Annotated in this window: 40 protein-coding genes (2 of these 40 cut by a window edge); 21 read left to right on the top strand and 19 right to left on the bottom strand. The window is 44.6% G+C overall.

What is annotated here, in order from left to right:
• A protein-coding gene (locus BMX95_RS14590; protein ID WP_133054025.1) for a hypothetical protein crosses the window boundary here: on the bottom strand, positions 1-401 show its 5' portion. It extends 211 nt beyond the left edge of the window; 401 of the gene's 612 nt are visible here — the first part of the coding sequence; the start codon lies at positions 399-401; the stop codon falls past the left edge of the window.
• Positions 402-487: 86 nt separating this feature from the next.
• On the opposite strand from BMX95_RS14590, the gene BMX95_RS14585 reads away from it, so the two are divergent.
• The 3 genes from BMX95_RS14585 (at position 488) to BMX95_RS14575 (ending at position 1,899) form a co-directional block, all read left to right on the top strand.
• On the top strand, positions 488-763 hold the full coding sequence (locus BMX95_RS14585) for a helix-turn-helix domain-containing protein (RefSeq protein ID WP_081203183.1): 276 nt from the start codon (positions 488-490) through the stop codon (positions 761-763).
• An 82-nt stretch (positions 764-845) separates the two neighbouring features.
• Entirely contained in the window at positions 846-1,175 is a 330-nt protein-coding gene (locus BMX95_RS14580; RefSeq protein WP_081203182.1) for a DUF6922 domain-containing protein, read from the top strand.
• Positions 1,176-1,305: 130 nt separating this feature from the next.
• A complete protein-coding gene (locus tag BMX95_RS14575; RefSeq protein WP_177193696.1) occupies positions 1,306-1,899 on the top strand; it encodes a hypothetical protein in 594 nt (197 codons plus the stop codon).
• Between the two features lie 67 nt (positions 1,900-1,966).
• Here BMX95_RS14575 and BMX95_RS14570 read toward each other — a convergent pair whose 3' ends face one another.
• The 6 genes from BMX95_RS14570 to BMX95_RS14545 form a co-directional block, all read right to left on the bottom strand.
• A complete protein-coding gene (locus BMX95_RS14570; protein WP_081203180.1) occupies positions 1,967-2,842 on the bottom strand; it encodes a DUF5777 family beta-barrel protein in 876 nt (291 codons plus the stop codon).
• Between the two features lie 10 nt (positions 2,843-2,852).
• Positions 2,853-3,407 (bottom strand): YceI family protein, encoded by a 555-nt coding sequence (locus BMX95_RS14565; RefSeq protein WP_081203179.1) that lies wholly within the window; start codon positions 3,405-3,407, stop codon positions 2,853-2,855.
• A gap of 22 nt (positions 3,408-3,429) precedes the next feature.
• The gene (locus tag BMX95_RS14560; RefSeq protein ID WP_081203178.1) at positions 3,430-3,831 is read right to left on the bottom strand and encodes a hypothetical protein; all 402 of its coding nucleotides are present in this window, start codon (positions 3,829-3,831) and stop codon (positions 3,430-3,432) included.
• A gap of 168 nt (positions 3,832-3,999) precedes the next feature.
• A complete protein-coding gene (locus tag BMX95_RS14555; protein WP_081203177.1) occupies positions 4,000-4,737 on the bottom strand; it encodes a LytR/AlgR family response regulator transcription factor in 738 nt (245 codons plus the stop codon).
• A gap of 195 nt (positions 4,738-4,932) precedes the next feature.
• On the bottom strand, positions 4,933-5,610 hold the full coding sequence (locus BMX95_RS14550) for a sigma-70 family RNA polymerase sigma factor (RefSeq protein ID WP_242673216.1): 678 nt from the start codon (positions 5,608-5,610) through the stop codon (positions 4,933-4,935).
• Between the two features lie 34 nt (positions 5,611-5,644).
• Positions 5,645-6,079 carry a hypothetical protein gene (locus BMX95_RS14545; protein ID WP_081203176.1) on the bottom strand — a complete coding sequence of 145 codons (435 nt, stop codon included), beginning with the start codon at positions 6,077-6,079 and terminating at the stop codon, positions 5,645-5,647.
• 176 nt (positions 6,080-6,255) lie between these two features.
• Between BMX95_RS14545 and BMX95_RS14540 the strand changes: the two genes are divergently transcribed.
• On the top strand, positions 6,256-8,295 hold the full coding sequence (locus tag BMX95_RS14540; RefSeq protein WP_081203175.1) for a glycoside hydrolase domain-containing protein: 2,040 nt from the start codon (positions 6,256-6,258) through the stop codon (positions 8,293-8,295).
• Positions 8,296-8,297: 2 nt separating this feature from the next.
• On the opposite strand, the gene BMX95_RS14535 is transcribed toward BMX95_RS14540, so the two are convergent.
• From BMX95_RS14535 to BMX95_RS14525, 3 genes are all read right to left on the bottom strand, one after another.
• Complete coding sequence (locus BMX95_RS14535; RefSeq protein ID WP_081203174.1) at positions 8,298-8,705, bottom strand: 5-fold beta-flower protein; 408 nt, start codon at positions 8,703-8,705, stop codon at positions 8,298-8,300.
• A 189-nt stretch (positions 8,706-8,894) separates the two neighbouring features.
• Positions 8,895-11,342, bottom strand: coding sequence for a glycoside hydrolase family 9 protein (locus tag BMX95_RS14530; protein WP_081203173.1), 2,448 nt, complete (start codon positions 11,340-11,342; stop codon positions 8,895-8,897).
• Positions 11,343-11,426: 84 nt separating this feature from the next.
• A complete protein-coding gene (locus tag BMX95_RS14525; protein ID WP_081203172.1) occupies positions 11,427-12,056 on the bottom strand; it encodes a helix-turn-helix transcriptional regulator in 630 nt (209 codons plus the stop codon).
• Positions 12,057-12,237: 181 nt separating this feature from the next.
• On the opposite strand from BMX95_RS14525, the gene BMX95_RS14520 reads away from it, so the two are divergent.
• From BMX95_RS14520 to BMX95_RS14505, 4 genes are all read left to right on the top strand, one after another.
• Positions 12,238-12,861 carry a superoxide dismutase gene (locus BMX95_RS14520; protein WP_081203171.1) on the top strand — a complete coding sequence of 208 codons (624 nt, stop codon included), beginning with the start codon at positions 12,238-12,240 and terminating at the stop codon, positions 12,859-12,861.
• A 2-nt stretch (positions 12,862-12,863) separates the two neighbouring features.
• A complete protein-coding gene (locus BMX95_RS14515) occupies positions 12,864-13,424 on the top strand; it encodes an NADPH-dependent FMN reductase (RefSeq protein ID WP_081203170.1) in 561 nt (186 codons plus the stop codon).
• 100 nt (positions 13,425-13,524) lie between these two features.
• Entirely contained in the window at positions 13,525-13,896 is a 372-nt protein-coding gene (locus BMX95_RS14510; RefSeq protein ID WP_081203169.1) for a hypothetical protein, read from the top strand.
• A gap of 9 nt (positions 13,897-13,905) precedes the next feature.
• Positions 13,906-16,314, top strand: coding sequence for an ABC transporter permease (locus BMX95_RS14505; protein WP_081203606.1), 2,409 nt, complete (start codon positions 13,906-13,908; stop codon positions 16,312-16,314).
• 6 nt (positions 16,315-16,320) lie between these two features.
• Here the strand turns inward: BMX95_RS14505 and BMX95_RS14500 are convergent, their stop codons facing one another.
• The 4 genes from BMX95_RS14500 to BMX95_RS14485 form a co-directional block, all read right to left on the bottom strand.
• Entirely contained in the window at positions 16,321-18,993 is a 2,673-nt protein-coding gene (locus BMX95_RS14500; protein WP_081203168.1) for a TonB-dependent receptor, read from the bottom strand.
• A gap of 90 nt (positions 18,994-19,083) precedes the next feature.
• Positions 19,084-19,989, bottom strand: coding sequence for a GLPGLI family protein (locus BMX95_RS14495; RefSeq protein WP_081203167.1), 906 nt, complete (start codon positions 19,987-19,989; stop codon positions 19,084-19,086).
• A gap of 144 nt (positions 19,990-20,133) precedes the next feature.
• A complete protein-coding gene (locus BMX95_RS14490; RefSeq protein WP_081203166.1) occupies positions 20,134-21,447 on the bottom strand; it encodes a lactonase family protein in 1,314 nt (437 codons plus the stop codon).
• 124 nt (positions 21,448-21,571) lie between these two features.
• The gene (locus BMX95_RS14485) at positions 21,572-22,150 is read right to left on the bottom strand and encodes a porin family protein (protein ID WP_081203165.1); all 579 of its coding nucleotides are present in this window, start codon (positions 22,148-22,150) and stop codon (positions 21,572-21,574) included.
• A 366-nt stretch (positions 22,151-22,516) separates the two neighbouring features.
• On the opposite strand from BMX95_RS14485, the gene BMX95_RS14480 reads away from it, so the two are divergent.
• The 3 genes from BMX95_RS14480 to BMX95_RS14470 are packed head-to-tail and all read left to right on the top strand — an operon-like array spanning position 22,517 to position 28,202.
• A complete protein-coding gene (locus BMX95_RS14480; RefSeq protein ID WP_081203164.1) occupies positions 22,517-23,857 on the top strand; it encodes a TolC family protein in 1,341 nt (446 codons plus the stop codon).
• 16 nt (positions 23,858-23,873) lie between these two features.
• On the top strand, positions 23,874-25,010 hold the full coding sequence (locus BMX95_RS14475) for an efflux RND transporter periplasmic adaptor subunit (protein WP_081203163.1): 1,137 nt from the start codon (positions 23,874-23,876) through the stop codon (positions 25,008-25,010).
• Positions 25,011-25,037: 27 nt separating this feature from the next.
• Entirely contained in the window at positions 25,038-28,202 is a 3,165-nt protein-coding gene (locus BMX95_RS14470) for an efflux RND transporter permease subunit (RefSeq protein WP_081203162.1), read from the top strand.
• A 7-nt stretch (positions 28,203-28,209) separates the two neighbouring features.
• Here BMX95_RS14470 and BMX95_RS14465 read toward each other — a convergent pair whose 3' ends face one another.
• Positions 28,210-29,454: a YncE family protein gene (locus BMX95_RS14465; RefSeq protein WP_081203161.1), complete on the bottom strand. Its 1,245-nt coding sequence runs from the start codon at positions 29,452-29,454 to the stop codon at positions 28,210-28,212.
• Positions 29,455-29,641: 187 nt separating this feature from the next.
• A complete protein-coding gene (locus tag BMX95_RS14460; RefSeq protein WP_081203160.1) occupies positions 29,642-30,556 on the bottom strand; it encodes a hypothetical protein in 915 nt (304 codons plus the stop codon).
• Between the two features lie 109 nt (positions 30,557-30,665).
• Here BMX95_RS14460 and BMX95_RS14455 point away from each other — a divergent pair, with 109 nt between their 5' ends.
• Positions 30,666-31,289: a hypothetical protein gene (locus tag BMX95_RS14455; protein WP_081203159.1), complete on the top strand. Its 624-nt coding sequence runs from the start codon at positions 30,666-30,668 to the stop codon at positions 31,287-31,289.
• 1 nt (position 31,290) lies between these two features.
• On the opposite strand, the gene BMX95_RS14450 is transcribed toward BMX95_RS14455, so the two are convergent.
• Entirely contained in the window at positions 31,291-31,839 is a 549-nt protein-coding gene (locus tag BMX95_RS14450; RefSeq protein ID WP_081203158.1) for a histidine phosphatase family protein, read from the bottom strand.
• Between the two features lie 164 nt (positions 31,840-32,003).
• Here BMX95_RS14450 and BMX95_RS14445 point away from each other — a divergent pair, with 164 nt between their 5' ends.
• A complete protein-coding gene (locus BMX95_RS14445; RefSeq protein ID WP_081203157.1) occupies positions 32,004-32,702 on the top strand; it encodes an outer membrane beta-barrel protein in 699 nt (232 codons plus the stop codon).
• Between the two features lie 54 nt (positions 32,703-32,756).
• On the opposite strand, the gene BMX95_RS14440 is transcribed toward BMX95_RS14445, so the two are convergent.
• The gene (locus BMX95_RS14440) at positions 32,757-33,188 is read right to left on the bottom strand and encodes an EthD family reductase (RefSeq protein ID WP_081203156.1); all 432 of its coding nucleotides are present in this window, start codon (positions 33,186-33,188) and stop codon (positions 32,757-32,759) included.
• Between the two features lie 167 nt (positions 33,189-33,355).
• Positions 33,356-33,823 (bottom strand): GNAT family N-acetyltransferase, encoded by a 468-nt coding sequence (locus BMX95_RS14435; RefSeq protein WP_081203155.1) that lies wholly within the window; start codon positions 33,821-33,823, stop codon positions 33,356-33,358.
• A gap of 537 nt (positions 33,824-34,360) precedes the next feature.
• Between BMX95_RS14435 and BMX95_RS14430 the strand changes: the two genes are divergently transcribed.
• The 8 genes from BMX95_RS14430 to BMX95_RS14390 form a co-directional block, all read left to right on the top strand.
• Entirely contained in the window at positions 34,361-37,276 is a 2,916-nt protein-coding gene (locus BMX95_RS14430) for an SBBP repeat-containing protein (RefSeq protein WP_081203154.1), read from the top strand.
• A gap of 188 nt (positions 37,277-37,464) precedes the next feature.
• Complete coding sequence (locus tag BMX95_RS14425; RefSeq protein WP_081203153.1) at positions 37,465-38,559, top strand: acyltransferase family protein; 1,095 nt, start codon at positions 37,465-37,467, stop codon at positions 38,557-38,559.
• A 673-nt stretch (positions 38,560-39,232) separates the two neighbouring features.
• A complete protein-coding gene (locus BMX95_RS14415; protein WP_133054023.1) occupies positions 39,233-40,588 on the top strand; it encodes a PKD domain-containing protein in 1,356 nt (451 codons plus the stop codon).
• Between the two features lie 44 nt (positions 40,589-40,632).
• Complete coding sequence (locus tag BMX95_RS14410; RefSeq protein ID WP_081203151.1) at positions 40,633-42,345, top strand: TonB-dependent receptor; 1,713 nt, start codon at positions 40,633-40,635, stop codon at positions 42,343-42,345.
• Between the two features lie 30 nt (positions 42,346-42,375).
• Positions 42,376-46,935, top strand: coding sequence for a hypothetical protein (locus BMX95_RS14405; protein ID WP_081203150.1), 4,560 nt, complete (start codon positions 42,376-42,378; stop codon positions 46,933-46,935).
• A 3-nt stretch (positions 46,936-46,938) separates the two neighbouring features.
• Positions 46,939-49,032 (top strand): fibronectin type III domain-containing protein, encoded by a 2,094-nt coding sequence (locus BMX95_RS14400; protein ID WP_133054022.1) that lies wholly within the window; start codon positions 46,939-46,941, stop codon positions 49,030-49,032.
• 9 nt (positions 49,033-49,041) lie between these two features.
• Positions 49,042-52,248: a T9SS type A sorting domain-containing protein gene (locus tag BMX95_RS14395; RefSeq protein WP_081203148.1), complete on the top strand. Its 3,207-nt coding sequence runs from the start codon at positions 49,042-49,044 to the stop codon at positions 52,246-52,248.
• A gap of 28 nt (positions 52,249-52,276) precedes the next feature.
• Positions 52,277-57,671 carry the 5' portion of a hypothetical protein gene (locus BMX95_RS14390; protein ID WP_081203147.1) on the top strand. Its footprint extends 320 nt past the window's final position, so the window shows 5,395 of its 5,715 coding nt (coding positions 1-5,395); its start codon is at positions 52,277-52,279; the stop codon falls past the right edge of the window.

The following is a 57,671-nucleotide window of genomic DNA, read 5'->3' as shown; positions in this document are numbered from 1 at the left end:
TCAATGGTAAATACTGTAAAGAATTCATGAAGAACTTCCGTTGGGTTGGCTTGTTGTTCGGTGGTTAAATGTAAAACTTGAGTTTTGGGCATATTTTCAGAGAGAAGATATAATGCCTCAACCAGCTGTAAAAGCGACTCATAGAACTCAGCAAGAATTTCCTGGCCATCATTGGAAGAATAAGGGCTTGCCGTGTTGATAACAGCCACCTGTAGCCAGTCGGGCAATAAGTCCTCAGTAAGATCTTCAATAGGAATTTCTGCAAATACTTCATTGATCACTGCTGACGGGTTGGTGGTAACTTTTTCAATAAGACGGGTGGGTTTTGAATAGCGGGGTGAGGGATTTATATTTCGTGTAAATTGTACCGGGTGAAATAAAGATTTGTTCCTGGTTTTCATAAGCAAGCAATTAATGGTTGAGGTAATGGGAAGCGGCATAAACAGCCGTTCTTTATGACCCTAAGTTAAGGAATTTTTAGATTGACTTGAAATATAAAGTCGATATTTTTTTGATTTCCCCGGAACTTACAAAGCAAATGACAAGGAACAAGGACGAAAAATTATTAAAGGCTTTTGGTGAAAATTTAAAGAAGCTACGGGAAGCAAAAGGGCTTACAACAAGGGAGTTTGCGGATATCGCTGATATTGCTTACAGCCAGGTCTGGACGCTTGAGAGCGGTCGGGGTGATCCTTCTCTTTCTACTTTAATGGCTATTGCGCGTACGTTAGAAGTTAGTTTGAGCGACCTGGTTCCAGAATAATTTTTTAATTCGAAATTGCGCTGAACTGTGTGATATACCTTATTTTGGTAAAAGCCCACAATTTTCTTACTTGAGTGAAGTCATGGCAAGCATTAAAAATAATGGACAATCGGCAAATGGACAGAAGCCAAATCTCCCAAAACGTTTATTTTGGGATTGGAATTATGATAAAATTGACTGGGATAAGCATTATCTGGCCGTCATTGACCGTGTGATAGAGCGTGGCAATAGAGAAGAGTGGAACGAAGTGGTACATTTTTATGGTTCAAATCATGTAAACGATGTATTAAAGAAAGAAATTAAGTATTTGCCAGATTATGTTATCGGCGACGTGTGTATCTATTTCAAAATCAAAAAGGAAGATTTAGCATGTTACGCACGGAAACAGTCGATGCCCGGACGTTGGATTTGATCAAAAAATTCATGTCTGGAAATAATTTCAAAGAACTTAACCTGGTAGGCGGGCGGTACAAGCCTTGCATTAAAAATTGGCCATCAAATCTCTATAGATACTGATCTTTTCTCATCTTCCTCCTTCAATTTTGCCATCGAAAATATACCGACTTGGAGAGTATGATACCGATTATCGTATTTATTATGTTGGCCATAAGTCAGATACTGTTAAGATAGGCAGAAGATATTGGGAAGGGTATACCAGGTGCGTAGACGATTTTGAATATTTAATGAACAGAAGGTATACTGGCGAGAATTTGACCATTTTTGTTGATACGTCGGTTAAAGTAAATGCTCCTGTTGAATATTTGAGCAGAAATGGTGAAATGATACATGATTCAACGATCAATTATCATTCATTTCTATTTACCATTGAAAATATTTCCAATACGACAATCTTTCTTGGACGGACATTTTCTGTTTATTTCATTCATCGGGAAGCAAAAAATAAAAAAGGAGAATGGGTGAAAATTGACAAAAATCTAAGTGAAATTGGACTTTGTTTAACAGGGGCTGCAACTATCAACTTAAAACCAGGTCAAATTGTAATTTCAAAAATTAGAAGGTGTTGTGGGAACTTTCTTACAGATTTTAGACTGGTTTTTGGATATGATGACAATGTAGTTTATTCAAATGTTTTTAAAGATTCTATTGATGCAAGAGTATTTGATAGTAACAAATAAGGGCACCCCCAAACTGGATGCCCTCTTATTTGACCCGGTCGGTCTGTAAACCCGCACACTAAGCCGACTATTTTTTACCGATCGAAAACACGCGCGACAAATTAAACCCAAACCGCACTTCGCCTTTGCCCCAGTCGCTGGTAGTATTAGTGATAAATGCTTTTTCGTTCATGCCGGTTGCATTGGAAAAATGAAGCTGAAAAACGTGCCCGCCAGTCTCGATATCAAAACCGACAGACAAGGGATCTTTGTAGATGTGTTTATCCAGCCCTTTCGCGACGTAATGGTAATCGGCCACAAAGGCAATCCGTTTGGATAATTTGAATCTTGCACCTACACCGATCGCATATACGTCGTTTTCATCAGTCGCCAACGAGACCAGGTTGCGGTGGATAAAAATAGGCGACACCTGCAGACTGAACCGTTCACTGAATTTTCTTCCAATGATCACTTCATTATAAAACGCCATCCGGTGATTGAAGTTGTATTTATGACTGGTATCGCTCCAGGGCATGGTACCTACTGTTATTCCCGTTACCAGTACAATGGAAAAAGGGAATGAACCGGGGCCTGTCGATTGCCAAACAGGTCTGTATTTTAGAAAGCCATCCAATTCCTTACCAGCAGTACTGCGGCCAACCCCAACGGTTAAATTGTTCGATAGACCATAATCAAAACCCAGGCGCATATTCGCTTCATCAAGACCAAAGAGGTTACTGGCGCCTGAATTCAATTCGCCAAAACGGTGCAGGATGCGTACATCGAGCACCCCTTTGCCTATAAATTCCATGGAATGGCCATTGATAACCCGGCTCGACTTAAAAGCATTGCGCACAAATTCCTTCTTATTTTCTTCTTTGGTGTCAATCTCTGAAAGCAACTCCTGTGCCTGTAATCCGCCTGATATAGCTACGAACAAAATACCTGTTAATAATTTTCTCATGAAACTCTTTTTATTTAGCAAGCGGATTATAGTTGCAGTTCACTTTTATGGTCACTGATTTTGATACTTTGTCTTTTACCAGGGAAGGAATGGCGATATTATAATCAGCCAGTAATACGGTAAAGCCGGCATTGGAGGCAACCGCATCGCCATTCACTTTCAGGGTGCCGGTTGTTTCAACGTCTTTTTTTACCCCGTGCATATCGAGCTGCCCTTTAACGGTCACGGGATAGGTGCCATTCTGCTGGAAATTTACTTTGTCGATGTCCACGATCTTTCCCTTGAAGATGGCCTTGGGAAACTTATCGCTCTCCATATAGTTTTCGTTAAAATGCTCCTGCATCAAAGCCTTTTTAAATTCAAAACCTTTAATGAGTACGGCAAATTCCATTTGACCGGTTGCTGCATCGAACACACTGACGGCAGCGCCATTGTTGGCATCGATGTCTTCTACGGAGGTGCCGGCGTTAAAGGTGATCTGTCCCGATTTGGTGTAGTATTTTTTTTGTGAAAAGGCCAAAGCGGTAACAAGCAGGCACACGGCCAGCATAATAGAATGTTTCATGTGATATGATTTAAATCTTGTTTTAATTATTAGGCATGCCGGAATCGAACCAGCATTGTAATACAGCTATTTCATTGGAAGAAAGTGGCGATGAAGGGGGCATTGTTTTTTCTATAAGGGCCCTTTGTTTAATGCGGTCTGCTTTTGCTTTTATCTGGTCATAAGTTTCCAGTACAGCTCCGCCTTTGGCGGCTGCGACGCCATGACAGCGGGAGGTGCTGCATTTGGTAGTCATGATCGACTGTACTTTGGCAAAAGTAGCATTCAATGTATCGCAGGCATTTTTTGGGGGTGGGTTCAACAGCTCTTCTTTATCGTAGGTACAACTGGTGCCGAGCAGGATGAATAGTGCAAGGATGGAGGAGTGCCTGTTTTTAACAGGTAACGCGCTTAGAGAAAGCACCTTTCGGATATTGGTTTTCACTGTTCGTTTTCTTTTGGGTGATTAATTGATAGTTGATCAAGTCAATTCTAGCATTCAATTACTGTGCTTGAATACCCTTTGGTTTAGTAGAAAATACCCATTGGTAAAAAATGGTACCCGAGTGGTCAATTATTAATGCTGGTTGATCTGCTCCGGTACACCAGTTGTTTAAGGCATCGAGAATCCACCCAGCAGCCAGTTGTAAAATGGGTCTGTACGGCCAAAACTGGTGATGGTGTTATAATTGGTGTCGGGCCGCAATACCACCTGCAGCCTCGATTTGCTGGCGGGGATCATTTTTACGATAGCCGAAATGTGAATGATGAACTGGCGATTGATGCGGAAGAAAAGCGCAGGATCTAACAATTGTTCCAATCGTTCCAGTGTAAACCCGGTGCGGTATTTGTTCCCGGCAACAGTAATGAGGTACACTATTTTTTGTTCTGAAAAGAAATAGGCTACTTCTTCGGCTTTAACCAGTTTTACCTGTTTTCCTACAGTGACCAGAAAACGGTGCTGGAACTTTTCGTCAACAGCAGGCGCTGTTTCCGGTGAAGCGAAGTACCGGTACCGGGAAACCGCTTTGGCTACTTCTTTTTTATCCAATGGCTTTAATAAATAATATATCCCGTTTTGCCGGAACGCTTCAAGGGCAAACCGGTCGTTGGCATTCATATAAACCACCGGTGGGTTATTGCTGATTGATTTAAACAGGTCAAAGCTAACACCATCAGAGAAGCTGATTGCAGAAAATACCAGATCAGGTGCGGAGTTTTTCCGAAACCAGTTCCTGGCAGTGCGGATATCACCGCAATGACTGGTTATGGCTTCACCCATGATACCTTGTAAAATGTGCTCCAGTTCTTTTAAAATTGCCTGTTCAGGTTCAACGATCAATATGCGCATGTTCTATAGGATATATCAGTTTTCGTTATGGACATAATTATACGCAACTCCCGGGGAGCTGGTTGTCTTGGCAAGCGTGGGGTAAATTAATAATAAGGGCCGCAGGGCGGTTGTAGGGAGCTGTTGTGCAGGGGGGATGATAGCTGCAAGTTAACAAAAAATGCGCATACTATAGAGGTGTCCCGGGAAAGGACCTTATGGTTTCAATGTGGCGATATGTTTCATTACGCCGTCTACTATCCGGTCGCAGTAAATCAGGTTAAATTCATAAATGTCTTCGGTAGAATAGGTCTTTTCAATGGCTTTGCGTAGCATGGCTTTGGCCCGGTTCAGCCGTACCTTAACATTGGCAGGGGTGGTGTTCATCGCTTCTGCGGTTTCAGCAACGCTTAAACCTGCCAGTTCGCGCAAAGCAAATGTTGTTCTGTACTCCTGGGGGAGTTGTTGCAGACAGGCTTCCACTACTTTATTGAATTCCTTGTTAAGGACTGCATCGTCGGTGTTGCTGTGATTGGTTGGTAAAAACATAAACGATGAATTTTCGGGTAAAAGATCGGCTGTTTGTTCTTTGCTATAATTGAATTTGTGCGTTTTCCGGTAGCACTGGTGAAGCATAATGGTAATCAGCCAGGTCTTGAAGGAAGAGCGTTCAGCAAATTGTTTAAGGTTCACATAACTATTGATAAATGTTTCCTGCATCAGGTCTTCCGTATCCTGGTGATTAAAGCCATAACTTCTTCCCACTTTATATAAATAAGGATTGTACCGGCGGATAATAATTTCAAACAGGGCTGTATTACCTGTCAACACCTGCCGAATGACTTCGGCATCGGAGTATTGCTGAACGCTCTTATTCGACATCAGAAATGCCATATTACAAATTTACCAATTAGTAGTGATTGAATACTTAACCCCTGGAGAATTGTACGCCGCTTCCTGCTTCCTGTGCTTTGGGTCTTCCTTCTGTACGGGCCAGTGTGGCCAGTGAATAAGCGCCTATGGCCATTACCAGGTCGCGCACGGCTACGTCGAGATAACCTTTGCCGGTAAGCAGGGTTAATGCGATCGCTGCGAGCCAGGCCATTACAATGTAAGCGCCAATGGCAGGCCGGGCAAGAACGATGAGTCCGGCAATAATCTCAATTACGCCAACGATCATCATAAATGTATGTGCACTAAAAGGGAGCATTTGCGCCAGGGAAGGGTTCAGGTATTTATCCCAGTCTGTAAGCAGATTGGTGAATTTATCCAATCCGGCTACAATGGGTACCAGCCCATAGGTTAATTTCAATAGTGTATAAACACGGTGTACTTTCTGTGAGGTTAATGCTGCTGTTTCCATAAAAATTGCTTTTGATGATTTTAATAATAAGGCTCATCAAAAGAATAGAGCAGGTGAAGGCCTGAAAGGTTACAAAACGTAAAAATTAAAGGTATCTTAATGCAGAACCCATTAACATACAATGTCTGGTGCAATAATTTTGCCGCCGCCTGCCATCTACACTTAAATTACTATCAATGAAGTTTTTGGGTTTTGTATTCATCCTTGTTGCTTTTCAGTATGCTGCTGCACAAACAGACCAGGTGAATGTTTTTCTGGGGTCATCTGGTGACCGGGGTCAAATGTCGCCAGCTGCGTCTTATCCTTTCAGCTTTATGAGCATTGGCCCGCAAACCTATCCCGATCTGCATATGGGCTATGAGCACCGGGCAAAAACATTTCTCGGGTTTACCCACAATCGGTTTGAAGGAGTAGGTTGTAAGGGGAGTGGTGGCAATATCCTCATTAAACCATTGGTTGGGGATGGGGTGCTGACAAAAGCGACAGAAACGGCAGGCCCCGGTTCCTACGAAGTTGCTTTTACCAATGGCATTCATACCCGCATAGCAGTATATAAGAACAATGGGGTAGAGGAATATACTTTTCCGGTGCAGGGACAGCCCGGTTTTTACATAGATCTCACTCATACCCTGTCGAACCGTTTTATGGGGGAAGAACATACCCTCACCGATACTACCATTTCCGGCTGGATAGAATCGACTACCACCTGCAATGTGGGTGTTTACCGTGTGTACTATGTTATTCATTTTAATACAAAGGTTTCTTTCAAGGATTCGGCCCAGCATAAATTGCTGGTTCAAACAAACAGTAAAAAACTTAGATTGAATGTTGCTTTTTCCTCGATAGATGTACAACATGCAGTAAGTGATTTGGCAAATGCGGGTTTTGAACAGGTGAAGGCGCAAAGTGTCAAAGGCTGGAAGGATTTATTGGGTGTGGTCACTGTAAAAGGAGACCCTGAACGGACAAAACTGTTTTACTCCCTGTTGTACCGTACCATCCAATCGCCTTATGTGATCTCTGCAAAAGACAGCAGTTACCGCGCCATCGATGGCAGCCTGCAGCGCAATGATCGCAACGTATACAATGGCTGGTCTATTTGGGATAATTATCGTACACAATTGCCTTTATTGTCAGTATTATACCCACAGCAGTACCGCGATATGGTTTTTTCTATTGCGAACCTGTACCCATACGGTAAGAAGAATTATGCAACCTGGCATGAGCCTTCCAATACCGTTCGTACCGAACATGCCGTTGTGATATTGCTGGATGCTTATCGCAAAGGATATCCTATCGATCTCAATAAAATAGCGGACTCTCTTATTGCGGAAGGCAACCGCCTCGATTTTGGTTCGCCAGATAAAGCCCTGGAATCAAGTTACGACTGCTGGGCGCTTTCGCAATTGCTGGCATTGGCCGGCCGTAAAGAAGAGAGTGAACGCTTTTTTACAAAAGCAGCAGAATATAAAACCGCCTGGGAAAAAGACTTTAAAGACCTCGACCGGCGGGATATAGACCGGGTGGGAGCGCGTAATTTATACCAGGGTACCATTTGGCAATATCGCTGGTTTGTGCCTTTTGATGTAAAAGGGCTGGTATCGCTTACCGGTGGAGAAAAAAATTATCTGCAACAACTCGACTATTTCTTCGATAACGACCTGTACAACCATGCCAACGAACCGGATATCCAGGCGCCATTAATGTATAATGTTACCAGCAAGCCCTGGAAGTCACAGGCACTGGTACACAAATATGCGATAGATACAGTGGTGCAATATTACTTCAATGACAACAGCCGTGGTATAGATCCTTTTGTGGACCGGGTATATCGTAACCAGCCCGATGGGTACATTCGTACCATGGACGATGACGCCGGTGCTATGTCTGCTTGGTTTGTATTTGCCGGCTGTGGATTTTTCCCCGCTTGTGTTGGCTGGCCGGTGTATTACCTGCATGTGCCATTGTTCAAAGAAGTGACCCTGCATCAACCCGGTGGTAAACATTTCACCATAAAAGTAGAACAGTTTTCACCCACTGCCCGCTATGTACAAAAAGCCACGCTCAATGGAAAAGCGCTTAATCGCAACTGGTTTACCCATGAGGAGCTGATGCATGGCGGGGAACTGGTGATCACGGCGTCGGAAACACCCAATGAGAAATGGGGAACAGAAAAGCCCTGGGTGCCTTCATTGGAACAAACAACCGCTTATTAAGATTAAAATTTAAAGAAAAAGAAAACAACAGCGGCCCATTCTCTTTTAACATCATTGGCATAACCAATGGTGGAATGACTGCTGTTTTCAACAGTGCCATTTTCTTTTACATACCCGATGGTTGAATGGCTGCTGTTCTCCACCGTTCCGTTGTTCTTTATGTAGCCAACGGTTGAATGGCTGGCGTTTTCAACAGTGCCATTGTCTTTTAAATAGCCGATGGTGCTGTGGCTGCTGTTTTCAATAGTGCCGTTTTCTTTGATATAACCTACCGTTGAATGAGAGCTGTTTTCAATAGTGCCATTGCTTTTGATATAGCCTTTGGTTGAATGACTGCTGGCTTCGATCGTTTGTGCATGTGAGCAAAAGGCGAACCCTAAAGGAGCTAACAGGAGTATTAAATGCTTCATGCGTTTAAAAATAATAGCAGGGACCCAGGATTCAAAGTGGGTCCCTGAATTTTAACAAAATGCACATCGGAAGCAGGTACTTAAGTATTCCTTAATAACTGAATTGGCGTGCAACTCATTTTCTTTTAGCGTGTTAGATATGGTATGCTGATTTTTGGTGCCGAGGTGTCATAACTTAGTTTATATGCTTTAAAACTCTGCGATCAACGAAAGCCACCTGGCGGCAGGAGCGCCCCACACCTCTTTATACGTAGCCGTGTTGAACTGCGGCCAGTAAGGTTTGTCTTCATTAAACCTCGATTGCATGCCTACCGGAATGCCGCCCACTGTTTCGCCTGGCAAGGCGGTATAAAGTTGCGGATAGTTACTTCCTTCACCCCAGATCAATGACTGGCCAAAAGGATTTTTTCCAACAATCCAGAACAGTTGCTGCTCGGCAATATTTATAAGTTCTTTGTCCTTCAAAAACTTGCCGCAAAGGGCAGCCGCTTTGCCGGTTGACAATTGAACTGCCGCATTGCCTCTAAAGGAAAACCAAACCGGGAACACTTTCAGGTAATGTTCATTGTCCAGTTTAAACCCGTTTTCCAACTGTTCTTTATAATCATTGGCGGCGCCACTGAAAATGCCCACCTGTACTTTGTAAAAATTGACGGAGTCTTTTACTTCGTTGATGTTATACACACCACTTGGCGCCAGTCCATAGGGCTGTACGTATTGCGTAATTGTTTTTAGATAGTTCCCAAATAACTTTATCGATGCTGCCCATTTGGCATAATCGGCATGATTGGGTTGGGTTTCACAAAGCGTGGTGAGGGCCTGCATATACACCTGGTCGCGCGACTGGTGTGTGTAATGCACAATGGATTTCCTGTCCAGATCGCGATAAAAGAAACCGCTGGTTTTGTTTTTATCTCCTAACGGTTCTGTGCGCTGGCATTGCAACGTGTATTGAATGGATTTAGCTGCTTCTGTTGCATAATACTTATTGCCTGTTAGCTTGTACAGCAAACTGGCGGCTAAAGATATGTTGGCCGAATACTGGCTGTTGGAAGCCATAGCTGCGTGATCACCACCGCCACCGATACTGCTCAGGTCATTAAACCCGAGGCTGTCGAAACGTTTTTTTGCCAATGCAAAATCTTCTATGGCTACCTTGCGCAGATTTTCTTTGAGCATATTGTCGTTTTCCAGCATCATGGCTGCATAGGCTTCTATGCCGGCAAAGACAAAATTCTCGAAGGCTCGGTTATGAACATGTACCTGACGGCGTTTGGTTGAATCATCACCGGTGCCAATAAAACCATCTGTCCATAAATTGGTGCCCCAGGTTTGAGCGCGGTATCCATTGCCCAAGCGACCTTTCAGGATACAATCGATACCCCATTCCGCTTCTTCCTGCAGTCGAAGGAACAGGTCCTTGTTATTTTTTTCTTTGGCCCTGTTGGCCATTTCGAGCAATGAGTATACTATTTCTCCCGATTGCAATACCTGCTGCGACATATCCGCTGCATCGTGCCAGCCGCCATTAAAAGGAAAGATCTTTCCATCTACCACCGCATGCAGGTCACTGTGGCAAACGCCGTGTTTGCCGGGCACTGCATACCCGCAGCGTTCACAAAAAATAAAGTTCAACACCCGCCAGGCAGAATTGTCCCAAATGTTACGGTTTATATAAAAAGGTTTGCTGGTAACCTGGCCAATGCGAATAGCGTATTGGCCTTCTTTTCTGAAATCGCTGAAGTCGATTGTTTCAAAGTCACCGATAGTTGTTTTAGTGGCGTTGATCTTTCCTTCATACACCACAGCATTCGTTACTTCATTGATCAGATGAAATTGACCGTTATGGCCATTCACCCGTACGATGGCTGTTTTCTTACTTTCCACGCCATAACCGGTAGTGGAGTAGATGATGCGGTTTTCGGCGGGTGTCCACCCGGTCACTACTTCGGGGTGTTCAATGGTTTGAACCGATACATTATCGATATCGAATTTCAGCGAATCGCCCATGGTGCGTTCTTTCCCAAAAACTTCAATGGCAAAAGAGAGCTTTGTTATTTTATCCCGGGCCAGTTCGCTCATCTCTACAAAACATTCATTCCATTGTCCGTTGATCAGGTTTATTTCATGATAGCCTTCGCGTTCATACTTATCCGGTACTTTTACTTTGCCATCGTTTTCTACATACAAATTAAGGTAAATACTGCGGGCGCCCTCGCAATGGGGATAGATGTAAAAGTGAATGCGGTTGTATTTCTCCCAATTAACACCGCCTACCTCATAACTGGCGAGGGAAGTTCCAAAACCCAATCCCCAACCGAGGAATTGCGGGTAGGTGGTGGGCGCTACCAGGCGCAGACTGTGTTTTCCTGCAATACTTCTTTCCGTGGTGAGTGACATCCCGCCAATCCCTTTGTGCGACCATTTGTTGAGGTCTTCCATATCGCAAATCAGGTCGTTGGTCACTACTTTTTTGGTTAGACCGAAGGTTTCAAAAGATTTGCTGTGATCAAGTGGGAGGGGATGATGGATGTACCCGGTGTTGCGGATGTCATCTTTTAATTTTTCATCAATTTGCGCGAGTAATACACTGCCATGGCAAAGAAGCAACAAGGCCGATGCTACTAATTTTTTCATATGCTTTGAGGTTGTTATGGACGTTGGCAAACACTTGAAGATAGGAAACAAAAAGGTTCGTACAAACAACCAGTCAAAGCCTTTTTAGAAGTCAGTTGCCCTGATCTTATAAACACACTTGGTGCCGTCGGTGATAATATGCTGCACCCTGGTTACTTCATAGCCGTTGCCCAGTAATTGTTTGAAGTTTCGCAGTTCGGCCCGGCAGAAGCCCTGGCATTCAGTTGCAGCAGCGCAGATGGGACAATGGTTTTCGGTCAGGTACCAGTCCCCATCGCTTTCTTTCCATTCAGCCATATAGCCTTCTTCAGTTCGGAGCGCGGTCAGTCGTTCTAACTTCTGCTGAATGTTCTTACAGGTTGCCAGTTCATTTTCATAACGGCTATAAGTTTGTTTTTCGCGGTCACCGATCAACAGGTCCAATGCATTTTCGCCCAACAGATTTTTTACCGAGCGAAGCAGGTCTACCGTTAGTTGGGCATGGGAATCGGGGAAGCGGGCCAGGGCTTTATCTGTTAAAAAATAATAAGTAGTGGGCCTGCCCACGCCATCGCTTTTATTCAGCGTGTTGATCAAACCATCTTCGCTTAACTTAACCAAATGCTGGCGAACTCCTTCTTTGGTGATACCCAGATCGGAAGCAATAAGGGCCAGGGTAGCCTCGCCTTTCATTTTAATACACAAGAGGATGCGATCAGCACTTTTTTGTTTCATTATACAATCTATAGCTTGATTTATTCGCTGCCAAAGATAGGTACAATTTATAAAATATACCAAGGTATCCCTGCGTATGGTATAATGGCGATTTAAAATAAAACAAGATAATCCTTGTTTTATTAATCAGCTTTCCCAATCTTTGTGGTGTTATTTCAAACACTTTAATACTTTTTGTTCGATGACATACACATTGCCGTCGTTACCATATGCTTATGAAGCATTGGAACCACATTTTGATGCCCAGACCATGACCATCCACCACCAGCGTCACCACCAGGCTTATATCGATAATTTGAACAAGGCTATCGCCGGCACACCTGCTGAAACAAAGGGATTAGAGGAGCTATTGAAGGAGGTCAGTAAGTACAGTCCGGCAGTAAGGAACAACGCCGGAGGCCATTATAATCACAGCCTGTTTTGGAATATCCTTTCCCCTGCACCCCAAACTACACCTGGTGGTCAATTGGCTTTCAATATAGACATGGTATTTGGCAGCCTCGATAATTTAAAAGCGGAGATCAAAAAAGCCGGGCTGGCTCAATTTGGTTCAGGCTGGGCCTGGTTATTTGTAAAATTCAATGGCACCATTGGGGTAACGGCTACCGCTAACCAGGATAATCCTTTAATGGATACCAACCTTACTAACCGGGGCATTCCCATCCTTGGCGTAGACGTTTGGGAACACGCGTACTATCTCAAATACCAGAATAAACGCGCTGATTATTTAGATGCCTTCTGGTCTGTGCTGGACTGGAGTGCCGTGGAGAAAAATTATAATGAAGTAATCGCCAAATTGAAATAGCCATGAAAGTGCTGATCTTTAACGGCGCATTGGACAGAAGAGAAAACTCGACTTCTGAGCGCCTAAGTAATTATCTGCTGGATCTGTTGCTTGACCTGAATGCCGACACCCATGTGTTCAAAATGGTAGATTCCGCCATTCCGTTGTTTGATAATACCCTTTCCAAAACGCCCATGGCGGTAGAACGGATGAACCTGCTTTTCCGCGAAGCAGATGTACATATTTGGTTAACGCCGCTGTATCATGGATGCATGACCGGCGTTATGAAGAATTGCCTGGACTGGCTGGAATGCAGCGCCAAATTACCGGAACCTTATTTAACCGGGAAAATGATTGGGATGGTATGCTGGGCAGACGGAGTTCAGGCCATGCAAGGGATCAATGCCATGGAAGCAGTTGCCAAATCATTACGAGCCTGGACCTTACCTTATAGCGTACCTGCAAAAAGAGATGAATTGTTCGATGAGCGTGGAAACGTTAGTGAGGCGTATCAACACCGGTTCGGTTTATTATTACGCCTGTTGACGCATGGGCCTAAAGTGGTAGTGCCGGAGCCAAGGTAAACGACATATAAGTATAGTTACAATTTAAGGCCTCCCGATGGACCGGGGGGCCTTGATATTTATGGAATCTTAGATCCACTGCATCTCACCCGATTAACCATTGCGCCTTTGTTATTATGCGGCAAAATCATATGCCAAACTACGGGAATTTGACAAAAGCAATGAGCTGCTAAAAACCTGTCTGGGGCTGGCTATATCAAATACGGCTGAATATTATTTTCATGCACTTGGCGACAACTATGAGGAACTGAAACAATATAAAAAGGCATTTGCCCAGTACGACACGGCTTTCTATTTATTTAAAAATCCATTGATGTTGTACGATTGCGGGCGTATACAGGATCAGTATTTAAAAAACGAGCCTGCAGCCAAAAAATATTACAGCAAATACATTTTGTTGGCAAAGCCCGAATCAATAAATGAGAAAAAGGCTTATAATTACATCAGGAAGAAATATCTTAAAGAAAATTAATTGCTTGCCATGGGAAACTACTTTAAAACAGCCTTCCGCAGCCTTAAAAGAAATAAGGGCTTTACTTTCCTGAATCTGGCCGGATTGACCATCGGTGTCGCCGTATGCCTGTTGATAATTTTTTATGTTGTCGATGAAACCAGTTACGACCGGTACAACAGTAACGGTAACCGCATCTACCGGGTAAACACCGATACAAAAATAAATACCAGTATTACTTCCAGCGCCATTGCCGCTCCCCGGGTAGCTGCCGCATTGCGGCTGAATTTTCCCGAAGTAGAAAACACCGTAAGGCTGTTGGCTGATGAAGAGGTACGGTTTAAAAAGGGGGATGAACTGGTGATGGAAAAAAATGCGCTGTTCTGTGACCCTTCCATCTTTGATATTTTCACCCTTCCGCTATTGGAGGGTGATCCCAATACGGCGCTTACAGAACCCAATACCATTGTGCTCACCGAGCGGATGGCGGAAAAATATTTCGGAACAACGCATGTTCTTGGCAAAGTGCTGGTGCGGGTAGGCGACCGCAATTCCAACACCAGTTTAAAGATAACTGGTGTTATTAAGAACCTGCCTGCCCAATCCCATTTCGAGGGTGATTTTTTTGAGTCGATGGTTGGGCTTCCTATTGCGGGTAATGAAAACTTCGCCGCCTTTTTCCCTTTTCATACCTATGTGTTGTTGAAGCCACAGGCTGATTACAAAAAGCTGGAAGGCAAATTCCCTGCCTTCCTGAAAAAGTACCTTGATTTCATAGAGGCAATGGAAAAACAAGGCGACTATATAAAATTAAATCTCACCCCGCTGTATGATATTCATTTGCAATCGAACCGGGCCAACGAACTGGGGGTGAATGGAAATATTCAGTACATCTATATTTATTCGGGTGTGGCCCTGTTCATCCTGTTGCTGGCCTGTATCAATTTCATGAACCTTTCTACTGCACATTCAGCTTCCCGGGCAAAGGAAGTGGGCATTAGAAAAGTATTGGGTTCACCCCGCATAGGCCTTATGCTGCAATTTATTTCAGAATCACTGCTGCTCAGTTGTTTTTCCATGTTGGCAGCGATCGTACTGGCCTGGGCATTGCTGCCCCTGTTCAATAACATAGCAGGTAAAAATCTGACCCTTACCGGCAGCACATTGGGCTGGCTGTTGCCCGCTATTATTGGCATCACTGTAGTAGTTGGTTTACTGGCAGGGGCGTACCCGGCTTTTTTTCTTTCCGCGTTCAACCCCATTAAAGTGTTTAAAGGCCAAACAGCCGCCGGTTTCAAAGGAAACAGGCTTCGGAACTGGCTGGTTGTATTCCAGTTCTCCATTTCCATTTTCCTTATCATTGGAACGCTTATCGTATATAATCAGCTGCGTTATATGCAGCAGAGGCCCCTTGGTTTCAACCGCAAACAGGTGTTGCTGGTAAAGCATATAAATACATTGAACAACCAGGGAGTAACCTTCAAACAGGAGGTCCTGGGTGTGCCCGGTGTAGCAAGCGCTTCTTTAAGTTCGTTTGTGCCTACCGGCCACAGAAGATGGACAAATTACGTGTCTGCCAATAACAATACGCATCAAACAGAATTCTGGCCGGTTGATGAAGATTACCTGCGTACGATGAGTATGAGTCTCGATAAAGGAAGAGATTTCAATCCGGCACTGTCATCCGATTCATCGGCCATGATCATCAATGAAACGGCTGCCAGCGTTATGGGCTTTTCAGGCGATGCATTGGATAAAACGATTGTTTTCGGCAACAACCAAAAGCAATACCATATTATCGGTGTGGTGAAAGATTTTAATTTCAATTCGCTTCGGGATAATGTTGCTGCTGTTGTGTTGACCATGACCACCGCCTTCGAGCGAAAAAAACAGGGCGACCGGCCCGATGTGCTGGCCATTAAAGTGAATAACGACAATTTGCCGGCACTGCTCAGCCAGATAGAGAACAAATGGAAGCGCTTTTCGGGCAACCAGGAATTTGACTATTCCTTTATGGACGAAGATTTTGATAACCTGTACCGGACTGAACAACGTACCGGAAAAATAGCGGTGTGGTTTACCTCGCTTGCCATCCTGATCGCCTGTTTGGGCCTGTTTGGTTTGGCGGCTTATACTGCTGAACAACGTACCCGGGAAATAGGCATTCGCAAAGTTTTAGGGGCCAATGTGCCTGATCTTGTCGCTATGCTTGCCATAAATTTCCTGAAGCTGGTAGGCATCGCATTCCTGGTGGCGGCACCGTTAGCCTGGTTGTTTATGAATAAATGGTTACAGGGTTTCGCTTACCGCGAAAGCATTTCTGCATGGATATTTATAGCTGCCGGGGTGGGGGCTTTTTTGATTGCCGGGTTAACTATCAGCAGTCAATTCATCAAAGCTGCTATAGCTAACCCGGTACAAAGTTTGAAAGTTGAATAGTAGTTGTTACAAATTGAACGTTGCCCGGAAAATGGCCATTCTGCCTCTTAATTGAAAATTGCTTACGGTGAACTGATTAGCGTTCAGATTAAGCGTTTCATATTTTTTTACATTGGCCAGATTCGTAACATCCAGTTCCAGGTCCATTCGCCATTTAGTTAGTTTGTAACGAGCATTGGCATCCGTAAACAGGTAACTGATATCGGCCACCCGGGCCTGCGTACTATAAAGATGCCTGCCGGTTACAGTAAGGAAAAGATTCTTAACAGGAGAATAACCCATGGTTACCCGCTGGTCGAACTGCCTGATGGTATTGGTGTTTGCTTCCGCTTTATTCCGCTGGCGGCTGAAAGTCCATAAGCCGTTGCCGGTGTAATTGAAATTGATAATGCCAAACCGGCTATCTAACCCGGCAGTGAACATAATTGCGTCGTTGTTAAAGGGCAGCAGTTCATTGTTGATAAACCGGTTGCTGTAATTCCTGGTAAGCGTGGTTTTTAAAGAAGCAGTCGTTCTTAGCGCAAGCAGGTATTTGCTTAGACTGGCATTGGCGCTCCAGGTGCTTTGGTCATTCTCATAAGGCAGTAATACCGTGCGTTGCACATTGTTGGTATACAAGCTGGATAGAATAGCGTTTGCTTTCGACCGGTTGTAACTAATACCTGCGCTCGCAAATAACATGATCAAACTCCGTTGAAACTTATAGTTAATACCTGTTGCCGAAGATGACAGTTCCTGCAGATCGGCATCGTTGGCTGTCAGCGACAGGTAATTGGTCATAATGGCGCCGCGGTATACGCCGGCAATATTTCCCATGTTATTGGTATAACTGTATCGCAGGCTAAGCTCATCTTCATCGTTCAGTTTGAATTGAAACTGAGCAGACGGGTTAAAAAAGAAACGATTGATCTTTTTGTTCAGTGCATACGCATCCTGGTAATAATGAATGGTTTGCCACGACAGGGGCAGGGCTGCAGTCGCGTTCCATTTCGCTCTGATCATGGTCAGGCTGGGTGTTACGTAAAACTTATCCCGTTGCCAGTGCAGGTAGTTGCCTGCATCGCCCTGATAAGGTGTTTTGGCATTGTTGTTCTGGGTAAGGCTCAGTGTTGAAAGCAGGGTTTGCCGTTCGTTGGTAATTCCAGCTTCAAAAGATTTTTTGAGCGCGCCTTTTCCTACAGTGTAGGAGATAGCGGCATTACTGAAAAGACCAGGCGTTTTAGCCTGCTGGTCAACAGCTGCATAAGGAAGGTGTTCATTCAGAATATCGCTGTTTAAACCAGTGTCGATGTACAACATTTGCGGATTGTTGTAATAGTTCAGGAACCACTTCATTTGAATATAGCTATTGTCCTTCGTCTCCGGCATCCAGTTTATAAGATTTGAAAGATCGTAATTCCGGTCGTGCAGGTGTTGGCCAAAAGCAGCTCCATTAAAATTGAGGTAGCTATTGTTGTTATTGCCACTGGCTTTAAAACGAAGGTTATTGGTAAAATAGTTGTGTGTTTTGTTAACCGTGGTAGTAAAGGAACCGTTTACCAGGAAAGGATTGTTCACCAGGTTTTGCTGTTCATTGTAGCGAATGGTATCATTATTCAGGTAGTTGTTCTGCTGGCTGTTATAAGTAAGGGTATTGCGATCAAAAAAAGCCTGGATGTTTGTCCTAAGCTGCCAGTCCTTTTTTGTATTGACGAGGTTGTTTAAGTTTACTGCCTGCGACCGGTTGAAATAATATTGCTTACGGGGCAGGTTAGGGACGGGGCCGCCTACCGACAGCAATGACGGCGGTCTTGAATTACCCGGGTCACCTGCACTGCCGCCAGACCGGATAAACTCATCGGTGTAATCGATGCCGCTGTTGTTTGCTTTCACCGAATTGAGCATCTTGATCTTTTTATTAAAGAGCATGGTGTTCAGGGCTGCATCATATTGTTCCGGAAGCCCGGCGCCCAGCATCGCCTGGCCGGAGAGTTTTACGCTGTTTTCATCTTTCAACACCAGGTTGATAGCCACCGCATCAGAGGGTATCTTATTCTGAAGGATCTTTATGGGTTGATCGTGTTGGATGACCTCCACGCTTTTGATCATGTCTTTACTGATAACCCGGGGCGCTAACCGGTAACTGCCATCCATCAGATCGTCGCCGTGAATGTACAGGTTGGAAATTGGTTGTCCGTTGTAAAAAATATCTCCGTTATCGCTTACCGAAATACCGGGCATGTGTTTCAATACATCGCCAATGGACCGGTCGGCGGGGTTTGAAAACGACGCAACGTTGTACCGCAGGGTATCACCACTACGATCGATGAAGGGTTTCGCTTTTACCTCTACCTGCGGCAGTTCTGTTACTTTTCTTTCCAGAACAAAATCGTACACGGTTTTATCTTCGGTAAGCGCCAATTGTACTTTATTATAACCAAGATGGTTTACTTCAATTCGCAGGAATGTAACCGATGCTGAATCGGGCAACGTCAACGAGTATTTACCACTGTTGTCGCTGGTTCCGTATTTTACAATGAGTCCTTTAGTGTTGGTGAGCAGGATAGTGGCATTGGGTATAGGTTCACCAGATGCTGTTTTCAACTGTCCTGTTATTTGTTTTTGTTGCGCGTGTGCGATACCTGTTGTCAGCAGCAGTATTGCCAACAGCATGGTGAGCAGTCGGATTTGTTTTTTCATGCTATAACCTGGCTATGGTTTGGGTAAAGGATCCCCGGGTCCTCCCGATGCCTCGGGAGGACCAGTCCTAATTTCCGGAGATCATAAGGGCTATTGTTTTTTTAACTCAAGCGGGTTGTTGTAATTGGCATTCCTTTCTTTTCTGTATTGTTCCAGTTTAACCTGGGCCTTTTCGTCTGCGACTAATTTTCCGGTTGAATCTATGAAGGCCAGTCTGACTTTCTGTACGTCCGGCCGTTGCGCGATCACTACACCCATAGGATCATTGAGATAGGTATCAAAAGCATGTTCATAGGCTTTCTCACCGGCCTTTACCAGGTCGTCTTTATAGATCAGCTCGGTATCTCTATAGGCAGTATCCTTGCTGATGGTCTTGTACAGGAAGGATACTTCATTTCTGGAATCGCTGGCTTCCAATATTAAACCGGGCAGGCCATTCAATTTCCAGGGCCCGCTGCGAAAGGGAAGTGCTGTAGTAAACCAGGCTGTATAGGTGCGACCGGCAAAATCGCCAACGGCTTTCTGACAGGTATAATCGCCAATGGTACGGGTCTCCTTATCCAGCTTCCAGTTTATTTTAGGTAATGGTGATTCAATAAGATAGTATATGGCGCCCACCTGAGCTACTTTATACAGCTTCTTGTCTTTCTGATATTGAAATAGGCAGTCATAAGTATAACCGGGTCCGTAAACGAAGGCGGGTGGAGTGCCTTTGGCTACATACCTTTTCTCGGGCGGTACAGTGGGCATCATCCGCTTAGCCTGTACTGATTTCCAAAGGTAAACTTCATTGATAGCATTGGTATACTTACTGCTGTGTTCACCAACGCAAAGGGACAGGTTTTCTTTAATGGGGTTCTCCCGGTGATTAGTATCGTTTATGTGAATAAACTGATAAGTAACGGTTACCTGCACCGGCTCACCTTCCTGTGCTGTGGCCGATAGCGCTGTAAATAAAGTTATCAGGAGTGCAAAAAACAGATGGGTTCTTTTCATTGTTACAAGTTGAGTTACGAATGTTTCGTAAACGTACGAATAATTCGTATTTACTACGAATAATTCGTAGACTTTAACAAAAAAAGTATCCCTGACCGTAACGGCAGGGATACTTCGCCTTTCTGATCTTATGTAATTGATTCACTAATTCAATCGTAAAACGGCCAAACCCCTTGCCCGGTAGTTATTGGGAACGGGCAACTCAACCGGTTCATCCCATTCCTCTAAACCGGCGGAAACAATATGCAGCACATGCAGGTAATTGAAATTGCCAATGGAGAGGTCGGGGTTGGTATGTTGGGAAACAACATACAGTAGCTGGTCGCTACTGCTGGTAGCCAGTGAAACACAGGCGCTGCTGGTGCTGCTGCCATAATGCTGGGTGTTGTATACCGGCCCGCTGTTCTTAAGTGCAAGCTCACCCGATTTACGTGGGGCGCGGGCGTTGCTTATTTCGAACATGCTTACCGAATTATCGTTTGTATTGGCGGTAAATAAGCGGTTATTGGCATTGTCTGAACAAAAGCGGCTGCACCCGGGGCGGGCATCCGCATCACCCACATGTGTAAGTGCGCCGGTGGTTGTATTCATATCGTAATAGCTGAACCGGCCTCCGAATGGAAAGGCCACATATAATACATTCTGCCGCCAGCTCTGACACAAACCCAATGCACCCGGTCGCTGCGGATCGATGGCCGGCGCTTCAGGGCCGTCTGTCAATACGCCATCGGCGGCAATAGAAAACAGGTTCAGTCTGCTTCCCGGCGGCGTATAATTATAGCCCCAGGTGTTGGCGCCATATACAAACGGGCCGGTACGGGATGCCAGTACCTGCCCGGGTGAAATGCCCCACCGCACCTCCATTTTACTCACAGGTGTTAACGTTCCATTGCTTCCTAATGTAAACACGGAATAATTAGGCGCCGAGGAGGAAGGTACTCCGGGATTGTCGCTTTTATTTAGTACAATAAAATATTGTTTCCATTGTGCAATGCTCACGGGTGTTTCTCCATTGGAAGAAAACGGCGCACCCGGTACCAGCTTTAACGTACCGCCTGGCTGGATGGCGAATACCGAAATGGTGTTATCGCCCGAATTAACGGTTAGCAGAAAACGTTTGTCGTTCGTTATCACCACTTCATGGTCCGATTCATAACAACCCGCGGCCTGCGTGCCGTACAGGCCCGAGCCACCGGTTAAGAACGGGCCTTCTTCCATCAGGGTGGGATGGCCTTCATTGTATACTTTATAGGCAAGGATCGCGTTCTGTCCTTTTTCGTAATTATTTGTTTGAATATAAAGAATGTCGGGATTGCCCGTGTTCTCTGTACCTGCTTTTTCGCCGCTGCCAGTGCCACTATATTCATTGAAAGTTCCTTTATTACAGGCAATCAGTGCGCAGCAGTATACAAATATCCACAGGGGGGCATAAACAGGTTTCAGGATTTGCTTGCTCATAGGCGTAACTCAATTTGTTGGAAGGTGCTGCTCAGAAAGTACAATTTCAATACCATTACTAAAATTGTGGTGAGCTGACCGGGTACGTAGATAATTTTTCCCGTATTACGCCTAAAACAGTTACTTATAATTTTATCCGGATGCCGGCCTGAATAAAGATGGTCCTCGTTTTGCCAACATCGATATTGTCAATGTCGTCGCTTACATTGGTCAGCGACCATTCATAAGATCCTTCCAGGAAAAACATGGAAAAATCAATGCCGGCCCCGGCATATAAACCCCAGGAGGCATTCTTTAGGTCGTCTTTGTTTATATTTTTAGTGTTGGTCATTATAAAGGCCGACCCGCCGCCAAAAATGCGCATTTTGACCGCCGAAGTTTCTTTGCCCAAAGAGTATCCGATTGTTACAGGAATGCGAATACCGCTTATATTGAATTCAAGGTCTTCAAGGGAACTGCCTGATGAATCGAATTTGCTCGATTTCTGAACATAAAAGACGCCCGGTTCAAGATAGAATTTCTTCTCTCCAAACACAATGGAACCGCCGATCTGCCAACCCGTTCTGGCCTTAAATTCGCCACTTGATTCATCTTTCGACAGGTCGGTAAAATTAACTCCGACGGCCGGCTTAATTACCAGCTGCGCCTGCGTCATCATAATTCCGAATAACAATGCGGATAATGAAAGAAATAGCTTCTTCATAAAAGGAATTTTTCCTTGCCTGCACAAGGTGGTTAAAAAATAATGTAGCGTTTCCCAGGGAACAATGCTACAACAGGCAACGAAGGGCGTATTTTGCCAGGGCGGCTTAGGGGCAGCATGGAAGAATTGAATAATGTGAAGGCAATTCAATGAAAGAAAATGCGGCCCCGGATAAATCTTTTTTCTGCCTCAATTTCCCAAATGAGTCTTTTTTATTGAATTTTCTTAATTTTAATTCATTGTTAATGACCGCATAGTAACATTTAATCAGCCGGTCTGTTAATTTTACCGTTTACTCCTACCCAATCGTTTTTATTCCTACCCAATTTTTTTGCCGTTATTAATTCACCTGTTATTACACGTTCTATGAATGGAGTATCTTCTTTGCTGCTGTTATTGATACTGTACCCTTCATTATTGTACCCTCAGGCAATAAATGATACCACGCTGAAGGAAGCGACCCTGCCTAACTGTATCCGGTATGGACTGGAACATCAACCTGCTATCAGGGCTTCCAAAATCGATGAAGATATTACTGAAACCACTATCAAGGACAAACTGGCCGACTGGTATCCACAGCTGAACATTACGGCTAACTATCAGCATTATCTGAAAATGCCGGTTACTATTTTTCCCGATCTTACCAATCCCAATGGGCCCAAACGGGAGTTACAAACAGGAGTGCGAAATTATTCAACGCCGCAACTGGCATTAACGCAAACTATTTTTAACCGCGATGTATTGCTGGCAACCCGTACGGCCCGGGATGTTCGCCTTTCGGCCCGGCAAACCACTACCGCCAATAAAATTGACGTAGCAGCCGCCATTTCAAAGGCGTTTTACGATGTACTGCTTACCCAGGAGCAGATACAGGTACTGGAAGAAACCATTACCCGCCTTGACCGCAGTTTGAAAGATGCGTTCTACCAGTATCAGGGCGGGCTGGTAGATAAAACCGATTATAAACGGGCGGGGATATCGTTGAACAATGTAAAAGCCCAACGCAAGGGGGCGCAGGACCAACTGGTTGCCAAGTACGCCTACCTTAAAATGCAAATGGGGTATCCGGCCGAACAGTTGTTGGAGTTGTCATTCGATACGGCCCATATGGAAGTAGAGATCGCGCTCGATACGTTACAACATATTCGTTATGAAAGCCGCATAGAATATCAGCAATTGCAAACCCAGCAACGGCTGCTGCAGGCAAATGTCAAATACAATCAATGGAGTTTTATTCCCACGTTGTCGGGCTTTGGTTATTATAACGTCGTTTACCAGAGCGATGAATTCTCAAAGTTGTTCAGCCATTCGTTCCCCAATTCATATGTCGGGGTGCAATTAGCCTGGCCATTATTTCAGGGTGGAAAAAGAATGTATAATATCAGGCAGGCCAACCTGCAGTTAAAACGGAATGAGGTAGAAATGACGGACCTTAAAAATAATATCAGTTCCGAGTACAGTCAGGCATTGGCCACCTATAAAAGCAACCTCAGTGAATTTTATGCGCAGAAAGAAAACCTTGACCTTGCCAATGAAGTGTACAACACCCTGGCATTACAATATAAGTCGGGGATCAAAACCTACCTGGACGTTATTGTTGCAGAAACTGAACTGCGCGCTACACAACTGAACTATTACAATTCATTATACACGGTATTATCAAGTAAAATAGATGTTGAAAAAGCACTCGGTACCTTATCGTACTGATAAAAAGCTAATGCATATGAACAAACAGCTTTCATGGGCAATTATAATAACCGCAGCCGGTTGGCTTTTGTCGTCCTGTAAAGATGATAAGGCCAGCCAGCCAGCCACCCCGCCCCCCGTTCCGGTAAATGTATATACCGTAATCAAAGGCAAGGCAGCATATTATGATCAATATCCGGCTACCGTAACCCCGCTGAACCAGGTTGAGCTGCGGCCACAGGTGAATGGTTATTTGACCGGCATCTTTTTCAAGGATGGCAGCAGGATAAAAAAAGGGCAGAAGTTATATACTATAGACCAGCAGCAATATGTAGCCAATTATCAACAGGCCCAGGCCAATTTACAGGTGCAGGAAACCAACCTGACGAAAGCGCAAAAGGATGCGGACCGCTACCATGAGCTGGAAAAACATGATGCCATTGCCAGACAGCAGGTAGATTATGCCGATGCCGCCCTGGAAGCTGCGAAAAAACAGGTAGCTGCAGCCCAGGCGAACGTCACCAGTGTTCAAACCGGTTTACGGTATACCACCATTTATGCACCCTTCGATGGTACCATCGGTATCTCACTGGCCAAACTGGGAACGGCCGTATCGGCCGGACAAACCCTGTTGAATACCATTTCATCCGATGACCCCATGGCTGTTGACCTGTCGATAGATCAAAAAGACCTGTACCGGTTTGAGCAATTACAAAGAAAAAACGGCGGAACAAAAGATTCTACTTTCAAACTGATTTTGCCCGGACAGGAAACATACCCGCACCCCGGCCAGATCTATTTAATTGACCGGGCTGTTGATCCGCAAACGGGTACAATAATAGCCCGGCTGGTTTTTCCCAATAAACAAAGTGACCTGAAAGCTGGGATGACGGCCAATGTGCAGATCTTAAACAATGCCAATACAGAAAAAGTACTGATACCCCAGAAAGCTGTTGTGGAGCAAATGGGGGAATACTTTGTTTATACTACCGATGGCAAGGCGGCCCATCAGAAAAAGGTAAGCCTGGGCGCCAGAATTGGCGACCTGGTTGTTGTGAACAACGGAGTGGAAGCAGGGGAACAGGTTATTACCGATGGCCTGCAAAAATTAAAAGAAGGAGCGCCTGTTCAGGTTGGGCAACCAAATGCATCGGCCCCTTCTGCTGCGAAGTAATATTGCTCATTTTCAAGAAGCTACTTTATGATCGCTAATACATTTATAAAACGACCGGTAACCGCTATAGTGATCTCTATTGTGATTGTAATGACAGGTTTACTGGCCATGGACGGTTTACCTGTAGCGCAATATCCCAATATTACGCCGCCTGTGGTTCAGGTAACGGGGGCGTTCACCGGCGCCGATGCCCAAACGGTTGAACAGACGACCACCACGGCCGTTGAAACGCAGATAAATGGCACGCCCGGAATGGCTTTTTTACAAAGTAACAGTACCAGTGATGGCCGTACCACCATGAACGTAACTTTTGAAGTAGGTACCAACGTTGATATAGCCGCCCTGGACGTACAAAACAGGGTAAGCGTGGCTACGCCTTCATTGCCCGACGACGTGAAACGGCTTGGGCTTACCACCCGTAAGCGTAATCCCAGTATCCTGATGCTGGTGGCCATGTTCTCACCTAAAGGAACACACGCGGTGCCCTTCTTAGACAATTTTACCAATATCTATGTAAAGGATGCCCTGTTGCGCGTGAAAGGCGTAGGTGATGTATTTACCCGGGCAGATGATTTTAGTATGCGGGTTTGGCTGCAGGCCGATAAACTGGCGCAATTAGGCATCACCGCCAATGAAGTGATTGCCGCGCTGACGGAGCAGAACATACAGGTTGCTGCCGGTTCAGTAGGTGCGCCGCCGCAACGCTCGGTGCAGACTTTTGAATATACCGTATTTACCAACAGCCGGCTTACTACCGCCGACCAGTTTAAAGAAATTGTGGTGCGCAGCAATCCGCAAAACGGATCCATTGTTTACCTGAAAGATGTGGCCAGAGTAGAGTTGGGCAAATTCAATTATTCAAATAACTCTTATGTAGATGGTCAACGGGCTTCCTACCTGCTGGTTTACCAGGCGCCTGGCAGCAATGCATTGGAGACCGCACAGGGAGTATACGATGTAATGGACCGGTTAAAAAAATCTTTTCCCTCCGATGTAGATTATGTTATTCCTTTTGAAGCCGTATCAGTGGTAAAGGTTTCCATACATGAAGTAGTGGAAACCCTGCTGGAGGCATTGGCACTGGTGGTGCTGGTAGTGTTCCTGTTTTTACAAAACTGGCGGGCCACCCTCATTCCGGTACTTGCCATTCCGGTTAGTATCATTGGTACCTTTATATTTTTTATTCCGCTTGGCTTTACCATCAATACGCTTACGCTGTTTGGTTTTGTACTGGCGATCGGTATTGTGGTAGATGATGCCATTGTGGTGGTGGAAGCGGTACAGCATTATATGGAAGCGCAAAGGATGTCAGCCAAAGATGCTACTGTAGCCGCTATGGCCGATATTTCGGGACCGGTGGTAGCCATTGCCCTCATTCTTGCTTCGGTATTTATACCGGTAGGTTTTGTGCCGGGCATTGTGGGCAGGCTGTATCAGCAATTTGCCATTACCATTGCCATTTCGGTATTGCTTTCGGCATTTATTGCGCTTTCGCTTACGCCGGCTTTATGCACCCTGTTATTAAAGCCTACACATATCTCTAAAGATGCAAAAGGCCTTAACTGGTTCTTCTATAAGTTTAATGTATGGTTTGGACGCACAACCGATTCTTATGGCCGCGGTGTGAACCGGTTTATCAAAGGCGCACGCTATGCAGTTATATTGCTGGCGTGTATACTGATAGGTACTTTTTTGCTGTTTAAAAATAAGCCTACGGGTTTTATTCCAACAGAAGATGAAGGCCGTGTATACATCACTTACGAGCTGCCCGAAGCCTCTTCAACCACCCGCAGTATCGATGTGCTGAACACCATTCAAAACACTTTGAAAAGCATGCCGGCCGTGGCACACTATGCTGCCCTGGGCGGATTGAATGTGGTTACCTTCTCCACCAAACCGAACGCGGGCACCGTGTTTACTCAATTGAAACCCTGGGATGAAAGAAAAGATAAACAACTGCAGATAAACGGCGTCATTGCAGAAATACAAAAGAAGTTATCGGCCATTAAAAATGCCAATGTAGTAGTTATTCCGCCACCGCCCATACCCGGGTTGGGACAAACAGCGGGATTTACCTTTGAATTACAACAACGCGAAAGCACGGATGACCTGAAGACCTTTGAAAAAGTAGTACAGAATTTTGTGGTAGAGGCCAATAAACGGCCAGAGATAAACCGGGCATTTTCATTTTTCACTGCCCGTACGCCCGGTTACCAGGTAAATGTGGACCGGGAACAATGTAAAAAGTTGGGGGTTTCTATTGCTGACGTATTCAATACCATGCAAACGTTCCTGGGCAGCCGCTATGTAAACGATTTTAATATTTATGGAAGGAACTTTCGGGTGGTAGCCCAGGCAGACACCACTTTCCGGGGCGATATCAGCGAGCTGCAGCGATATTATGTGCGTAATGCGGCAGGGAATATGTTACCGCTTAGTGCATTGACCACTTACACCAGTACAGAAAGCGCCCCGCTGATCCAGCACTATAACCTGTTCAGGTCTGCTGAAGTAAACGGCGGATCAAAAGAAGGGTATAGCAGCGGTGATGCCCTTACAGCCTTACAACAGGTGGCCGACAAAGTATTGCCTACCGGCTATGGTTATGAGTTTTCGGGGTTAAGCCGGGAAGAGATAAATGCCGGGTCAAAAACAGTGTACATCTTCGCACTGTCTGTGGCATTTGTATTCCTGTTTCTGGCTGCGTTGTATGAAAGCTGGTCGGTGCCATTTTCTGTATTGCTGGCGGTGCCTATTGGCGCCTTTGGGGCCATTCTTACCCTTACTTTCATAAAAGACCTTTCCAATAACGTATATGCCCAGATAGGATTAATTACCCTCATCGGTTTGGCGGCCAAGAACGCCATTCTGATCGTTGAGTTTGCCAAAGAACGGGTGGACAGGGGGCAGGAGCTCTTAGCCTCTACCCTGGAAGCAGTAAAACTTCGTTTACGGCCCATTCTTATGACCTCCCTGGCATTTATACTGGGAGTACTGCCTTTGGTGTTTGCCAGCGGTGCCGGCGCCAACGCGCGTAAAACCATCGGGTGGACGGTTTTTGGCGGCATGCTCTCGGCTACCCTGTTATCGATCTTTATTGTGCCGGTACTGTTTGTGATCATTACCCGGTTCTCCTATGGCAGGCAAAAACTGGAAGCACTAAAGAAGAAGGAAGTGAGGATGGCCGAGTAACCTGGTATTATTTCTTGGCAAAAGAAAAAATATTGATCGTTCCATTATGGTAACTACAAACCCAGGCCTCCAGCTTGTTGTCATCTTCAAAAATATCCACACCAACAGGGTGACCGGGGCAGCTAAAGGATGCTACTTTGGTGAAGCTGTTATTATTGATCTTAAATACTTCTACTCTGTCGCTGCTATAGCAGGTGACAAATAAAAACTGATGGTTTTTTGATAACGCTATCGTACGAGGCTGTGCATGGGTAGTAGCGGAAAATAATGTTTTGTGGGCAATGGGATCGATACAGGCAATGCGGGCCAGTTTGTTGTAAGATACCAATAACCGGCCTTTGTCGGTCAATACAATATGGCGCGGATTTGATGCTACGGATATATCCGATTCCTTTGCCCAGGTATCGTTGTTTATGACCGTAATAGTTTTGCCGCCCATGATGGCTACATAAGATTTTTTCCGTTGTTCATCAACCACGATGCCTCTTGGGATGGCAGAAACCCGAACAGTGCTCACCGTTTTCGCATAAGGGAAAGCTGTAGTATCTGTGGTCAGCACGCTTACGCTGTGGGAATGCCAGTTGCTTACCAGTAAATTTTTACTGTCTGCCGTGCGGGCAATTACTTTTGGAGTATTACCTGTAACAATAACCGGAACCAGTATGGAGTCTATATTGGCAGAACCGGTATATTCTATATAAATCTTTTTTTGTTTTACCGTAATATCGGAAGTATCTGGCTTGTAAGGGCTGAACGGGTCTGTGGGGATGGGTACAATACTTGCTGCATTATGCAGGGAAACCCAAAGAACCTTGTCGTCGTGGCTCAGACAAGCCTCTACCGGCTTTTCTTCATAGCTGCGAATAGGTTTGTTGGTTTCATAATCCCAGCCGGTGCCTTCCGTTGGTTTGAATTTAAATTCCCGCTGTATAGATCTGTTGGCCTGGTTAAATTCGTAAATGCTCATGCCTTCCAGGTTCATGGCGTATAATTTATCACCTGTTTTGTTAAACAGCACTGATTTGGTACCGGGGGCCGCTTTTATGTGTTCCGCTTTCTGGAAAGTTAACCGGGTATATGTCTTTGTGGTAGGTAAAACTGAGGTAGTGTCACTATTGGTGCGCCGGCTGGTATCCTTTTTGTTTGAAACGGGATTGGCGGTAAACAGGCTGCTATGGTCAAAGTGCGTAGTGGGCGGCTTATGAAATGCACTACAGAATAACAGGCTTACAAGAACCGGGTACGTTTTCATAGAACGGGTTTTTCATGCAGAATACATGCGGCGTTTGCTGATGTACGCTGGATGTGCTGTTTAGGGGTATAAAAAAAGGACAAAATGGAAAATCCTTCCTCTTTGTCCTCTCACTGGTTATTCAAAGATACAATAAAAAATCGATATTCAAAATGGGGTGAATTATCAGCTACGGGAAGCCGAAGTTTCATTTCATCGTGGCTTTAAGTTTTTTCAGCAGTGTATCAAACCGGACCCAGTAAAAATGACAATCATTTTCGCTGGTTCCCCGGGTATAAAAGAGATATTTACCATCGGGGGAAACGTATTGTCCGAACCGGTGCGCCAATCCATCATTGATGGCAGGTCCGAGGCTTTGCGGTTCAGACCAGGTATTGTCTTTTTTTCTAAAACTGATCCATAGTTCACATTCAAAGGTTTTTGTTTCTTTGGCCGAAATGATAATATAAGATTCATCCCAGGCTATAAAAAAATCACCATCAAAGCCACTTGTGTTGATAGTACTTCCCAGGCTGTTAATAACAGTATCTTTCCCGGAGATGGTCAGCTTACAGAAATCATACGTGCTCCAGTCGCTCTTACTGCCTGCAGTACCATTACTACCTACATAGTACGTATTACTATGAACAGCCTGGAAATTGTACAGGCCGTACGGTTTCTCCATCCATAATTCCGGTTTCGACCAGCCCTGGGGTGATTTATGCAATACCCAAACCTGGCCTTTAGGCGCCCCGAGGTAAAGCGTTTTTTCATCAGGAGAGAGTGCCGGGTTTGTTAAGTTCTCCGCAATAATATGCGGCTTTTGCCACGATTGTCCATCAAACGACAGTTCCCGGGTGCCTGCGCCCTCGCTGCTAAACCAGTGTTTTGCATAAGAATAATAAAACGAACGGCCATCGGTTGAAAAATTCATTTTTCCCAGTACAATGCCTGAATCGACAAGCATCCCCTGGGCAAAGATCTCCGGCGTATCGCCTGGTGGTTTTTGACCCAGGTAAGCAGCCGGACCGTCCCACAATTTTTGCTGACCGATAACCTCACACGATAAGAATGTGGTGGAAATAACAATGATTACACCAATGGTAACGCCAATTTTTTTCATCTTTACTAATTTGTTGAATGACTGTTTTGCAACAAAGCTTTGTAAATCAGTAAAATTTGGATGTTCACCGCCTTTTCAAGTTTGTTCAAAATTGTTCAACCCCTGAAAAATGGATAACGAGCGCTTGTTTCTATCAAAATGCCGCAGTGTAATTGATGAAAAATTAGGATGGGGAGATAGCCGTGAGTGGCAGAGTCAGGATTTCGAAAATCTTAGTGACAGGATCTTTGAAGAAACTACCGTTTTATTGAGCAGCACCACCCTTAAACGAATATGGGGCAAAGTGCCCTATGACAGTGTTCCCAACTTATCGACCCTGAATGCACTGGTGCAATTTGATTTGCCCGGCGGGAACTTTTCATTATTGGCCCGGCTTCAAAACACGTATAAAAAGAGTAATGGAATTTGTCAGCAAACCTTTGTTACGGTAATGGGCACAGCAGGAATTATTATGGTGCCTTTAACGAGGATTGGTTGTGTGGGAGAAATTGGCCTGATGATAGGCATGAATTACATCAATGGAAAAACGAATGACCTGTCGGCCTTTGGTGTAGACTTCACTACGGAGGTGCAGCTTCGATTGGAGTCCAGGAACGGAATGCTTGATATCTACGTCAATGAAAAACTGGCCTACCGCACGGGCTTTAAAAACAGTATAGGACGAATTGTAGGGGCCAAAGTCAAATTTATGGGAACGGGGACCGTCAATCAATTTGAGTTTAAGAAAGGGTAAGCTACCTGCAATCGTTTGCCGGATTTAGATTTTCTTTATCGGTAGAAACGGTTGCTTTACCATTTTTAATAGTAATTATCCAGATTGAATCGAAATCGTCACCGCTCCATTTCATTCCTTTGGCATCTGCTCCCAGGGCTTTCACCAGGTTATCAATTTTATCGTGCTCCCATACTACCAGCGCATAACTTTTTGTTTTCAGAATGGCCTGCGCCATGTCTTTTACCTCATCTACATCGTATTTTGAGTTGATGCCGATATTGTATTTTATGGCAAATGGGGTAATTGTTTCAAACATCCTTAAATGATTGGCATTTTTTCCGTTGCCCATCGATGGCACAAAGATCTTATCTGGCGTTTTGTATTTGGCATATAAAACAGCCGGCAGCTGAAGCGCCCTGTTGAATCCCTTGCAGGAAAGATTATCGCCCTCTTCCGGCTTTTCTGCATGGCGAATAATTACCACTTTTTGTAGGTTTTGCGCAAAGCTGTTATTACAGGCGGTGATGGTTAGTATAACAGCAAATATGCTTTTAAAAAGGTTCTTCATACTTCCTGGTTTAAAAAGAATTCGCATAAAAAGTCAGGCCACAATTGGGAAGCTCCCGTTATTTTGGGAAAATAGACTGGTTTGATCAAATAACAATTAAACTTTATGCAACTGATGGGGTCATAGGGTCGTTTTTAACAAATAACCCTGTAAAACAACTACGTATGATTTTAAAACGATTGATTTATTTGTTCATTATCAGTTGTATTAGTGTATCCTCTTATGCTCAAACCGGTGCCGCCTGGCTAAAAGGCGGTGTAAATTTTGCCAATGTCTCCTACAAAAGTAATGGTGATGTAGATGATGCCAATATGTTGACATCATTTCATGTTGGTATTATGGGAGACATTCCCATTGTAAAAGTATTGGCCATTCAACCTGGAATATTGTTTACGGGGAAAGGGTCCAAAATTCAAAGTGGCAGCCCCAATGATATTACGTATTATAAAGCTACCGCCAATCCTTTATACATAGAGGTGCCGGTAAATCTGGTAATAAAATTGCCTTTGGCATCGGATGAATCAAATTTCTTTTTTGGCGCGGGTCCTTATATAGCGATGGGTGTTGGCGGCAAAAGAAAAATAGAAGGTAAATACCTGAATGTGGCCTACAGTAGTAAAGAGAAGATAGCGTTTAGCAATGATGATCCTTCCACTTTTAATAATGAAGAAGGTACTGGTTTGGGTGTAATGAGAAGATTTGATTACGGATTCAATGGCACCGCCGGTTTTCAGCTGAACAGCGTATTGATAGCCGTTAATTATGGGTATGGGCTGGCCAAATTACAATCAGGATCAAAAAGCTCAGCAGATAATGACAACAAACACCGGGTAGTAGGACTGTCTATCGGGTTTAAGTTATAAATCTACAAATTGATGAAGCAAAAAGGGGCTATAAACCCCTTTTTGCGTTATGGATCATTTATGGTTGTAGCCCACCTGTTTTATTTCACTGATTTGTATAACAGGCTGAATGTTCGTATAGTTTTTAAAATCGCTGACAATGGCATCTCTGTTTTGTGCTACTGCTTTATTGTATTCAGCAACATCAGTAACGTAAAAATATCCGATGGCCACAAAAGGTGCTTTATCGTTGGGAGTTCTACCGGTTAAGCCCTTATTAATTTCATAGAACTTTAAATTATTGCCTAATAATCCGGCAACCATGGGCATGTGTTTCTTTTCATAATAGTCCATGTCGAAGGTTTTATCATCCCCGTTCGGATAAAATATTGCCACCTTAAAGGTGCCGGTTTCTGTTGCAGCTGCGTTTTTCAGTTGACTGGTTTTGCAACTTATCATCGCCATTAGGACGAAGATCAGCAGGAAGAAATTCATTTTGGCAGGCATAAAGACAGGTTTAAATATTTTTTATAAATAAGTATGGTTAACGGCCATCCTTAAATATACGCCGTTAGCGCCAATACATCCTACGGGTATGGTGAATTTAATAAACGCGTCGATTTAGGCCAAAAGCGTGCATATACCCCCCATAAGTGTGTAGGGTGACGTTCCTTTTATATTAATTTTTCAAATACAACGGTCTCCGGGCTTAACGCCGAATATCCGTGAACCACGTTTGTACCGTTCTGGTTGGGTGATCCAAGCAATGTCATACCAATTGTTTTTTGATGGAAATTGATTGATTTGTTATTTGTTGGTGACGTTATCGCCTTTATCTTCCTTATTCCTTTGGATCGGGATATTTGTATAAATTTATCATATAGCAATTTGCCTAATCCTTGTTTTTGATATTGCTCCCGAACACCGATCAAGTGAACATATCCAACACTGTCAGTTTGCGAAAAAAAACCAAAAAGATACGCAATTACAACTCCGTTATCTCTAATCACAAACGCAGTATTGCCAAATTCGTAAACTAAGTAGGGGTGATGTAAGTGCAAAAGCCTGTCACTTCCCCAAAAATCAATAATATCTTTGATTATTTGGTTAAAGTCGTCAATTGTGCAATGTTCGATTGTCATAATAAAATACTAAGTTTAGATTGTGTTGTACACGGATACGGATAGTGGTAAAACCTACACAATTCCCAAATTATGAAATATATTAAATACATACTATGGATTTACTTCCCGTTAAGCTGTTAGTACAGGAGATTGGGGTCGTAGATAAATAATAAATTTATTTTCAAACATTTTCTTATAGAACTTAATAAGGCTGGCTGATATTGCTGGCTTTTTTTATGGATTAACAATTAAATTTCAAATAGATAAATGAGTGATAATCTTTGAAATTGCGGCGTTAGTAGAACTAAGTTCAGAAACTGATAGCGCTCATAGATTATCTGTTGCAATTAAACGTACTTTGTAAATTCATGTTCTGTAGTTTGATACTTCACACGCATTTAAAATAATATTCTTTCCCTATTTCTGTCTTTCAACTGGAAACTATTCTGTTGCCCGGTCACATTCCGTATTGCTGTTTGAATTTCACCTTATGAAGATAAGGCCGCTCCTTACCCTGGAAACACGCCATAATTATTAAATCTTAAAGATTCATTTATGACAAATGTTTTACTTATCAGGAAGCCATTGCTTCTTGCCTGTCTTCTTTTTATGTATGCGATCTGTTTCAGCCAGGTTACCGAAAGATGGGTAAACCGGCAAAACGGTGATGCCAATTCTTTTAATCAGGCCAATGGGCTGGTGGTGGACCATGGATGTGTATTTGTAACGGGTATTAGCGATGGTATTGGTACCGGTGCGGATTATGCCACCATCAGGTACAACGAAGATGGAACTAAAAAATGGTTAAAAAGGTATAACGGTCCTGGTAATGATGTTGATGAAGCTGTTGCCATTGCCGGAGATGACAAGGGGAACGTGTATGTAACAGGAAGGAGCGTCGGTAGTGGAACGGGGTTTGACTATGCCACCATAAAATATGATGGTGATGGCAATACAAAGTGGGTTAAAAGATATAACGGGCCAGCTAATGGAAATGACCAGGCGTTTGCCATTGCGGTGGATAAAGATGGAAATGTGTATGTGACCGGTACAAGTGCAGGCAGTGGAACGGGTACCGATATTGCTACTATTAAATACGATTATAATGGGAATACCAAATGGGTAAAGCGATATAACGGGCCGGGAAATGGTGCTGATGAAGGTAGAGCCATTACTGTAGATAACAATGGCAATGTATATATAACCGGATTTAGCACAGGCATGGGAACGTTCAGCGATTACACTACCATAAAATACGAGAACGACGGTGATTTGTCATGGGTACAAAGATTCAATGGGGCATTTAATCAAATAGATATAGCAAAAGCGCTGGCGGTAGACGGCAATGGCAATGTGTATGTAACGGGTTTCTCTGTCACTTCCGAGGGAGATAATGGGGACCCGGACCAGATTGCAACGATCAAATACAATGCAGCAGGGGTGCAGCAATGGGTAAGCTTTTATCAGGGCAAGTCGCATAATGTGGGGAATGCCATTGCCGTAGACCAATCCGGCAATGTATACCTGACCGGGGTAAGAGGGGAGAGAGAGGAAGACCCGCTCAATGATTATGTCACTATCAAATACAATACGGCCGGTGTACAACAATGGGTATCGATCTTTGCAGGTGTGGGTAGTCTTGGTGCCCAGGGCGGAGACGGTGCCACCGACCTTGTGCTGGATGCAACGGGCAACGTATATATTACAGGCGGCGTTGCCATAGACGATACGTTTACTTATGCTACTGTTAAATATAATACAAACGGCGTACAGCAATGGGTAGCGACTTTTACCGGTCCGGGCGCAAAAGCAATTGGCCTGGATAACTATGGTAACGTTTATATAACCGGTCGGACCGATATGGACTATGGCACCCTTAAATACAATCCGGCCGGAGTGCAACAATGGGTTAAAAAATATAACAACCAGGCAGGAGGTCCCGATCGTGCAAATGCCCTGGCGGTAGATAAGAATGGCAATATACTCGTGACAGGTGGAATGACCCGGCTCTATTCCGGTTTGGACTATACCACCTTTAAGTTCGATAACAATGGCGATAAAATATGGAAAAAAACATACGACGGTCCTGGTAATGGTGCCGACGAGGCCAGTGCAACGGCTGTGGATGCCGATGGAAATGTGTATGTAACGGGTTATAGCGCGGGCAATGGGACCGGCAACGACTTTGCCACTATTAAGTATGATGCTGCCGGAAACGCCAAATGGACAAAGAGGTATAATGGCCCCGGTAATGGTGTGGATGAGGCTAAGGCTATTGCCGTGGATAAAAATGGTAACGTGTATGTAACGGGACTAAGTGGGGGAAATGGGACCGGATCTGATTATGCCACTATTAAATACGATAAGGATGGAAATACAAAATGGACAAAACGATATAATGGCCCGGCTAATTTTATCGACGAGTCCAGAGCAATTGCTGTAGATGGAAACGGGAACGTATATGTAACAGGAACGAGTTTTGCCAATACGATCTCGGGAGACTATGCTACCGTTAAGTACGATGCAAATGGAAATCAACAGTGGGTGGCGAGGTATGATGGTCCGGCTAATTTTAGCGATAATGCCACTGCCCTGGTAACGGATGCATTGGGTAACGTGTATGTTACCGGAAATAGCTTAAGCAATGTAACCGGTGAAGACTATGCTACTATTAAGTACAATACTTTAGGGGTGCAGCAATGGGTGGCCAGGTTCGATCATCCTCCCGTTAACTTTGGCGACCGGGCTAACGCCATAGCCGTAGATGCGTTGGGTAATGTGTATGTGACCGGAACAAGTGGAGATGACTATGGTACTGTTAAGTATAACGGTGCAGGCGTGCAACAATGGGCGGCGTTTTACAATGGCCCCGGCAATTCATTTGATGGTGCAACAGCCCTGACAGTGGATGCTGCAGGTAATGTGTATGTTACTGGTAGCAGCAATGGGAGCAGCGACTTTAGAAATCCTGATGATTATGCTACCATTAAATACGATGCGGCAGGCGTGCAGCAATGGGTGGCCAGGTATGACGGTGCTGGTAAAGGGTCCGATGTGGCAACCGCCATTGCCCTGGATAATAATGGCAATGTGTATGTAACAGGAAGGAGCTTCGGCAATGGTACCAATTTAGATTATGCCACTATCAAGTATGAACAGGCACCACTCATCACTGCGAAATCGGCGACCAGTCCTGATCAGAATACCGTAATTGTTGAACGGGAAGCAGCTAAGCTGACTGTAAAAGCGTTCCCCAATGCATTCACTGAGTTCATCAACTTACAGTGGAGTGGAAGCAATAAAACGGTAGGTATAACTATCACGGATGCAATGGGTCGCGTGGTAGAAAAAAGGACCGGTCTGGCCCCGGCTGGTACCCTGCAAACTGGTAATCGTTTGGTAGCAGGGGTGTACTTTGCAGAAATTGTACAGGGAACTGAAAAGATAGTATTGAAGCTTGTGAAGCAGTAACAATAATAAGGGTTAAAAACAAAAAACCATTCGCTTCCGGGCGAGTGGTTTTTTTATGTGAAGCATTTTGCCCAATATTAGCAGCCGCTATGTATTATATAGCACTAGTTTGTATATTCTGGCCTTTTTCTCTCTTCAAAGGCTATTATTTGTAGTAATTTTATAATGCCAGTTTAGCCCTGCTTTATATGAATTTAAAGTACCATAAAGAATTAGATGGGGTTAGAGCCATTGCAGCCTTTATGGTAATATTCTTTCACTTCTTCTTTGTGCCAGCATTTAATTTGCACCCGCTTTTAACCAAGATTGCAAATTTTGGCAGAACGGGCGTTTCATTATTTTTTGTGTTGTCCGGTTTTTTAATAACACGTATCCTTATCGTAACAAAAGAATCGCGTGGTTATTTTTCCAACTTTTACGTCAGGAGATCTTTACGGATATTTCCCCTTTATTACTTATTCCTGACGTTAACCTTTATTATACTTCCCTTAATTTTCGGAAAACCTTTTGAACCATTCTATCTACAAGTATATAGCTGGGCTTATCTGCAGGATTTTGCATTGGCGTTCAGGTGGCCACATGTGGGACCTGCTCATCTCTGGTCCCTTTCTGTAGAAGAACATTTTTACCTGTTCTGGCCACTTTTGATTTATATACTAAGTACAAGAAAGATTGTGGGTGCAAGTGTATTAATAATCGTTATAGCTTTTGTGGTAAGGTATTTTATGTTTGTGCATGATTATGAAGCTTATTATTTCACGTTTGCCAGAATAGATGAATTGTCCATGGGTGCCTTATTAGCTGTTCTTGAAATAAAGAATAAGTTGATTGATAAGAATGCAAATAAATTTTTACTGATCTCTGTGATCCTCACAATTCCAACAATTGCTCTTTTGGTAATTTTTACCGATATAAACAATGGCATTATACAGATAATTAAATACAATTTACTTGCTTTTACCTTTTTAAGTATGATAGGGTATGTAGTTTCATTACAGGAAACAAGTTGGCTTAAGAAGTTCCTGAGTAGTAAGCCAATGTTGTTTTTGGGAAAAATAAGTTATGGCTTATACTTGTATCACCCGCTTTGCATCGCTGCCATTTGGAACGTTTTTCCCCAAATGAACATGGTTCCGGGTTTTGTTATGGCAGTAGGGTTTACTATTTTGGTAGCTGCAGCAAGCTATTACCTGTTTGAGTTGAATTTTCTAAAGTTGAAACGATTTTTCGAATACAAAAAAGAAAAGGTAATTCAGTCTGAAACAGGTGTTACCTCCATTTGACCGCCGCCCCTTCAGGCTGACCAATTGTTGCAAAAATGTTTACATTCCGGACAAACACTGTAACGAAAGCGAACAGGCGCTTTTTTGCTGTTAACATCCAACTGCTTATTATTTAATGTATAACTGGCTGGAAAACTACTCATATAGAACTGAACCTGCCTGGTGGATATTTGCTGCAGCAGGGGCTGGCGCTATAATTGTAACCTTACTCACCGTGAGTGGTCAAAGCATTAAAACAGCATTAGCTAATCCGGTAAAAAGTTTAAGGACTGAGTAATTTCCGAAGTAAAGCCATACCTGCTTACACGTCTATGGCCCGAATCTGCACGAAAAACGGTGAAATCAACACACTTATTTACCTGGCTTGCATAAATAGGAAGTTTAGTATAGTTTTGCTACTGTAAAACTTATATCCTATAATGACATTAGTTAGTTAACTATGAAAACCATAACCCTTTCGTTCTTCTTAGTAGAGCCTACGGTTATAAATACCATGCTGGCGATTAGTATATGTACTATATGTTATCAGCCGCTCTTTCCGGGCTAACATACCTGTTTCCATAGTCTTGCTGTTAAATTGACTGTTTCTTTTAGAAACCACACGATTGTATTACCATCGTTTTCGATGGCGTGAAGAGCCATTATACCATATTTAACCCCTTAAATCCCAACCTTGAGAAAGCCCGTTATAAAATACTTCGTGTATTTGTTGTTGTTGTATGCACCAATGGCGGCCTGTAAAAAAGAACAGGAAAGAGCCTTAACTGTTGATTTCGCATACGCCATTGAGAACAACGATCTTTCAGCGCCTGTAAAAATAAATTTTACCAATAACACAACTGGGGCCACCAATTATAAATGGACGTTCACCGGCGGCGAGCCTGCAGTTTCCGATAAAAAAGACCCGGGAACGATCATCTTTGCCAATGCCGGCAATTGTTCGGTTACGCTCGAAGCCTGGAATGCGGACAATCGCAGTTCCAAAACAGCAGACATCCTTATAGATAGTTCGGTAACTATAGCGTTCGATGCGCTGCCCTCGGTAAATGATTTTGTGCCGGCCGATGTAACTATCGTTAATAAAAGTACCGGTGGCGTTAGCTATAAGTGGACATTTGAAGGCGGCCAGCCGGCTACCTCTACTGCAAAAGATCCCGGTGTTATAAAATTCAATACCCCGGGCGGGCATACTTTAACACTGGTTGTGAACAATGGCCGTAAAGATTTTACGCTTTCTAAAGTGCTGATGCTGCAGCCTGCTTTGCTCCCTGCTTTTACGATCATTCCTTCTTTAGACGACAACGATTATGAAGCGCCGTTAACTGCAACGCTCAATAATGAAACCGTTAGCGGCCTCCACTGGAAATGGACAACTACCGGTGGCGATATAGATAATGATACGGCCCAAAAACCAACGATTCATTTTACTTCAGCAGGTTCTTATACCATTACACTGACTGCCGGTAACGACAAAGAAACCAAAACTGTTCAGCATACCATAAATGTATTACCAAACGCCAACCTGCGCACCTTCAGCGATGTTAAATTTGGAATTAATTCCGCACATGGCACTGTTGGTTGTTTTTTCTCTACCAAACTGCAACGCAGTTTTAAAGCTTCAGACGACCTGTCTGTTGCTGGAAAAGACATTGACCTGGTGTTTTTTGGGTTGAACAAGGACTTTACCTATAACCGCTTTGTTTCGCCCGATTCAGCTGATCGCTACACTTTTGACGCTATTCCAGGCGCTCAACCAGCTTCCATTATAAATTCACAGGAACTATGCGGTTGCGGTTCCAGTCTTACAGCGGCTGATTTTAATGCAATGACAAACGATGCGGTACTGGCGGGCATGCCGGTAGATTTTACGTCAGGTGGATGGATTCAATTCACAAATGATATATTGCCCCGTGTGGTACTGTTTAAAACCAGTGATGGGCGTAAAGGCGCAGTTCAAATAAAACAGTTCGTAAACAACGGCCCCGATTCATACATCATAACAGATATAAAGGTTCAGAAATCGCCATAACACAGGACCATGAAGCCCCTTTTTAAAACGAAACCCTGAACGCTATGCAAAGAATTTTTACCCGTTTATTATACATCATACTGGTTGTTTACTGTAACAAGGGCATTGCCCAGCAGGTAGATATTGAAAGCTTAAAAAATGTATTCAAAGCAAAACCTGTCCGCTTTAGCGGGGGCGTAGCCGCAAATGCTGCTTTTTATAGTGGTAATGGCAATTACGGGCGTGCCCCGTTCACCTGGTTCTTACAGGGTAATTTGAATGCCAATCTGTTTGGTAAGATCAACCTGCCTTTTTCTTTTAACCTTACCAATGCGGGGCATGGATTAACGTATCCGACACCGCCAAACAGGTTGAGTTTGCATCCCACTTATAAGTGGATAGCCGCGCACATCGGCGATGTGGCCATGAGTTTTTCGCCATATACATTAAGTGGTCATCAGTTTACCGGCGCGGGGGTTGACCTAACGCCGGATGGTCCCTGGAGAATAAGCGCCATGGGCGGCCGCCTGCAGAAAGCAGTGGCCTATGATAGCGGCTCCAATATATTGCCAGTTTATCGTCGCATGGGCTACGGTGTGAAGCTTGGGTATAATCAAAAGTTGTACAGGGTTGCGGTGTCGGCCTTCGCAGCAAAAGATGTACAAAACAGCTTGTTAGTGCCCCCCGACAGCCTGCTTATTTTTCCCGGAAAAAACCTGGCCATACATTACGAGGCGGCCTTACAGCCACTGAAAGGATTGGAAGTCTCAGCCGGGTATGCGACCAGTGTGCTGACCCGTGATATTCGCGATACCACTGAAAATCACAACAAGGGAATTACAAATGCTTTTACCGGGGGAAATGGTTCTACTGCCATTTATCACGCCCTGAAAGGCCAGTTGAATTATAATTTTCGCAAAAGCACCATTGGGGTGGGATATGAACGCATCGATCCCGGCTATCAGACTTATGGCACTTATTATTTCAATAATGACCTCGAAAATATAACTGTTAACCTGGCCCAAAGCCTTTTTAAAGACAAAGCCAGTATTTCTGCAAACGTTGGTGTACAACGCGATAACCTCGATTACAGCAAATCAGGAACTACCCGGCGGGTGGTGGGAGCGCTCAATATAAATTTTGCGCCATCAGAAAAATGGCAGAGCAGTTTTAGTTATTCCAATTTTCAGACCTATATGAATATTCGCCCGCAGTTTGAATACATTAACCAACTGCCCTATCAGCAAATGGATACGCTGAACTTTACGCAGATCTCGCAAAACGCCAATCTGAATGTAAACGTACTTGCTAAAAAAAGCGAGCAGCAAATGCATTCGCTGAATGTGAACCTGAACTTCCAGGATGCATCGGACGATCAGGGGGGCACCGTTGCCAAAGGCAACAGCTCGCAGTTTTATAATTTGGCCACTTCTTACGGTATTCAGTGGTTACAATCGGGGATGAACCTGACAGCAGCCTATAACGTAAGCTATAACACCATTGCCCGGAATGACTTTATGACCATGGGGCCTACTGTAAGTTTTATGGCGAGAATGTTTAAAAAGAAACTGTCATCGGGTCTTTCTGCTTCTTACAATTTCAGCAAACAGGATAATATTCAAATAAGCAGTGTGCTGAGTGTACGCCTGAATGCATCCTATACGGTGTTCAAAAAACACCGGTTGAACCTGAGTCTTGTCAATCAAATTCGTGAAACACAACAAACTAAAAATACTACCGATCTCACGGGTACCATGGGGTATAGTTATAGTTTTTAAATAGTGAGTAGTATTAATTAAATGTACGCTATGAAACGTTTTTGTTTTGGTTTATTACTGCTGCTTTGTTTTTCCGTAGCAAAGGCGGCAGGGCCTGAAGCTGATAGCAGTAATAAAAAAGCTTATACTGGTGATCTTGCAACAGATCAGGGTTTTGCTGATTCTGCTGCCATTAAATCAATGGCCATAAGTGCAGTGGAGAAAGTTGAGCAGGCTGAGAAATGGCTTGAGATGCTGCAGCCCGATGATTTGAACGAGTTGCCGGTTGGCCTGCGCAGAACCATCAACAATATTACCTATAAAGTTGCCATAAGCAGTGCTGTGTTCCATGAAACGTATGCGGAACTTACCGTATTTGCGAAAGTGACCATACCACAACGCGACGAGCCTTTATTCTTTGGTATCAGCTCGCTTAAACTTTCTTATCGTGGTGGTATAGTTGGTGATGCAAAACTGGTATTGCTGGGTGATTGTAATATACCCATTCATGGCGGTAATGCCAATTTGATCCTGAAAGGTGGATTCAATTTGCAGAACGGGCAAGCGCAAGGGGATCTTACGTATCTTACCATAGACTGTAATGGATTTAAGGAGTTAGGCGTTACTGCCCAGGTTGAATTTCCCCGTTCCTTGCTGATACCCTGCGATAATAGTGGAAGTAAGATCACTGATCCGAAAGCCAAAGTGAGTGGCGCGTTTAAGACTGTCATCACTGACTGGAACGATATTCTGCTCACCGTTAGTTTGCCGAAATTCCAGGTAAATAAACTGGATGGTTTCGTGTTTACCGTAACAAATGCTGTTTTCGATTTCAGCGACACTCGTAATAGCCCCGATGTGAAATTTCCATCGGGATATGAAGCACAGTACCTGCACTATCCCAATCCTTTTATGTGGCGGGGCGTGTATATACAAACCATCGAAATTGAACTGCCCAAAATGTTCAGGCGTGGCGGTTCAACGGGGCCGGTTTCTTTTGGCGGCAAAGACATGATCATTGATAATAATGGGGTGAGTGGCCTTTTTACCGGAAAAGACATCTTGCGCTACAATACCGGTTCTGCATCTGGCTGGCATTTTTCGGTTGACGATGTCAGCATCGGGCTTGAAGCCAATCACCTGGTGTCAGCATCTTTTAGCGGTAATCTGGGATTGCCGGTAGCCGATAAAGACTCACTCTTATACGAAGCTGTTATAACAGAAGATAATAAATACTGGCTTACTGTAAAACCAAAGAAGCAACTCGATTTTCAACTCTGGCAGGCCCGGGTAGACCTGGACTCCAATTCCTATATAAAGTTGCTTGTTGAAGATGGCAATTTCCGGCCTGAAGCTAATTTAAACGGCCGCATGAGCATTGCCGCCAGTAATGGATCGGGTTCTTCCATTGCCGAACTGAAAGCGATCACCTTTCGTAATATGCATTTAAAGACCGTGAGTCCCTATTTTACGGTTGATTACTTTGGATACGATGGTGAGATCAAGGTGGCGAAATTCCCGGTATCGATAGATAGTATCGTACTGGTTGCCAATGCAACCAGGGCCGATCTGTCGTTTGGGGTAAAACTTACGCTGTCTGAAAACGCCTTCAAAGCTTCTACCCGGTTAAATATTGGTTGTACCTATAACCAACAGAATGGTTTCAGTAACTGGAAGTTTGATAAAGTTACCCTGTCGAAAATAAAGATCGACAATGCCAAGATCGGAGGGCTTACACTTAATGGGGAGATTGATTTTATGCAGGATGATCCCACTTATGGCGATGGTTTTTCCGGTGGCATCACTGCGAATTTCGATGCGCTGAATAAGGTGGAAGTGAAAGTGCGTTGCATGTTTGGTTATAATAAATTCCGTTACTGGTTTGTAGACGGGTCTGCTAAATGGGCGGAAGGATTTCCGGTAGGCGGCGCCTTAAAGATCAACGGATTTACAGGCGGGGCCTATTACCGCATGAGTAAAGTGAATGCAGCATCAGGTACAACACTTGAAAATTTACCGAATTATAAACCCGACTCCGCATTGGGGCTTGGGATAAAAGCCGGGGTGTTTTTTAACGTAGTGAAATCTGAGGTGATCCAGGGGATGGCTGAATTTGAAGTGGCCTTTAACCGCGGCGGCGGCATGAACTATATCGGTTTCTTTGGCAATGCCAAATTCATGGGCAAACTGCCGGGCATAGCCAGCAAGTTTATGGAAAAGTCTGCTGACCTGTTCAATAAGGTGGAAAATGCGGTGAGCAAACAACTGGAAGGATTGTCTGACGCCGCTAAGCTTGATAAAATAGAAGAACTGCAAAAACTCAAGATCACCAATCCGCAACAGGCCGGCAGGGAGATACCACCGGATGAGGACATGGAGATGGCAAATGGTATTTCAGCCTATATGGGTATGTTCTATGATTTTCAAAGTAATACTTTCCATGCCAACTTCGACATATATGTAAATGCAGCCAAGGGGTTGTTACAGGGTATTGGTGATAATTACCGCGCCGGATGGGCAGTGATGCACTTCGATCCCAAGGACTGGTATGTATATATGGGAACGCCAACCGATCCCATAGGTATTCAATTTGGCCTGGGCGGTTTCAAAATAAAGACCCAGTCTTATTTCATGCTGGGTACTAATATTCCCGGCTCGCCTCCACCTCCCCGCGAAGTGGCAGACATTCTGGGTATGGACATAGATCAGCTTGATTACATGCGCGATGCCAATGCCCTGGGCGAAGGTCGTGGTATTGCATTTGGTTCGAGAGTAACTGTTGAAACAGGCGATATTACTTTTTTAATATTGTATGCCAATTTCAAAGCGGGTCTTGGTTTTGATATGATGTTGAAAGATTATGGAGATGCACATTGCGAAGGCAGCAGCGATCCTATTGGTATGGATGGCTGGTACGCCAATGCCCAGGCCTATGCTTATTTACAGGGCGAACTGGGTGTTAAAGTAAATCTGTGGTTCCTGAAAGCACGTATTCCTATTATTCAGGGCGCTGCGGCTGCGTTGGTGCAGGCGAAGCTTCCCAACCCCGCCTGGTTTGCAGGTTACCTGGGTGTGAGATTTAATTTACTCGGTGGTTTGGTGAAAGGGAATGTGCGGTTCAAGGTGGAAATAGGAAATGATTGTAAGATCGTAGCAGGCGGAGGTGAAACAACGCCAGTAGGTATTGCAGTTATTTCTGACGTGACTCCCAAAGATGCTGCCGAGGTAGATGTATTTGCTGCGCCGCAGGCTGCCTTCAACTTTGCCATTGGAAAAGATATTCCCGTTTCCGATGATAAGGGCGATCACACCTATCGTATTCAACTCGATCAGTTCGACCTTTCGGCAAATGGAAATACCATCACCGGTAAGCTAAAATGGAATGCCAATAACGATGCGGTTACCTTTTATTCAAATGACATACTTCCACCTTCCACATCGGTAACAGCCAATGTGAAAGTAAGTTTCAAGGAAAATCAGAATGGCGCCTGGCAAACCGTGTATATCGATGGAAAGAAAGCTGAAGAAGCCCGTACGCTTACTTTCACTACAGGTAAAGCACCTGAAAGTATTCCATTATCTAATATAAGTTACGCCTGGCCGGTAGTAGAACAGCAGAATTTTTATGCCGCTGAAACCAACCAGGGCGTTGTTCAGTTAAAGCGGGGACAACCCTATTTATTTTCCATTCCTGGTTATATTCCCCAGTTGATGGTGCGTTCAACAAACGGAGGAGCGGCAGTCAAACTGCCATTCACTTACGATTCAAACGAATGCCGTTTGCGGTTTAATATCTTTAAGATACAGAACAACGCGGCCTATGAACTGGTGTTGCAAAGTGTTCCTTCAGCCAGTTCTGCCGGCAGTGCAGGTGGTTTTGTTACCAATTCTACGACTACCGATGCCGGTGACAGCGTGCAGATAACAGGTAACAGTGCAACCGATGTGGTGCGCGCCGATACCGGTAAAACCTTACTGAATTATACCTTCCACAGCAGCCGGTATGGTACGTTTGCTGAAAAAATGCAGGTAATGCAGCTTGGGAACAGTACCGTAAAGAAACTGTCTTCCGACCTGTTCACCCTGCAACAGGCGGTATCAGGGGCCGAACCGCTCGATCTGTGCGAACTGACCGGCACCGATTACACCAATAACGTTCCACTGGTGCAACCTTTGGCCTTAACCGATAATGACTTCTTTAGGTCGTATATATATCCGCTTAACTACAAAACTTATCCTGTTGCCGGCGATATTGTCTTTAATGACCGGGATACAACGGAATTGGGTTTTGTTCCTGTTCGTTCATTACCGGTAATACTTGCTTATCAGAGCCTGGTAAGTCAGGGCAATTTTACCGACCGCCTGGTGACAAACTATCTGCCTTATCTATACGATCTGCCCCGGATTTATAAACAGGATTTCCTGGACCTGCAGGCCCAGGTAGTAAGCAGGTATCTTAGTACACCGCAACAGAAAGATTATGAATGGCTGATCAATGGATTCTATCCAATGATGACACCCGGATATTATAAAGTGAATTATCAGTTTGTACTACCCGGCGGTATAAATGGCAGTTCGCACATTGTTCAATATTATAACCCGATCCAATAATCTATGAAACGCCTGATAATACTATTTTTTATAGGAGTGCTATGTGTCACGGGCGCCAGTGCGCAACGTGGCAGGCAGGCCTCCACCCAAATAAAAATGATAGCAAGGCCCGACAATACGGGTCATACCATCCGGCTGCGATGGGCTGCTACTGATGTATCTATTTGGAAGCTGACCAATCAATATGGTTTTATCCTGGAACGTTATACGGTATTGCGTAATAAGCAAATGCTGGATAAGCCTGAACGCAAAGTGTTGAACGCAGGGCCTATTCATTCAAAACCGCTGGAAGCATGGGCGGAACTGGCAAAGAAAGATAATTTTGCCGCCGTAATGGCGCAGGCTTTGTATGGAAGCGACTTCCAGGTTGCCGGTAACGACGCAAAAGGCGTTAGCCGCATCATCAGCCAGTCGCAGGAAGCAGAGCAGCGGTTCAGCTTTTCGATGTTTGCGGCAGATATGAGTTTTGAAGGAGCGCTGCTGGCAGGCTGGGGCTGGGTTGATAATGAGGTTAATCCTAATGAAAAATACCTGTACCGGCTTACAACCGCTGTGCCTGTAAATCTTGCAAAAGCCGATACGGCCGCTGTATATATAGGCGCTGAAGCTTATGAACCGTTACCACCGGTGCAGGAAATAGATGCTCAGTTTGGTAACCGGACAGTAATGCTTACCTGGGATTACAGCCGCGTAAAAACATACTATACCTCGTATTATGTTGAAAAATCGGAAGATGGGGGCAAAACTTTCCGCCGCCTGTCCGATGTGCCGGTAAGCAATCTGAATGAAAAAAATGATAAACGTGCTTCAGGCCGGATGTACTTCACCGATACATTACATGAGAATGGAGTGGCTTGTCAGTATCGCGTTCGGGGTATCAATCCGTTTGGAGAAACAGGCCCGCCATCGGAAGTGATAAAAGGACAGGGGGCCAATATACTTCCTTTTGTACCGGGTATTGAATCAGCTTATACAGATGATAAAGGCCTGTTGCAAATGCAATGGGCGTTTGAGGAAAAGGCCAATGGATTGATCAACGGATTCCGGATAAACAGGTCGGATAAGTCTGATGGCCCGTATAAAGTATGGCTGGATAGTATCGATGTCACCCGGCGTACACTACCGGTTAAAAGGATGGTCGGCGACCCCGGTTATTTTACCATAACCGCCATTGCCAAAGAAGGCGAGGGGCGCACCTCTTTTCCCGTACTGGTACAGCCGGTTGATTCCATTGCGCCGGCCATACCGGCAGGATTAAAAGCTGTTGTTGATTCCAACGGTGTGGTAACGCTGACGTGGAATAAGAACAATGAACGCGATCTGTTGGGGTATAAGATCTACCGGTCTATGAAAAAAGAGGAAGAACCGGTGCCACTTATTGACTCAGTATGGCGGGGTAATAAATTTCGCGACAAGCTCAGTCTTAAGTTGCTCAACAAAAAAGTATACTATGCCGTTTCAGCACTTGATAAACGGTTTAACCAGTCGGCCCCTACAGCGCTGGTGGAATTAAAAAAGCCTGATATCATTCCACCTTCTGCAGCAGTGATCACCAAATATAAAGTTACCGGCAATATGGTTACATTAAACTGGGTGAATAGTGTTGATGAAGATATTGCTGCGCACATCCTATACCGGAAGGCAGCGGTTGACAGCAATTATACAGCTGTACAACATTTTACCGGAAAAAGCCGCAACAGTTATACCGATACCATAACAAGTGGCGCTGGTCAATACTACTATTACATAGCCGCTCAAAGCGAAGGCGGTTTGAGTACGGTTTCAGAATCGCTCCCTGTTACGGTTGCTGCAGGTGCTGCCGGGTCTTTACAGCTCACTCGTTTATATGCTTATGCGCAGCCCGATCAAAGAAGGATAGAAGTGGTATGGGGCGATGACATGAAACAGGTGCGTAATTACCAGGTGTATAAATCTTCCGGCAATGGCGCCATGACTTTATATAAATCGGTGCCCGCGGGACAAAAAGGGTTATACGATACTGAAGTGCAGGTAAATACTGCTTACCAGTATGGTGTAATGGCGGTGTTGGCATCGGGTGCCTATAGCGAAATGAAAAAAGTATCGGTTAATTATTAATACGTTTCTATGAGAACACGTGTATTGTTATTAATGGTTATTTTATTGCAGGCAGCCGCGTTAACAACGCTGGCCCAGCCAAGGTATAAATTATTAATGCGCACAAGAATATATTGTCCGTACAAGAGTTACCGGGCTGTGTGTGAGGGTAATATCTACAAGGCGGAGGCGTTTTATTTGAATGCCTCTTCAGAACCAGTTGCCCAAAAGGATATCCTTTGGGATGGAAAAAAGGGATACAACCTACAAAACATTGACCCCAATTGTAGTGCGAATCCCAAGGAATTTTGGGATTCAATTTACTTTAACGTTGATACGAAACTGGACTATATTCATATATATAGTGTCGTCTATCAAAGTGGCCGTTCCGGCTGCAGCGAAAGTGGTCATTCGGATAAGGACTGGTTATTTGATGGCTGGTATAACAGTAACGGTTATTTTTTCAGCGAATATACCACACCTTCTGATGTTTGGGGCAGTAACGGCCAGATATGGATCTATCCGGAAAAGATAGCGCTGGATGTGCCCAAGAAGGAAAACTACCTGCCGAGCACTGATCGCATTCATATTGATGCCACGATTGGTTATCCGGCGCCTGTATACAACTGGCAATACAACATTGGCGGCGCCGGCTGGGTTAATTTTCCAGCATCAACCAATACATTTGGTAAAACCAGTATTGATATCTGCGGGTACGATCTTATAGGTGCAGCTTTCGATAACGTAGACCCCGATGCAAATATCGCTATCCGCGTAAGCCCGGTTGAATATTGCTTTTCGGAGCCGAAAACTTTTAAGCCCACTATTCCTTCTCCCCATATTCTTTCAGTAACACATGTTCCCAACAAATGTTTTGGCGCAAAGGATGGCACGATCAGCGTTCAATTCGACCGGCCCCTGAAATCGGGAGAAAGCCTGAATATTATACTGAGTGATAATTTGAATAATCAGGATACCACGGTACCAGGTGTCACCCTGGATGCCGCCAATGCCTATACATTTCCGGCCCAGTTTGGCCCCGGAAATTTTAAAATAGAACTGATCGGTAAATACAAAGGCGTTCCCTGTTATTCCACCGGCCCGCGCCATACGGATACCACCTCTTTTCCAGGACCTGCAGCTGTAAGTTTTACCAATAATGGAAGGAATGTATTCTGCTACGCCGGTGCCGATGGAACGATCCAGTTAAATGCAAATGGTGGGGTAGGTAATTATTCCGCTGGCTATAAACAGGCACAGGATGAAACGTATACCTGGTCTGCCTTTGGTTCGCCTACCGGGCATACCATTACGGGGCTCGATAGCGGCGTTTACCAGCTTAGGATAAAGGATGGAAACGATTGTATTATGAAAGATGGAGCCGGTAATGAAATTGTTCAAACGGTAACCATAAGCCAGCCTGCGGAGCCTGTTCAGGTGGATTACAGGCAAAAGACGAATCCGCTGGCATTTGGCAGTACCGATGGTAATGCCCTGGCAATTATTATAGGTGGAACTCCTCTGAATGGGAATAGTTACGACATAACCTGGACAGACAGCACTACCGGTTCCGTATTAAGTACGGTAACCAATAGCACCAATCCGTTCACTACTACATTACAGCAAATAGGCGATGGAGGATATATCGTTACAGCCAGGGATGCCAACTATGCGAATGCGTCGGGTGCAAATGCAGCCGGTTGTATAGTTGCCGATACGTTTCATTTGCAACAGCCTCCGCCATTAGTAGTTGACGTATCAGAACATCATTATGTTTCCTGTAAAAACGGTGGCGATGGCGAATTGTATGCAAAGGCGCAGGGGGGAATTGAAATACCTTCAAAACGATATATCTATCAGTGGTATCGTAATGATAATGGCGGCTGGACGAGCATTGCACAGACGGACAGTTTTGCAGTGAAATTGACGGCCGGAACCTATAAAGTAAAAATTACCGATAAAAATAATATTAGCCTGGAATCAATACCTTATGTACTTGGTGAGCCTACTTTACTGACGCTTGGGTTAACCAGTACGCAGGTTGTTTGCAGTGGAGGAAACGATGGTACGGCAACTGCGGTGATCGGTGGCGGTACCTATCCATATAGCATTGCCTGGAGCAATGGCGCAACAACAGAAAATATCACCGGGTTAACAACAGGCAATTATCTGGCCTATGTAAAAGACGACCGTGGCTGCCAAACCCAGCAACAGGTGAAAGTAACCACGCCTAATCCCATTACTGTAAATAACCCGGTAGTTATACAACCCGTTTGTACCGGTTATTGTAACGGAGCTATCAGTTATACGGTGTCGGGAGGAACAGCGCCTTATAGTTATCAGTGGAGTAATGGCAGTGCCGCACAAACGCTAAGCGCATTGTGTGCTGGTTCGTATTCAGTAAAGATCATCGATGCAAAGGGATGTTCAGAAAAGCAAACGTTCAATTTACAGGACCCCTTGCCGCTTACAGTAGCGCTGGGCCCCGATCGTACACTGTGTGCGGGCCAGGCGTGGATGGCTAATGCAACAATCGCGGATGCGAATGCGATTTACAGTTGGAGCGGTACCAATGGATTTACTGCGGCTACGGCAAGCGTATCGTTGAGCGAGACCGGTAAATATAACGTACAGGTAACGGATAGTAAAGGGTGTCAGGGAAGTGGTAGTATAAGCATTAGCAGAAGCGATGCTACGGTGGCGGCAGATTTCGTGGCCAGCACACAGGCATTCAAAGGTGAAAAAGTAACTTTTGTAAATATCAGCCAGCCCTGGCCGGAAACAACTGAATGGCTGGTGCCAGCAGGCAATATTACCGTCACACGCCGAACAGATTCATTGATCGAAATACAGTTTAATGAAGCAGGTACCTACCAGGTAGGAATGCGGTCGGGCGTGGGCAGTTGTACCAAAGAATACTCGAATGCCATTACCATTGTAGAAGGGCAATCGTTCGATAATCCCAGTTCTGCTGCTACCGATCCTTTTGTGATCGAATTTTCGGTAACTCCGAACCCAAGCAAGGGGCAGTTCACTGTTAGCGTTGGTTTACAGGAAACAGCTGACGCTAGTCTGCGACTCATAAATCTGCAGTCCGGCGCTGTGGTAAACCAGCAGCGGAAAAGCGGCAGTAACAAGTATACGGTTCCCTATAACATAAATGTAGTAAGCGGTGTGTATGCGCTGGTGCTTGAAACGGCAAAAGATACCCGCATCCTCAGAGTGTTGATATTGTAATAAAAGGCATAGCTCAAAAGCGTAAATAATGTTAGTTACCCTATATAAGAAAACTATAAGCAGGTTATTGATTGTAATGGCCTGCTTATTCCTCGGGCAGTTGGTTAATGCACAGCGGTATCCGGTACAGATAGTACCTCAGTTGTTGCCGCCTTATACTTTAAATGTAAGCGACTATTACAATGGCACCAATGAAAAGCTGGTGTTGCTGCTAACCAATACCGATCTAAATAAGCCCGCCCTGCAGGTGCGTTTGCGCATGAGCATACAGGGACAGTCAGCCAAGCTTATCAGCCGGGATAATGTTTACTATCCCGCTATTAACCTCGATGGCGGTGTTCCCGCCCGCATCAGTTTACAGGACCTGGCTCCTTATTTCAATGCCGACAATCTTATATTCGAGGGCATTACCCGTGCGCAGTATGTGCAAAGTGGTAAGTTGCCCGAAGGGTTCTATCAATTTTGCTTTGAGGCAGTGGAGGTTAGTTCAGGGCAGGTAGTTGGCCGCAGCAGTTGCGCCATGGCCTGGATCAGTCTGAGCGACCCGCCCTTACTGAATTTGCCCAGAACGGCTGAGAGTATTGTTTATAAAGATCCGCAAAATATCATCTTTCAATGGACGCCGCGTAATTATAACAGTCCAACCAGTGCATTCAATACAGAATATGAATTCACGCTTGTAGAAATATGGGACAATGGCCTGGCGCCGGAAGCAGCTTTTGGTACGGTTCAGCCTTTGTACCAGACTACCACGCAGGCAACTACCTTATTATATGGCCCTGGCGAACCTTTGTTGTTATCCGGGCACAAGTATGCCTGGCGCGTACGTGCGCAGCAAACCGATGGTTCAAAGGGGTCAGATGCTTTCCGCAACAACGGATACAGTGAGATCTTCTGGTTTAACTGCCAGAATAATTGTGCCGCGCCCCTGAACGTGCAGCACGAACTCAGTAATGGCCGGGCAACCATTACGTGGACGGCTAATCCTAACCAATCCAGTTTTACGGTCGACTACCGGGAAAAGGGACAGGACGGTGCTACCTGGTATAATTCCCCTACCACGGCTAACCGCATGTTGTTGTACGACCTCAAGAAAGATAAGACCTACGAATACCGGGTTGGCGGTACCTGCGATAACGGCATTACTTATACCTACAGCGATATTAAAACACTGGTGACGCCAGCTGCTGACAGTGCCGTAAATACAGAATGTGGCCTATTGGAACCGGAGGCAAATATTGCCAACCGTACCCCCATTCAAACGCTGCTCACGGGCGACGTGATCTCAGCAGGTGATTTTCCGGTTAAACTATTACAGGTAAGCGGACAGGGTACTTTTACCGGCGCTGGGTATGTAACGGTTCCTTTTCTGGGGCAGGTCCGGGTGAAGGTTCAGTTTAAGGGAATCACTGTTAATACAGACAAGCAACTGATTGGTGGTGTTATAGAAACGACCTACGATCCTAAGGAATCGCAAATAGGAAACCTCGACAAAGTAATAGAAGGCGGTGGGGATGTTGGTATTGTGGTTACCGGAGTAGATACTGCCGACTACTATATAGATATGGTAATCCCTGATGCCAGCCATATTGCCGTAGAGCTGAACAGCAAGGTGGATAGTTCGGGGAATGCTACACCCGCCGCTGGCGCTACATTAACTGTTACAGATAGTGAAGGTAAGAAGGAACAGGTGAAGGTAGATGAAGTGCCGACGACCATAAAGGACAAGAACGGCACTGTTTACGGAGTTGATAAAGATGGAAATGTTTCGAAGATCAGTTCAAGCGAGGTGATGAATATGACTCCGGCTGAATTGAACTCGATCAAGACTGACAAAGCTGTTGTTAAGTTCGTGCCGCATGAACACCAGCAATACGCATTCGATGAATACCAGCCGGAATACAAAGCCAGCGTTCTGTTCAGAGAAGAATACGAAAAGCTGAATGATGATTATTATGTAAGCAGTAAGGCAATTGTTGAAGCGAAGGCAGATGTGATAAAAGCGGTGGTGGAAATAAAGGATAAGAGCCTTGTTTTAGACAGCATCCGTTTTGTAACGGGTAAGGGAATCCGGTATGAAAGTACCCGCCTTGCAGATAGTACTAGCTGGGAGATAAAGATCGTGGGCGGACCTGCCGCTGATGCACAGGAATTGTATGCCTTGTATCCACAGGGTGGGGGCAAATACCTGTCGCTGGGTAAACTGTTTATAGCTGCCTATGAGGAGCGGACCTTTAAGGTAGTGCTGGTGCCGGTAAATGAAGCAACGGTTAACAAAGATCAGATAAGCAGCCAGCTAAATAAGATCTATAATGCTGTAGGGATCACCTTCCAGGTTACGGAAGACAAACCGTTCATCGATAAGAGCTGGGATCTAAACAACGATGGTGACCTGGCTGTATCAGGAAGTGGATGGTTGTCAATGCTCACCAATGAAATGAAAGCATTGAACAACGCGTATAGCAGTGCGCGTACGGTTCAGCAGGATGCGATCTATTTGTTTGGATTGAAGGGCAGTGATAGTACCAGCAACCTGCTCGGTGATATGCCGAGAGGAAAACAATTCGGTTACCTGTTTAACGATGCTGATGGAAAAGTGGCTGCCCATGAAATAGGACATGGCGTGTTCAGGTTGAAACACGTGTTCGATAATCAATACGGATTCGAAATAGGTGGACTGCCATCGAACGTGATGGATTATCCTGCAGGTGATCGTTTTGCCAAGTATCAGTGGGATCAGGTGCATGATCCGGGTATGGTGATTGGGTTGTTTGAGAAGGATGCGGATGCGCAGTTGATAGTAAGCAGCGCTGATGCACTTAAGGATTTGAAAAACGCAGGTACTAATACGTATACGTTCCTGTCGCCAGGCGGTATGCCGGTAACGCTTCCGGCTATGGCTACGAATATCGTCCTTAGTGAAACGAACTATTTCGTGCCTAAGGAAAATGAGGCTTTCTTACATACAATACCGTTCGGAACACTGGTTTCATTTACACTTGAAAACGATGGCAAGTTTGAAGTTTACACGGCTGTAGGTGGTAATAGCGCAAAAAAGTTCCTGCAATATGAATGTTCAAATAATGATGGAAATAGTAAACCGTATGTTGACAATCTGACGGCCAAAGAAACATCTGGTAATGTAATTCTCGCATGGCCTTGTTTTACTGCTCCATCCGATGCTACTCAGCAATTGACTTTCAACTTAAAAGCCAAATGGTTCCAGCCAGGTGACGATGTCTTTAATTCTGCAAAGAGCCCCGATTACGTTGCTGGAGGTGATTTTGAAAACGCAGAAAAAATACTGGAGGATGCTGCAAATAAATCGAACGATGGAAAACCTGTTTATACTATAAGCAAGGAAGTGAGCACTTATTCTGATTTTACTGGCAGCAAATGGGCCAGCAATTTCATCGGTGCCAATACCAGATGTGAAAGCATGCCCATGCAGGTTGTCATGAATATCGCCAACCTGATAAAACTGAATGAGGACGTTTATGAAGATTTTGTTTGTAAGCATAAGAACCAGCCTGAAACAAAAGAAGAGTTTGAAGGATACCTCGCTATCTTCCAGGATTTCCTGAAGACAGGTAATTTGAAGATCACTGAGATTGAGACGAGCAGTGACATGCAAAACAAGCTGGCTGAAATGTGTTTGGAAAGGTATGCCACACTAACAGCAGCAGAACGGATCAAGATCATAGAAGTACTTACCCAAAGTGGCAGTGCAATAACTGGCTGTTCCTCAGGGCACAAAATGGAATGTGCCGAATGGCAACTGATAAATACGATCAAGACAATTACCGATGTAAAGCAAGCGGACGACGTAGCCACGTACTTAAATACAAACCAGGCCGCATTGTTAAGATTGATTACTGACGTGGACGCGACTGAAGACAAACTGGATAATCATAACGAAATGATGGCGGCCCTGTTCAATATGGCTAAGCTGAGAGATACTCACGTTGAGGGGCTTACTGCAGAAGACCTCCTGGGCACCAGGCTGTATATTAATGGCAGTTTTGATTACGGTGCGTTTAGTATGACTTCAACCGTTACCCAGGTTGATTTTACAACAGGTGGCGGGAGCGTAGGTTTCCGTATTGAACAGAAACTTGCGCAGGTCTTTTCACCGAATGCCGGTGTTGATATAAGAGGGAAATACGCGATCAACATGAATCCATTGGGTAATGGCATTACATGGATCAATCCGCCGCCGCTTGACCCCATAACAGTGGTATTTGGGGAGGACTATTCAATTACAGGCAGCGGAGTGTTATTTAAAAAAGGAGATATAATACGTATACCGGCACTGTATTTATGGAATTTGTTTGATGTCGATGCCAAACAAACGGCCGCCTTATTAAGGGCTAATGCAGTGAAGTTTGCTGTGACTGGCGCTCTCGCAATTTCTGCGGGATTAGCGGAAGGACCTGCCGCAGTAACACTGGCCACACTGGATTTCACCAGTTCAGCCTTTTCGACCATTCTAAGCCCCATGCTGTTAAGGCAGAATTTAAGCCCCGAGACAAGAGAAGTGGTAGAAGCATTTGATAAAATGGGGCAGGCATATATGTTGTTCCGCGCCGGGCAAGCGGCAGCGCAGATTACCGATCTATTAGCGGAATATGCACTACAGTACGCGACAAAGGTGATGGCAGCCAGGCTAAGGGCGGTTGTCTCTGAAATGCCGGTAGTGAAATCGATAGAGGAGGTGGTGGAAAATGTTGAGGCGGAAGTCGTTAGTTCGCAGGTGAAAACCGGTGGTGCTAAAACGACGACCGACCCGGCTTCGGGGGGTAGCTCCAGTTCAACGAATAGCCCGGCTACTACCACCGGGGGACAAACGGGTATCCAGGTCCGGCCAGGTACGCAGGGACCCACAAATACATCAGTTCAACCTGCTGTTCCTGCACTGGGATCGGCAACAGTAGAACAGGCAAAGACAGATGAGTCAGCAGCAGAAAAGGCAAAGGCAGCAGAGGATGAAGCGGCAAAAGCGAAGGCAGAATTGGAACAAGATGATGCATTAGAAAAATCGAAGACAGATGCGGATGATGCCGGAAAATTATTGAGTGAATGGGAACTTCTTGACGAATTGCTGAGAGCAAAGCTAAAATCTTTTAAAATAGACGAAAATGCTTTGGAGAAAATGATAGCCCAGATGAAGAATTCGGGAGAGGAGGGACTCCGAATGGGCCGGTTAATTGTGAAAGGAACGTATGAGCAGGTACAGGGATATCTCGATCTAATTAAAAAAATTGCTATAGATGATCAATCTTTTAAAGCTGTAGTTCAACCTTTTAATAAAGCAGATGAATTAGTTGCAAGAGGAGTTGATAAAGCGTTGTTTCGCTTTGAACACAAAGTTGATGGCGATTTGCCATTTGATGTAGATTTAGGAGTAAGAAAATCAGTTGGTT

It is taken from the genome of Niastella yeongjuensis, assembly GCF_900110245.1.
Lineage (GTDB): Bacteria > Bacteroidota > Bacteroidia > Chitinophagales > Chitinophagaceae > Niastella > Niastella yeongjuensis.
This window is presented reverse-complemented; position numbering and strand designations above follow the sequence as displayed.

Bases quoted from the DNA above. Each gene is read 5' to 3' on its own strand.
- BMX95_RS14410 (WP_081203151.1), top strand. From the start codon at position 40,633: ATGCAAAGAATTTTTACCCGTTTATTATACATCATACTGGTTGTTTAC.
- BMX95_RS14475 (WP_081203163.1), top strand. From the start codon at position 23,874: ATGAACAAACAGCTTTCATGGGCAATTATAATAACCGCAGCCGGTTGG.
- BMX95_RS14565 (WP_081203179.1), bottom strand. From the start codon at position 3,407: ATGAAACATTCTATTATGCTGGCCGTGTGCCTGCTTGTTACCGCTTTG.
- BMX95_RS14405 (WP_081203150.1), top strand. From the start codon at position 42,376: ATGAAACGTTTTTGTTTTGGTTTATTACTGCTGCTTTGTTTTTCCGTA.
- BMX95_RS14535 (WP_081203174.1), bottom strand. From the start codon at position 8,705: ATGAAGCATTTAATACTCCTGTTAGCTCCTTTAGGGTTCGCCTTTTGC.
- BMX95_RS14470 (WP_081203162.1), top strand. From the start codon at position 25,038: ATGATCGCTAATACATTTATAAAACGACCGGTAACCGCTATAGTGATC.
- BMX95_RS14450 (WP_081203158.1), bottom strand. From the start codon at position 31,839: ATGAAGAACCTTTTTAAAAGCATATTTGCTGTTATACTAACCATCACC.
- BMX95_RS14545 (WP_081203176.1), bottom strand. From the start codon at position 6,079: ATGGAAACAGCAGCATTAACCTCACAGAAAGTACACCGTGTTTATACA.
- BMX95_RS14400 (WP_133054022.1), top strand. From the start codon at position 46,939: ATGAAACGCCTGATAATACTATTTTTTATAGGAGTGCTATGTGTCACG.
- BMX95_RS14570 (WP_081203180.1), bottom strand. From the start codon at position 2,842: ATGAGAAAATTATTAACAGGTATTTTGTTCGTAGCTATATCAGGCGGA.
- BMX95_RS14515 (WP_081203170.1), top strand. From the start codon at position 12,864: ATGAAAGTGCTGATCTTTAACGGCGCATTGGACAGAAGAGAAAACTCG.
- BMX95_RS14480 (WP_081203164.1), top strand. From the start codon at position 22,517: ATGAATGGAGTATCTTCTTTGCTGCTGTTATTGATACTGTACCCTTCA.
- BMX95_RS14550 (WP_242673216.1), bottom strand. From the start codon at position 5,610: ATGGCATTTCTGATGTCGAATAAGAGCGTTCAGCAATACTCCGATGCC.
- BMX95_RS14460 (WP_081203160.1), bottom strand. From the start codon at position 30,556: ATGAAAAAAATTGGCGTTACCATTGGTGTAATCATTGTTATTTCCACC.
- BMX95_RS14455 (WP_081203159.1), top strand. From the start codon at position 30,666: ATGGATAACGAGCGCTTGTTTCTATCAAAATGCCGCAGTGTAATTGAT.
- BMX95_RS14440 (WP_081203156.1), bottom strand. From the start codon at position 33,188: ATGCCTGCCAAAATGAATTTCTTCCTGCTGATCTTCGTCCTAATGGCG.
- BMX95_RS14425 (WP_081203153.1), top strand. From the start codon at position 37,465: ATGAATTTAAAGTACCATAAAGAATTAGATGGGGTTAGAGCCATTGCA.
- BMX95_RS14580 (WP_081203182.1), top strand. From the start codon at position 846: ATGGCAAGCATTAAAAATAATGGACAATCGGCAAATGGACAGAAGCCA.
- BMX95_RS14495 (WP_081203167.1), bottom strand. From the start codon at position 19,989: ATGAAAAGAACCCATCTGTTTTTTGCACTCCTGATAACTTTATTTACA.
- BMX95_RS14555 (WP_081203177.1), bottom strand. From the start codon at position 4,737: ATGCGCATATTGATCGTTGAACCTGAACAGGCAATTTTAAAAGAACTG.
- BMX95_RS14520 (WP_081203171.1), top strand. From the start codon at position 12,238: ATGACATACACATTGCCGTCGTTACCATATGCTTATGAAGCATTGGAA.
- BMX95_RS14445 (WP_081203157.1), top strand. From the start codon at position 32,004: ATGATTTTAAAACGATTGATTTATTTGTTCATTATCAGTTGTATTAGT.
- BMX95_RS14430 (WP_081203154.1), top strand. From the start codon at position 34,361: ATGACAAATGTTTTACTTATCAGGAAGCCATTGCTTCTTGCCTGTCTT.
- BMX95_RS14395 (WP_081203148.1), top strand. From the start codon at position 49,042: ATGAGAACACGTGTATTGTTATTAATGGTTATTTTATTGCAGGCAGCC.
- BMX95_RS14435 (WP_081203155.1), bottom strand. From the start codon at position 33,823: ATGACAATCGAACATTGCACAATTGACGACTTTAACCAAATAATCAAA.
- BMX95_RS14525 (WP_081203172.1), bottom strand. From the start codon at position 12,056: ATGAAACAAAAAAGTGCTGATCGCATCCTCTTGTGTATTAAAATGAAA.
- BMX95_RS14505 (WP_081203606.1), top strand. From the start codon at position 13,906: ATGGGAAACTACTTTAAAACAGCCTTCCGCAGCCTTAAAAGAAATAAG.
- BMX95_RS14485 (WP_081203165.1), bottom strand. From the start codon at position 22,150: ATGAAGAAGCTATTTCTTTCATTATCCGCATTGTTATTCGGAATTATG.
- BMX95_RS14500 (WP_081203168.1), bottom strand. From the start codon at position 18,993: ATGAAAAAACAAATCCGACTGCTCACCATGCTGTTGGCAATACTGCTG.
- BMX95_RS14530 (WP_081203173.1), bottom strand. From the start codon at position 11,342: ATGAAAAAATTAGTAGCATCGGCCTTGTTGCTTCTTTGCCATGGCAGT.
- BMX95_RS14465 (WP_081203161.1), bottom strand. From the start codon at position 29,454: ATGAAAACGTACCCGGTTCTTGTAAGCCTGTTATTCTGTAGTGCATTT.
- BMX95_RS14490 (WP_081203166.1), bottom strand. From the start codon at position 21,447: ATGAGCAAGCAAATCCTGAAACCTGTTTATGCCCCCCTGTGGATATTT.
- BMX95_RS14540 (WP_081203175.1), top strand. From the start codon at position 6,256: ATGAAGTTTTTGGGTTTTGTATTCATCCTTGTTGCTTTTCAGTATGCT.